General features: G+C 42.4%; 63 protein-coding genes (1 of these 63 running past the window's edge). 11 read left to right on the top strand and 52 right to left on the bottom strand.

Features of this window, described 5'->3' with window-relative positions; all coding sequences use genetic code 11:
- Positions 1-1,489, bottom strand: partial view of a sensor histidine kinase gene (locus NDJ01_RS02795; RefSeq protein ID WP_139059336.1) — the 5' portion only. The gene continues 131 nt to the left of window position 1, outside the view; 1,489 of the gene's 1,620 nt are visible here — the first part of the coding sequence; it begins with the start codon at positions 1,487-1,489; the stop codon falls past the left edge of the window.
- 477 nt (positions 1,490-1,966) lie between these two features.
- Here NDJ01_RS02795 and NDJ01_RS02790 point away from each other — a divergent pair, with 477 nt between their 5' ends.
- From NDJ01_RS02790 to NDJ01_RS02770, 5 genes are all read left to right on the top strand, one after another.
- A complete protein-coding gene (locus tag NDJ01_RS02790) occupies positions 1,967-2,194 on the top strand; it encodes a hypothetical protein (protein ID WP_005377125.1) in 228 nt (75 codons plus the stop codon).
- 130 nt (positions 2,195-2,324) lie between these two features.
- Positions 2,325-3,743 (top strand): TolC family protein, encoded by a 1,419-nt coding sequence (locus tag NDJ01_RS02785; RefSeq protein WP_257890103.1) that lies wholly within the window; start codon positions 2,325-2,327, stop codon positions 3,741-3,743.
- Between the two features lie 3 nt (positions 3,744-3,746).
- Entirely contained in the window at positions 3,747-4,727 is a 981-nt protein-coding gene (locus NDJ01_RS02780) for an HlyD family secretion protein (protein WP_005377122.1), read from the top strand.
- A gap of 22 nt (positions 4,728-4,749) precedes the next feature.
- Positions 4,750-5,916, top strand: a complete 1,167-nt coding sequence (locus NDJ01_RS02775) for an ABC transporter permease (RefSeq protein WP_258586224.1) — start codon at positions 4,750-4,752, stop codon at positions 5,914-5,916.
- Positions 5,913-7,064: an ABC transporter permease gene (locus NDJ01_RS02770; protein WP_258586223.1), complete on the top strand. Its 1,152-nt coding sequence runs from the start codon at positions 5,913-5,915 to the stop codon at positions 7,062-7,064. The genes NDJ01_RS02775 and NDJ01_RS02770 overlap by 4 nt, the downstream gene beginning before the upstream one ends.
- Before the next feature lie 265 nt (positions 7,065-7,329).
- Here the strand turns inward: NDJ01_RS02770 and NDJ01_RS02765 are convergent, their stop codons facing one another.
- The 6 genes from NDJ01_RS02765 to aspT all read right to left on the bottom strand — a co-directional run bounded on the left by NDJ01_RS02765 (position 7,330) and on the right by aspT (position 14,599).
- Positions 7,330-8,241, bottom strand: coding sequence for a LysR family transcriptional regulator (locus tag NDJ01_RS02765; RefSeq protein WP_258586222.1), 912 nt, complete (start codon positions 8,239-8,241; stop codon positions 7,330-7,332).
- 142 nt (positions 8,242-8,383) lie between these two features.
- A complete protein-coding gene (locus tag NDJ01_RS02760; protein ID WP_258586221.1) occupies positions 8,384-8,812 on the bottom strand; it encodes a hypothetical protein in 429 nt (142 codons plus the stop codon).
- Positions 8,813-8,829: 17 nt separating this feature from the next.
- Entirely contained in the window at positions 8,830-9,999 is a 1,170-nt protein-coding gene (locus NDJ01_RS02755) for a patatin-like phospholipase family protein (protein ID WP_258586220.1), read from the bottom strand.
- Positions 10,000-10,209: 210 nt separating this feature from the next.
- Complete coding sequence (gene pdxY, locus NDJ01_RS02750; protein WP_005377109.1) at positions 10,210-11,067, bottom strand: pyridoxal kinase PdxY; 858 nt, start codon at positions 11,065-11,067, stop codon at positions 10,210-10,212.
- Positions 11,068-11,192: 125 nt separating this feature from the next.
- A complete protein-coding gene (locus NDJ01_RS02745; RefSeq protein WP_258586219.1) occupies positions 11,193-12,788 on the bottom strand; it encodes a bifunctional aspartate transaminase/aspartate 4-decarboxylase in 1,596 nt (531 codons plus the stop codon).
- A 95-nt stretch (positions 12,789-12,883) separates the two neighbouring features.
- Positions 12,884-14,599, bottom strand: coding sequence for an aspartate-alanine antiporter (gene aspT / locus NDJ01_RS02740; RefSeq protein WP_258586218.1), 1,716 nt, complete (start codon positions 14,597-14,599; stop codon positions 12,884-12,886).
- A 426-nt stretch (positions 14,600-15,025) separates the two neighbouring features.
- On the opposite strand from aspT, the gene NDJ01_RS02735 reads away from it, so the two are divergent.
- The 6 genes from NDJ01_RS02735 (at position 15,026) to NDJ01_RS02710 (ending at position 23,225) form a co-directional block, all read left to right on the top strand.
- Positions 15,026-15,238: a DUF1656 domain-containing protein gene (locus NDJ01_RS02735; RefSeq protein ID WP_033005140.1), complete on the top strand. Its 213-nt coding sequence runs from the start codon at positions 15,026-15,028 to the stop codon at positions 15,236-15,238.
- A gap of 10 nt (positions 15,239-15,248) precedes the next feature.
- The gene (locus NDJ01_RS02730; RefSeq protein WP_047009848.1) at positions 15,249-16,112 is read left to right on the top strand and encodes an HlyD family secretion protein; all 864 of its coding nucleotides are present in this window, start codon (positions 15,249-15,251) and stop codon (positions 16,110-16,112) included.
- 13 nt (positions 16,113-16,125) lie between these two features.
- Entirely contained in the window at positions 16,126-17,481 is a 1,356-nt protein-coding gene (locus NDJ01_RS02725; protein ID WP_258586217.1) for an FUSC family protein, read from the top strand.
- A 288-nt stretch (positions 17,482-17,769) separates the two neighbouring features.
- Positions 17,770-19,422 (top strand): hypothetical protein, encoded by a 1,653-nt coding sequence (locus NDJ01_RS02720; protein ID WP_258586216.1) that lies wholly within the window; start codon positions 17,770-17,772, stop codon positions 19,420-19,422.
- A 210-nt stretch (positions 19,423-19,632) separates the two neighbouring features.
- Positions 19,633-21,672 carry a carboxylesterase family protein gene (locus NDJ01_RS02715; protein WP_258586215.1) on the top strand — a complete coding sequence of 680 codons (2,040 nt, stop codon included), beginning with the start codon at positions 19,633-19,635 and terminating at the stop codon, positions 21,670-21,672.
- A gap of 101 nt (positions 21,673-21,773) precedes the next feature.
- A complete protein-coding gene (locus NDJ01_RS02710) occupies positions 21,774-23,225 on the top strand; it encodes a phospholipase D family protein (RefSeq protein ID WP_258586214.1) in 1,452 nt (483 codons plus the stop codon).
- A 57-nt stretch (positions 23,226-23,282) separates the two neighbouring features.
- Here the strand turns inward: NDJ01_RS02710 and NDJ01_RS02705 are convergent, their stop codons facing one another.
- The 45 genes from NDJ01_RS02705 to NDJ01_RS02390 all read right to left on the bottom strand — a co-directional run bounded on the left by NDJ01_RS02705 (position 23,283) and on the right by NDJ01_RS02390 (position 56,998).
- Complete coding sequence (locus NDJ01_RS02705; RefSeq protein ID WP_258586213.1) at positions 23,283-24,941, bottom strand: autotransporter assembly complex family protein; 1,659 nt, start codon at positions 24,939-24,941, stop codon at positions 23,283-23,285.
- 336 nt (positions 24,942-25,277) lie between these two features.
- The gene (locus tag NDJ01_RS02700; RefSeq protein ID WP_005377099.1) at positions 25,278-25,742 is read right to left on the bottom strand and encodes a DUF2846 domain-containing protein; all 465 of its coding nucleotides are present in this window, start codon (positions 25,740-25,742) and stop codon (positions 25,278-25,280) included.
- A 169-nt stretch (positions 25,743-25,911) separates the two neighbouring features.
- A complete protein-coding gene (locus NDJ01_RS02695) occupies positions 25,912-26,538 on the bottom strand; it encodes a LysE family translocator (RefSeq protein WP_258586212.1) in 627 nt (208 codons plus the stop codon).
- Between the two features lie 308 nt (positions 26,539-26,846).
- On the bottom strand, positions 26,847-27,200 hold the full coding sequence (locus NDJ01_RS02690) for a DUF1428 domain-containing protein (protein WP_012841750.1): 354 nt from the start codon (positions 27,198-27,200) through the stop codon (positions 26,847-26,849).
- A gap of 97 nt (positions 27,201-27,297) precedes the next feature.
- Positions 27,298-27,903 carry a hypothetical protein gene (locus NDJ01_RS02685; RefSeq protein ID WP_258586211.1) on the bottom strand — a complete coding sequence of 202 codons (606 nt, stop codon included), beginning with the start codon at positions 27,901-27,903 and terminating at the stop codon, positions 27,298-27,300.
- A gap of 88 nt (positions 27,904-27,991) precedes the next feature.
- On the bottom strand, positions 27,992-28,288 hold the full coding sequence (locus NDJ01_RS02680) for an antibiotic biosynthesis monooxygenase (protein ID WP_012841749.1): 297 nt from the start codon (positions 28,286-28,288) through the stop codon (positions 27,992-27,994).
- Positions 28,289-28,431: 143 nt separating this feature from the next.
- Complete coding sequence (locus NDJ01_RS02675) at positions 28,432-28,719, bottom strand: putative quinol monooxygenase (RefSeq protein WP_134646490.1); 288 nt, start codon at positions 28,717-28,719, stop codon at positions 28,432-28,434.
- Between the two features lie 143 nt (positions 28,720-28,862).
- Positions 28,863-29,504: an alanyl-tRNA editing protein gene (locus NDJ01_RS02670; RefSeq protein ID WP_258586210.1), complete on the bottom strand. Its 642-nt coding sequence runs from the start codon at positions 29,502-29,504 to the stop codon at positions 28,863-28,865.
- 142 nt (positions 29,505-29,646) lie between these two features.
- Positions 29,647-30,192 carry a GNAT family N-acetyltransferase gene (locus NDJ01_RS02665; RefSeq protein ID WP_258586209.1) on the bottom strand — a complete coding sequence of 182 codons (546 nt, stop codon included), beginning with the start codon at positions 30,190-30,192 and terminating at the stop codon, positions 29,647-29,649.
- Between the two features lie 149 nt (positions 30,193-30,341).
- Positions 30,342-30,911 carry a hypothetical protein gene (locus NDJ01_RS02660; RefSeq protein WP_258586208.1) on the bottom strand — a complete coding sequence of 190 codons (570 nt, stop codon included), beginning with the start codon at positions 30,909-30,911 and terminating at the stop codon, positions 30,342-30,344.
- A gap of 135 nt (positions 30,912-31,046) precedes the next feature.
- The gene (locus NDJ01_RS02655) at positions 31,047-31,460 is read right to left on the bottom strand and encodes an RDD family protein (RefSeq protein ID WP_258586207.1); all 414 of its coding nucleotides are present in this window, start codon (positions 31,458-31,460) and stop codon (positions 31,047-31,049) included.
- A 151-nt stretch (positions 31,461-31,611) separates the two neighbouring features.
- Positions 31,612-32,220 (bottom strand): pyridoxamine 5'-phosphate oxidase family protein, encoded by a 609-nt coding sequence (locus tag NDJ01_RS02650; protein ID WP_258586206.1) that lies wholly within the window; start codon positions 32,218-32,220, stop codon positions 31,612-31,614.
- A gap of 146 nt (positions 32,221-32,366) precedes the next feature.
- The gene (locus tag NDJ01_RS02645; protein ID WP_258586205.1) at positions 32,367-32,768 is read right to left on the bottom strand and encodes a DUF2007 domain-containing protein; all 402 of its coding nucleotides are present in this window, start codon (positions 32,766-32,768) and stop codon (positions 32,367-32,369) included.
- A 104-nt stretch (positions 32,769-32,872) separates the two neighbouring features.
- The gene (locus NDJ01_RS02640) at positions 32,873-33,394 is read right to left on the bottom strand and encodes a GNAT family N-acetyltransferase (RefSeq protein ID WP_139059325.1); all 522 of its coding nucleotides are present in this window, start codon (positions 33,392-33,394) and stop codon (positions 32,873-32,875) included.
- Between the two features lie 146 nt (positions 33,395-33,540).
- Positions 33,541-34,137 (bottom strand): glutathione S-transferase family protein, encoded by a 597-nt coding sequence (locus NDJ01_RS02630; RefSeq protein ID WP_258586204.1) that lies wholly within the window; start codon positions 34,135-34,137, stop codon positions 33,541-33,543.
- 159 nt (positions 34,138-34,296) lie between these two features.
- On the bottom strand, positions 34,297-34,764 hold the full coding sequence (locus NDJ01_RS02625; protein WP_258586203.1) for an Sbal_3080 family lipoprotein: 468 nt from the start codon (positions 34,762-34,764) through the stop codon (positions 34,297-34,299).
- Between the two features lie 194 nt (positions 34,765-34,958).
- Complete coding sequence (locus tag NDJ01_RS02620) at positions 34,959-35,471, bottom strand: GNAT family N-acetyltransferase (protein WP_237311576.1); 513 nt, start codon at positions 35,469-35,471, stop codon at positions 34,959-34,961.
- A gap of 139 nt (positions 35,472-35,610) precedes the next feature.
- Entirely contained in the window at positions 35,611-36,258 is a 648-nt protein-coding gene (locus tag NDJ01_RS02610) for a hypothetical protein (RefSeq protein ID WP_182110717.1), read from the bottom strand.
- A gap of 152 nt (positions 36,259-36,410) precedes the next feature.
- Entirely contained in the window at positions 36,411-37,022 is a 612-nt protein-coding gene (locus NDJ01_RS02605; RefSeq protein ID WP_258586201.1) for a hypothetical protein, read from the bottom strand.
- 617 nt (positions 37,023-37,639) lie between these two features.
- Positions 37,640-38,002, bottom strand: a complete 363-nt coding sequence (locus NDJ01_RS02590; protein WP_258586200.1) for a VOC family protein — start codon at positions 38,000-38,002, stop codon at positions 37,640-37,642.
- Between the two features lie 173 nt (positions 38,003-38,175).
- The gene (locus tag NDJ01_RS02585; RefSeq protein WP_258586199.1) at positions 38,176-38,442 is read right to left on the bottom strand and encodes a DUF6953 family protein; all 267 of its coding nucleotides are present in this window, start codon (positions 38,440-38,442) and stop codon (positions 38,176-38,178) included.
- Between the two features lie 4 nt (positions 38,443-38,446).
- Positions 38,447-38,662 (bottom strand): YodC family protein, encoded by a 216-nt coding sequence (locus tag NDJ01_RS02580; RefSeq protein WP_258586198.1) that lies wholly within the window; start codon positions 38,660-38,662, stop codon positions 38,447-38,449.
- Positions 38,663-38,880: 218 nt separating this feature from the next.
- On the bottom strand, positions 38,881-39,435 hold the full coding sequence (locus NDJ01_RS02575; protein WP_053319305.1) for a YkgJ family cysteine cluster protein: 555 nt from the start codon (positions 39,433-39,435) through the stop codon (positions 38,881-38,883).
- A 136-nt stretch (positions 39,436-39,571) separates the two neighbouring features.
- Positions 39,572-39,997 (bottom strand): hypothetical protein, encoded by a 426-nt coding sequence (locus tag NDJ01_RS02570; RefSeq protein ID WP_074190742.1) that lies wholly within the window; start codon positions 39,995-39,997, stop codon positions 39,572-39,574.
- Positions 39,998-40,134: 137 nt separating this feature from the next.
- Positions 40,135-40,845: a hypothetical protein gene (locus NDJ01_RS02560; protein WP_199450190.1), complete on the bottom strand. Its 711-nt coding sequence runs from the start codon at positions 40,843-40,845 to the stop codon at positions 40,135-40,137.
- A 1,272-nt stretch (positions 40,846-42,117) separates the two neighbouring features.
- Positions 42,118-42,498, bottom strand: a complete 381-nt coding sequence (locus tag NDJ01_RS02550; RefSeq protein ID WP_203535724.1) for a nuclear transport factor 2 family protein — start codon at positions 42,496-42,498, stop codon at positions 42,118-42,120.
- A 745-nt stretch (positions 42,499-43,243) separates the two neighbouring features.
- Positions 43,244-43,888: a glutathione S-transferase family protein gene (locus NDJ01_RS02535; RefSeq protein WP_258586197.1), complete on the bottom strand. Its 645-nt coding sequence runs from the start codon at positions 43,886-43,888 to the stop codon at positions 43,244-43,246.
- 158 nt (positions 43,889-44,046) lie between these two features.
- Complete coding sequence (locus tag NDJ01_RS02530; RefSeq protein ID WP_258586196.1) at positions 44,047-44,529, bottom strand: hypothetical protein; 483 nt, start codon at positions 44,527-44,529, stop codon at positions 44,047-44,049.
- A gap of 161 nt (positions 44,530-44,690) precedes the next feature.
- Positions 44,691-45,095, bottom strand: a complete 405-nt coding sequence (locus tag NDJ01_RS02525) for a lysozyme inhibitor LprI family protein (protein WP_258586195.1) — start codon at positions 45,093-45,095, stop codon at positions 44,691-44,693.
- A gap of 763 nt (positions 45,096-45,858) precedes the next feature.
- The gene (locus NDJ01_RS02510; protein WP_258586193.1) at positions 45,859-46,296 is read right to left on the bottom strand and encodes a hypothetical protein; all 438 of its coding nucleotides are present in this window, start codon (positions 46,294-46,296) and stop codon (positions 45,859-45,861) included.
- A gap of 134 nt (positions 46,297-46,430) precedes the next feature.
- A complete protein-coding gene (locus NDJ01_RS24750; RefSeq protein WP_309474484.1) occupies positions 46,431-47,120 on the bottom strand; it encodes an HNH endonuclease in 690 nt (229 codons plus the stop codon).
- Positions 47,121-47,263: 143 nt separating this feature from the next.
- The gene (locus NDJ01_RS02490; protein WP_031848073.1) at positions 47,264-47,617 is read right to left on the bottom strand and encodes a VOC family protein; all 354 of its coding nucleotides are present in this window, start codon (positions 47,615-47,617) and stop codon (positions 47,264-47,266) included.
- A gap of 135 nt (positions 47,618-47,752) precedes the next feature.
- A complete protein-coding gene (locus tag NDJ01_RS02480; RefSeq protein WP_258586192.1) occupies positions 47,753-48,163 on the bottom strand; it encodes a cytidine deaminase in 411 nt (136 codons plus the stop codon).
- Between the two features lie 119 nt (positions 48,164-48,282).
- Entirely contained in the window at positions 48,283-49,071 is a 789-nt protein-coding gene (locus NDJ01_RS02475) for a hypothetical protein (RefSeq protein ID WP_258586191.1), read from the bottom strand.
- Positions 49,072-49,219: 148 nt separating this feature from the next.
- Positions 49,220-49,570 carry a cupin domain-containing protein gene (locus tag NDJ01_RS02470; RefSeq protein WP_046874683.1) on the bottom strand — a complete coding sequence of 117 codons (351 nt, stop codon included), beginning with the start codon at positions 49,568-49,570 and terminating at the stop codon, positions 49,220-49,222.
- A gap of 181 nt (positions 49,571-49,751) precedes the next feature.
- Positions 49,752-50,201: a hypothetical protein gene (locus NDJ01_RS02460; RefSeq protein ID WP_258506769.1), complete on the bottom strand. Its 450-nt coding sequence runs from the start codon at positions 50,199-50,201 to the stop codon at positions 49,752-49,754.
- A gap of 160 nt (positions 50,202-50,361) precedes the next feature.
- Positions 50,362-50,676 carry a hypothetical protein gene (locus tag NDJ01_RS02450; protein WP_258586244.1) on the bottom strand — a complete coding sequence of 105 codons (315 nt, stop codon included), beginning with the start codon at positions 50,674-50,676 and terminating at the stop codon, positions 50,362-50,364.
- Between the two features lie 547 nt (positions 50,677-51,223).
- Positions 51,224-51,718 carry a GNAT family N-acetyltransferase gene (locus NDJ01_RS02445; RefSeq protein ID WP_258586190.1) on the bottom strand — a complete coding sequence of 165 codons (495 nt, stop codon included), beginning with the start codon at positions 51,716-51,718 and terminating at the stop codon, positions 51,224-51,226.
- Positions 51,719-51,872: 154 nt separating this feature from the next.
- Positions 51,873-52,277 carry a DUF2007 domain-containing protein gene (locus tag NDJ01_RS02440; RefSeq protein ID WP_258586189.1) on the bottom strand — a complete coding sequence of 135 codons (405 nt, stop codon included), beginning with the start codon at positions 52,275-52,277 and terminating at the stop codon, positions 51,873-51,875.
- A 148-nt stretch (positions 52,278-52,425) separates the two neighbouring features.
- Positions 52,426-52,818: an NUDIX hydrolase gene (locus NDJ01_RS02435; RefSeq protein WP_258586188.1), complete on the bottom strand. Its 393-nt coding sequence runs from the start codon at positions 52,816-52,818 to the stop codon at positions 52,426-52,428.
- 658 nt (positions 52,819-53,476) lie between these two features.
- Complete coding sequence (locus NDJ01_RS02425; protein ID WP_025637911.1) at positions 53,477-53,971, bottom strand: GNAT family N-acetyltransferase; 495 nt, start codon at positions 53,969-53,971, stop codon at positions 53,477-53,479.
- A gap of 145 nt (positions 53,972-54,116) precedes the next feature.
- Positions 54,117-54,440, bottom strand: a complete 324-nt coding sequence (locus NDJ01_RS02415) for a hypothetical protein (protein WP_047734397.1) — start codon at positions 54,438-54,440, stop codon at positions 54,117-54,119.
- A gap of 142 nt (positions 54,441-54,582) precedes the next feature.
- On the bottom strand, positions 54,583-55,320 hold the full coding sequence (locus tag NDJ01_RS02410) for an SDR family NAD(P)-dependent oxidoreductase (protein ID WP_258586187.1): 738 nt from the start codon (positions 55,318-55,320) through the stop codon (positions 54,583-54,585).
- Positions 55,321-55,503: 183 nt separating this feature from the next.
- Positions 55,504-56,412 carry an immunity 49 family protein gene (locus tag NDJ01_RS02400; RefSeq protein ID WP_258586185.1) on the bottom strand — a complete coding sequence of 303 codons (909 nt, stop codon included), beginning with the start codon at positions 56,410-56,412 and terminating at the stop codon, positions 55,504-55,506.
- A gap of 169 nt (positions 56,413-56,581) precedes the next feature.
- Complete coding sequence (locus NDJ01_RS02390; protein ID WP_258586184.1) at positions 56,582-56,998, bottom strand: hypothetical protein; 417 nt, start codon at positions 56,996-56,998, stop codon at positions 56,582-56,584.
- Positions 56,999-57,671 lie beyond the last annotated feature (673 nt).

Here is a 57,671-nt window from a genome sequence, read left to right as displayed (position 1 = left end):
GACGAGATTTCGTCGACACCCCTTTTTTAAATAGCGCCTGCGGCTCTATATCGCTTGGTAAACCACAGCCTTGATCTATCACCTCAAGTATCACTTCATTTCCGTAATCGCTCACTGACACATCGATATTTCTGCGCTCCGATGCGACATTCGATTCATCACGAATCGAGGTTAACGTTGCGTCGAAAGCGTTATCAATTAAGTTGCCCAGAATGGTGACAAGGTCTTCCGAATTTAGCCACTCAGGCAGAGGCTCCAAACGACTGCCTTCTTCAACCACCAGCTGTAAGCCTAACTCGCGAGCACGTTCTGTTTTTCCAAGCAACATACCAGCAATTAACGGGTCTTTAACGGTGTCTCTTAAAAATTCGATCATCGCTTGATAGTGTGCGGTTTCTTGCCCAATTAACTTTTGTACGGCATCCAGCTCACCCATCTGAACTAACCCGCTAATGGTGTTTAGCTTATTTCGATGCTCATGGGTTTGCGAACGTAATAAATCTGCATATTCTTTGGTTTGTGATAACTGCTCGGTTAGGTCGTTGATTTCATCCCTTAAACGGAAACTCGATACTGCCCCCACTATTTTTCCATCCACATAAATTGGCGAACGGTTTGCGATCAGACGTTTATGATTAAGGAATATCTCAATATCATGATCTTCCTGTCCGGTTTCTAGCACCGTATATAAGTCACTATCGCGTAACGTCTCAGTCAACGGTTTATTAAGAGCTGCCTCTCTATCAATACCGAGAATCTGACAGGCGCTACGATTGATCGAGCGAAGTATCCCTTGGGCATCAATACTTAACACGCCTTCTTTAATAGTACTCATCGTCACTTCTAATTCGCCGTACAACCGCCCTATCTCTTCAGGCTCGAACCCCAAAATGGCGCGCTGAAACTTTCTCGACGCATAATTGGATACAATGGCATTAGCGACAACAACTACGATGACCATTAAAATCAAAAAGGCCAAAAATGGCTCGATGCGGTCTTGCAGCCGGTCAAGCAAATAGCCAACCGAAACCACACCAATGATGTTCCCTTGCTCGTCAAAAATCGCAGCTTTACCACGAACTGAATAACCTAACGAGCCCTGTGCCGTCGAAACATAAGACAATCCCTGCTCTAGCGCTCGACGATTGTCGCCACCTCTCATTGGCTTGCCCAACCGCTCATCAACAGGGTGGATTAAGCGTACTCCCTTATGGTCGCCAATAACGATGAATGCAGCACCGATGGCTTCGGTTAATTCTCGGAAACGAAGTTGGTATGGCTGAGGATTTTGGGTTGCGACCATTTCGCGAACAACGGCGGAGTCTGCTAAAAAGCGGGCAACACCCAGTGCTTTTTCTCCCATTTCTTGCTCTTGATTGATTTTGAGATAAGTGAATCCTGCAGCGACAAGCAATAAAAGCTCTATCAACCCCGACAGCGTCATAATAATGAGCATTCGCTTACGAAAGCTGATCGTTTTCCAACTCATTGATACATCCTTATGATTCACTCCCAAGCGATTACGTTAACACTCAGTTAACAGCATGGCTTTGTTGCGGTGATAAATCTGTGAGGAAAACAAGCAAACCGCAGAGTTTACGGTTAATTAATCGACGAGCTGAAACATAAAATTACAACCATTCACCAAATTCAGCATTCCTCTCTGATACTCAATTCCATACATAAATTGCCCTTTAAAACATGATCGTGATCACATCGATTTTAGCGGTTTTTGAGGCGTTTTTAGACTTTCCAACGTATAATTTTTAATCAACGAAACCATTGAGAGTTTCGGTTAGAAAGCAGTGAAGCTGGAAGTCTATTAAAAGCTCAACATTGATGTCAGTGATTTGGACACAAATAAAACAAAACACAAATACTGACTATATGACAAATACTTAGACACCATCTGAAAACTGGAAAACTATAAACAGAGGTGCATTTATAGTTAGAAGGAACACCAAACATGGAACGCGATACCTTTGGAATATGCCTGAATAAGGCCATGCTGTCAGAGAATATGTATTCAACGTTTACACACGTCAGGGCTTATGAAAAAAACGGAGGCGGTACTTCTGATCTCAAGGTCCTGTTATCATTCCCTCAAATGAGTGGAAAAGACCTATTGAATACGATGCGAGGTTCTCGTCAGCTTGAGTGGAGAGCAGAGTTTCACTGTCCATATACGAAGTAAACTTGTAACATCTCCCGCGCCCAGCACAAACATAACTGGGCGCATACTACTATCCAATTTTCCCTCCTACTTAACACCAAGTTACGAATCCTTTATATTAGAGCTTATACTCTACGACAAAGCAGCCATTATGAAAAAAACAGGAAAGTTTTGGATACTGGGCTTACTTAGCAGCTCGATTTCCCTTGCCTGTCATGCGGCACCGATCACTTTTGATACCGCATGGCAGTTATTGCTAGAAAACAACTATTCTCTTAAAGCTCAACGCTCAAACGTTGAGAATTACCAATACCAAGAGAGTGCCACCAGCAATCTCAACTTACCTCAGGTTACCATTGGCGCGAATTACACGCGTTTAGATACCGATATCACGTTATCGGGAAAGCAAATATTGGATAGCACTGAATCGCCAATCAGTATACCGATTCCACTACCACCAGCTGTCGTTGGAGCAATAGCAAACACCACTTCGACCATAACCGAACGCGATATTTTCTCTTCGTCTATTCGTGCCATTTGGCCAATTTTTACTGGTGGTCGTATTTCTGCTGCTCAATCAGCAGCAGAAGGTAAAACAGATGAGGCTAAAAGCCAGCTTCTAATGGAACAACAAGCGCGCTTTGAAGATTTGTCGAAGTACTACTTTTCTGTCGTGCTGGCAAAGGAAGTACTCGCAACGCGGCAAGCGGTTGAAGCTGGACTAAAAAAGCATCGAGATTTTGCCATTAAGCTTGAAGAGCAAGGACAAATCGCACACGTTGAGCGCCTGCAAGCCGAGGCTTCTCTAGATAAAGCATCAGTAGAAACACGTAAAGCAGCCAGCGATTTGAGTATCGCTCAAGCAGCATTAGGTAAATTACTTGCACAAGATGACGCCGTAGAGCCCGCGGAATCTTTGTTTATCAACGACAGTCTTCCCCCTCTTACCGCTTTTGTCGATCAAACGTTGCTTACCTATCCGGGGTTAGAACTTCTGAGCGCTAAACATAAACAAGCCTCTAGCTTAATCAAAGCAGAAAAAGGGAAATACTATCCTGAAGTTTACCTTTACGGCGACTACAGCTTGTATGAAGACGATTCTCTCGCAAGCCAAATGAAGCCTGACTGGTTAGTTGGTGTTGGTGTCAGCATTCCACTGATTGAATCAACAGGGAGAAGCGAAAAAGTCAAAGCCGCTCAAAGCGTCGTCTCACAGGTCGACTCATTAAAATCCCAAGCCAAACAAGATTTATCGCTGCTAGTACAAAAGACATACTTGGAGGCTAAGCAAGCCATTGATGAAGCACAAGGGCTCGAATCTAGCATTGAACTTGCTAACGAAAACCTGCGCTTGCGTGAAAAAGCATTTACTCAGGGTCTGTCTTCTTCTCTAGATGTTGTGGATGCGCAGCTTTATGTCGCGAGTATAGAAACACAACGTTCAGCGGCACGTTTCCGCTATTTAATATCTTTAACCAAACTACTCGCATTGAGCAGTGAAATGAACAGCTTCGAACAATATCAAAATACCGCTTATATCCCTGCTTCAACATCCAAAGAGGTGAAATAAATCATGGCAGCTAAATCACTAAAACCCGTTTTACTCTCACTTTGTGCTTTGGGTGTTGCCTCTTGGGTTGGCTATCAATTTTACCAAGCCTATCAACCGGAACCGATCCGCTTACAGGGATTAATTGAAGCCCAGCAATACAGCATTTCCTCAAAAGTTCCAGGGCGTATTGATGAGGTCATGGTCCGTAAAGGCGACGATGTAGAGAAAGGCCAGCTTATTTTTACCCTTCATAGTCCTGAAATTGAAGCGAAGTTAGAACAAGCAAAAGCAGGTGAAAAAGCGGCGGACGCCTTAGCTCAAGAAGCTGAGAAAGGCGCACGTGAGCAACAAATCCAAGCAGCAAAAGATCAGTGGATGAAAGCTAAAGCCGCTGCGAATTTAATGGAAAAAACCTACAATCGTGTGAATAACCTCTATAACGATGGCGTGGTTGCAGAACAAAAGCGCGATGAAGCTTTAACTCAGTGGCAAGCAGCGAAATACACCGAAAGTGCCGCATTTCAAATGTACGAAATGGCAAAAGAAGGCGCGAGAAGTGAAACCAAAGTGGCAGCGGCGGAAAAAGCGCGCATGGCATCAGGTGCCGTAGCCGAAGTAGAAGCGTATGCGAAAGATACTCAGATCTACAGCTGGTTTGACGGCGAAGTCTCTCAAGTTCTACTTCAAAGTGGTGAATTAGCACCTCAGGGCTTCCCGGTTGTTACTGTGATAGATACAGAAGATGCCTGGGCGACACTTAATGTGCGTGAAGATTACCTTCAACACTTTAAAAAAGGAGCAACCTTTGATGCCTATTTGCCTGCCTTAAATAAAAATGTTGAGTTCAAAGTAACGCATGTTGCCGTTATGGGTGACTTTGCAACGTGGAGAGCAACCGATGCTTCTCAAGGTTTTGATCTTCGTACCTTTGAAGTAGAAGCTCGTCCAGCTCAACCCGAACCTGAACTGCGTATGGGAATGAGTGTTGTCGTTGAACTTTAATCACAACCACTAGGTTAATGCTATGACGATTAAGATTTCACAGCGGCATATCTTACGACGAGACAAGTGGTTACTTTCGTGCCTTACTTGGATACCGATTTTGCTCGCGATGATGATTTGGGGAGTGTTCTCTGCGGGCATTGCCCGGGATCTGCCAATCGGTGTGGTTGATCTACAACATTCCCAACTTTCTCGAAAGCTCATTCAATCTTTGGATGCGTCGTCGAGTCTGGCTGTTAACTATCACTACACCAGTGCAAGCGAAGCAAAAAATGCGATGATTGAAGGCGATATCTACGCTTACGCGGTCATCCCATCTAAGTTCGACCAAGATATTCTCCAACACCGCCAACCTCAACTTTCTGTCTTTTACAACAGTCAGTACATTTTGGTAGCGAAACTGATCAACTCTGCCGTTGCGCAAGCACAAGGCTATTTCGACGCTCAGGTTGAAGTAATGGGAAACTTGGCTAAGGGTAACACCACAACGTTAGCAGCGGCTGGACAGGCTGTACCAGTGTCGACACAAATAACCGCATTATTTAACCGTAACAATAACTACGCACAATTTTTGGTAACGGCTATCGTGCCAGCCATTTGGCAAATATGTATTGTAGTAAGCACTATTTTGATTCTTGCCGCGCACTTTCGCATTTATGGTGGAAAGAATGGCTTTGCATTTTTGGGCGAAAAGCCATACGCCAGGCTCACTACCCTATTAAGTCAGTACATTCCGGTCTTTATGGCGCAAGGTGCGTTGTTCTTATACTGGTTTTATTCCGTGCTTGATTGGCCAATGGAAGGCAGTTTTTTGGTTATGCTATTAGCACAATTGGCGACGGTTATCGCCTGTATCATTATGGGGGCGTTGTTCTTCTTCTTGTCAATGGATCCTGCACGTGCGATGAGTTTTGCTGGCGCGTTTACGGCTCCAAGTTTCGCGTTCATGGGAATTACATTCCCAGTTTCTGACATGAACACGCTCGCTTATGCATGGCGTTCATTATTGCCGATTACCCATTACATTGAAGTGCAAGTGAGTCAAGCAAGCTATGGGGCATCGGCCGCACAATCTTTAAGCTCGCTATGGCCTATGATTGGCTACGTCGTGCCTCTTCTAATTACCGCAGCCTTGATGGGTAAACATCGAGCAACTTCATCAACACGCCAAGCGAAGGAGGCGGTATGACATTGTGGCAACTGATTAAAGCAGAGCTGAAGGCCGTACTAACCAATCCAGTCGTTACGTTGACCGTGTTTGGTGGTGTCGTATTTTACTCGTTTTTATACCCTTTGCCTTATGCACAGCAAACGCCTCGTGAACAACCAATCGCGATTGTTAATTTAGATGGTAGTCAGACGAGTTTAAAGCTGGAACGTATGGTTGATGCCACCCCACAAGTCAACGTAGTTACTCGACTTCATACGATTGCTGATGCAAAACAAGCATTTTTACAACGAGAGATCACTGGTTTTTTAGTCATACCAGAACACTTTTACAAAGACCTAATGCTAGGTAAAAGCCCGACTCTGGCCTACGCTGCGGACGCCTCGTATTTTCTCGTGTACGGAACCGTGGTAGAGGGATTGGCCCAAGCGGGAGGCACATTAGGGGCCCAAGTGAAAGTCAGTAAAATGGTGATAGATGGTGTGCCCATGAGTATGGCTAGCCATAATTACTCTGCTATTAAGCTTAATATGAAACCGACGTTCAACCCAACCATGGGTTACATCGAATACGTAGTGCCAGCAGTATTTGTTCTGATTTTACAACAAACGTTGATCATGGCGGTTGGATTACAAACGGGAACACAGCGTCATGGTCGTGGCTACTGGTCTCAAGTATCAACGGGATCGCTGCTGCTTGTGAGAACGTTAGTATTTGTGGCAATTTATTATTTACTCGGCGCCTATTATTTTGGTTTTAGCTTCGAACGTTTAAGCGTAAACCATATCGCCAACGCGGGCGAACTACTGACCATGTTGTTCCCGTTCTTTTTAGGTTGTTGCGGACTAGGCTTCTGGCTAGGTTACTTACTACCTAGGCGTGAACTGGTCACCTTAGTCGTCCTCGTGAGCTCTATGCCGCTCATTTTCTTGGCTGGCTTTATTTGGCCAGTTGAAGCTATTCCTGCTCCCCTACTATGGATTGCTGATTTAAGCCCAAGTACTTGGGCGATCAAAGCTTTCTTAGCGCTAAACCAAATGGGGGCAACCTGGCAACAAGTCGCTCTACATTGGACGGCACTTTGGGCACTCACTGTGCTTTGGGGTAGCGTTGCGTACTGGATTGCTAAGCGAAGTAACAAGCCAGTTGTAACAGAGAGCTTGGGGTGACAGCTGACATTTTTTATTACTATAAAAAAAGCCGGGTAACTAAACCCGGCTGAAAATCTGCGTCCTTGCAGCGGACATATGGTAAAAACACTTTTTGCTCTGGGCTTACCCATTGAGCGAGGTTAGATTAAGGCAAAATAGTGATATCCCATACTCTCGTATAGAGGGTGTGATCCTTCAAAATTTGAAGCCGGATATTTTGAGTCGGATAAAACGAAAACAAGGCTCGAAATGAGCCTTGTTGGAATGAAATGAGTCTTTGGAATCAGCGACGAAGGCTGTCTTCGAATCGCTGGCGATAGTTATTTATCACGGTCATTAGCGATTGCTTGATATCACCAACCTGTTTCGAATGTGGACACCATAGTGCAAAACCAAACTTGAACCCTTCAAGCATCTCGGCAGATTCGACAGGTTCAATCGAATGGTTGGCAAACTCAGTGTTAGCAAAGGTTTTAGGCAGTAGCGCCCAACCCAAGTCCGCTTCGACCATTTTTATCACGAGGGCAAGCTGATCGACTTCTTCGTTATCAGAGCTAACGATGATCTTCTCCGCCATGCCTTCTTCGATAAATGAGCGTAAGACAAATTGCTTGCTGCTTTTCAATGCGGTTAAGACTTCATCTTTCTTCAACTTAGACAGCTCTCCACCTTTTTGTGCAAAAGGGAAAAACTCGAAATGCCCAAGGAAGGTGGCATCAAAGCTATGCATCGCCTGGCTATCATGAACATTCACGATACCGAAGTGGAATTCACCACTAGCGATCCCCTTTTTGATGTCCTGTTTATTCCGAACAAAGAAGTTCACACGCATTAACGGAAAGTCACGTAACAATTGCTGGCGAATTTCAACCAAAGCACGATGCGGAATCACACTAGAATAGGCGATGTTAACGCTTTCCAATCCACCGTAAGAAAGACTCAGTGCGACTTTATCGAAAGTACGAGCCTGTTCGATGGTTTGTTTAGCATAGTGGTACAGATGGTGGCCATCTTCTGTTGGTTCTACCGAGCGCCCCACTCGCTCAAACAGGTTGACCGCCAGTTGATCTTCAAGATTGGTGATCACCTGCCCTATTGTGGTTCGGTGCTTATTGAGTTTGACCGCCGCCTTACTAAACGAAAGCTGTTCATAAACGGTTACGAACGCGAGAAGTTGTTCAAAACTAAAATTCATAGGTTGTGCTTACTTTTTAGAGTTATCTAATTAAATTACCACAAGATCGTAGAATTGCTACTTGGTAACGGTAACAATCTGCGTTTGAATTCCTTCTCGACGACACAAAAAAACCTACTAGCGTCAGTAGGTTTTCTCTAACTTAGTTGTACTCAACGACACGAGCTAAATAGTTGAATTCTCCTGAGTCACCATGGTAATCACGGTAGACATCGACACTGAAATATTTAGGTTGATCAGCGTAAATGTGGTCAACGACTTTTTGCTCAAGTGACTCCAACGTTTCACCGACCTGAGAGTACACGAACTGCTTGTTCACTTTTTCCAATTTACGTTGTTTCGCTTCTTTGTGTGACACATAGTTGTTGATCTCTTCCCACTTTCCCACGAACTCGACCGCCACGTAACTCGAGTTCTCGTCAATCATAATAAAGGCTGCACCTTCTTCTTTGATTGCAGACAGTTGCTGCATATCACTATCCACTTTTTGCTGGTCAAGATGGGCTCCACTTGGGGCGAATGCAGTCGCGGAAGCGGTAAGCATCATGAGTGTAAGAACGGCTTTTTTCATTGTATCGTTTTCCTGTATTAAGGGAGTTCAGTTACCCAAAGTTGCCCTTGGGTGGCTTTTTTGAATCCATATTCGTAAATCGTCAGCAAGTAGCGGTGATCGAACATATCTTTCGTTACTTTGGCGTACCTGAAATCTTGATCAATGTAGGTAAACTGCATCTCGATATCGTTGATTTCACTGATGTATTTCATTCGATAGAGATCACCACGAGTTTGCGCTAGCGTAAGGCTTGAGACACTTTTCGATACCAAGTCCAAACCTTTGTCTTTTAGTGGACGATACGGCGCTTTTAACGCACCATTGCGAATCACATCCAGCTGAGGCGCTTTTTCTAACCCCAAAGCATCTGAGATTTGTTGATAGTTGAAGTTAGACGGATTAAAGAACACCTGCGCTGCGAGACCGCCATCTACGTGTAACTCCTCAAGTGTTTCTCCATCATGTTCAACATCGATAAATTGTGGAGGGAAAACACCAGGGATCGAAGCGCTCGCAGCAAGCACCTTGTAAATCAGTTCAGATTTGTCCGCTAAATCACTGTTCGCAATCGCACCAATATTCCAAATCACCAGTTCGCCTGAATCAAAATGGGTACTGCCAATAAAGAGGCGTTTACCATTGCGGTGTTGCTGCGCCATCGCCTCGATCATGGGCTCAGGGTAAGCGTCTGCGATGAAATCATAGAGATTATCACCATCGGTAAACGCGTCCTTAAACAGGGTATTTAAGAAGTTCTTCTTACCCAAAATATTCTTATCATTGATGTTGAGCATGACTTCTTTCATCTTTGGCATCGCATCACCGCCAATGAAAACAAAAGGAGCGATTAGGGCACCCGCACTGACTCCAGTAATGATGGCATAATCTTTTAGCTCCCCCTTTTCCTGCAGCCCCATCAAAACGCCGGCACCGTATGCGCCGTTTACGCCACCACCCGATAAGGCCAAAATATTGAGCTGTTCACCCTCTACTTTGATCGGTGTGGTTTGATTGTGCGCTGAGTAGAGAAAATCCGGTGCTTCATTGGCCCACATTCGAAGTGGCTCATTTGGTGTCGAACTCGCGATCTCGACATCTTTATAGTTGCTTTGAGAAACACGAACATCCAGCGTATGGGGTGAACTACAAGCTACTATCAACAGCGAAAGTGCAACCGTCACACCAGAGGAAATTAAACGATTCATAATCAGTCTCATTTAATGTTCTCTGGCGTATGACCAGAGACTCAGTTTGAAGTTAATTGGGTCAAAATGAAGTCCGTTTCGTTGTGTGGAGTTACTATAGCTAGGCACGGCTAAACCCCATAATCGCGATTGTAGGATGCTATCCATCAAAGCAATTATGCCAAGTTTCTATATGCTAACTTTACGCTTCTCCGTTAATTAGGTACTGCGCTAAGCAATTTTAACGACGTTGAACTCATGCGTCGGTTCGACAAATTCGTATTGGGCATTGATCGTCTGTAGCTCCCATGTGCCATAGCCTTTGGTGATCTCCAAGACACCGTAAACGGCGTTATGTGTATGACGAAAGGCTGCGACAGGAGACATCTTCTTCACCAAACAAGAGGTAAAAATCGCAGAAATTAAATCACCGACACCGACTGGCTGCATAGCAAATTCAACACTAGGGCGTTGGGCCAAATAGCTTGCTTTCGGCGTCGCTAAAATCATACTGAAGGCGTCATCTGTTAGAGCATGCAGATGTTTCACCAATACCATTTTCGGTCCTAACTCTAAGGCTTTTTTACATGCAGTGACCGCATCATAAAGAGAGTCAATTTTCACACCTGTTAACTCGCTCAGTTCAAACTGGTTAGGAACAATCACATCAGCGATGGGCAACAAGCTATGGCTTATCGCTTCTTTGACACCGTCTGCCACAATGCAACCTTTGTCTGGATCACCCATAACTGGGTCACACACATAAAGTGCACTATGGTTACGCGATTTGACTAAACTTACCGCTTCAGCCACCGCTCGACATTGCTCTGCGCTGCCTTGATAACCGGACAGTATCGCGCCACATTCGCCTAACTTCTCAATGTTATCTAAGCCTCTCATTAGAGAATGAATTTCATCTGCCCCAAACTTCTGTCCAGTCCAACCTTGCTGGTACTGAGTGTGATTTGAAAACTGAACCGTGTGAATTGGCCATACTTCGAGGCCCATTCTCTGCATCGGAAAGACTGCAGAACTGTTTCCTGCGTGGCCATAAACCACATGAGATTGAATAGAAATAATACTTTTCATAAGTCACTCTTAATTGGGAAGTTTGTTAGCTTGGCGACTAAATAAACACAATGACGTACACTGTGCTTATTTGGTCGGAATAGCCTCGACAACGCCGAGGCTTATTCTTAATCAGGCTGGATTCATTAGCCTTGGAATTCAGCAAAGTACTCATCCAACACTTTGCGTGTTGCACGTCCGATAAGCTCGTATTCGTGGTGAGTAAGGTTTGCTAGTGAAACTCGAACTGATGCGTGCACTACATCGAAGCCCTGGCCTGGAAGTAAGATAACGCCGGTTTCATGTGCAAGGCGGAACAGGAAGTCTTTGCCCTTCTCGCTCGCTTTGAACCATTCAACGAAGGTTGGTCCGTACAATTTGCCGCCCAAAGTGTCGAGCTCAAGTAGTGTGTAGTAGTCCACACGATCTTTGTTTTCTTCAATTTCTACACCCATGTTTTTGTACAAAGTTTTGTAACGCTCGCGAATGATGCGTTTACATGCTTCTTTGTAGTTTTTCTCTGAATCCATCAAGCAATTCAATGAGAACAGCGCCATTTGAACTTGTTGAGGAAGAGACAAACCTGCTGTGTGGTTAAGCGCTACGCTGCGGCTGTCGGCAACGATGCGGTCAATAAACTTGATCTCACGAGGTTCCGGAGTCAGCGTTTTGTAACGATCGTCCAACTCAAGTTGACGCGCTTCAGGAAGGCTGCGCATTGCATCGTCAAACACGTTGTTGTGTTGAATTGCAATCGAGCCTAGACGCCAGCCTGTTGCACCAAAGTACTTAGAGAACGAGTACACACAAAGCGTGTTGTATGGCAGTTTCGCGAACAGTGAGACAAAGTCGTCCGCGAATGTGCCGTATACATCGTCAGTCACAATGAACAGGTCGCTACGTTCGTTGTTCACAAAATTTGATAGGTTATCCAGAGTTTCATCCGAGAACTTCACAGACGCTGGGTTTGCTGGGTTAACAACACAAAGCAGTTTGATGTCTGTATCTGCAAGCTTTTCGATTTCAGACATCGGCAGCTGCCATGTTGTCTCATCCAGACGTAGTTCAACGATTTCCAGTTCGTATTCACTCAGTTCTGGAATCTCTAGGTAAGGCGTAAAGATTGGAGTGATTAGTGCAACCTTGTCACCTTTCTTCAATAGACCGTTGTTGAACATAGTTTGGAACGTGTACGTCATAGACGCTGTACCGCCTTCTGTTGCAAACAGATCGAAGTCTGTTGTCATTGGCATCGGGCCGTACATCTCTTCGGCGATGTACTGTTTCACAACTGTTTCGATGTTCGTCAACATGCGTGGTGGCACTGGGTAGTTACATGCAAGGTATGCGTTAACCAGTTCATTCAAGAATGCTTGCTTCTCTAGACCCAAACGGTCTTTTGCGTAGCTCAGCGACTTTTCCAAGAACTGTACGCCTTGGTCTTGTTTATTCTTGCTTGCAAACGTATCGAAGCGCTCAACAATGCCCACACCATCTGGAATGCCACCGAAACCACCATCTAGGTATGAGTAAGTGCGCTCGGCTTCCAATATTGCGAATTCACCCAAACGAATGAACGCTTTACGTGGTAGTGTCGCTAGAAAATTAGGGTTACCACGACCTGCATCTAATAAAGCGCGGTCAGGAACAGTTTGTGCCACTTCAATAAGTTTATCTTTTAATTCAAATGGGCTTAAATCTGCAAATTTTGAAAAATCAATTGTTGTGTTTTGCGTAGTCATAATATTTACCTGAATCTATTATTTAGTAAAATTTGGATAATACTTCCCCTACCGCCTATTTAATTAGGCGATAAGAGTGTTCGAATTTATTTAAATTACATGCCTGCGTTTAAAGTAATAATGCCGACAATAATTGGACCCCATAGGGTAAGCAGTACATTGGCGACTGCATAAGTCACGGTGAATGAGAATACTGGTGTTGCATTACCTGTTTTTTCCATTAAAGCCGCGAATGCTGGGTTCGCACTTCGTCCACCTGTAACACAGCCAAGTGCTTCAACTGGGTTCTTAATCTTCAATACAAAATATGAGAAGAAGAACGAAATAATCTGAGGGATAATCGTTACACCCATGCCAAGGAACAACAGAGACATACCGTGTTCTTTGATGGTGTCGACCGCTTGAGGCCCAGCCTCAAGGCCAACAATGCCCACAAATGCTGCCAAACCGAAATCTCGAATAAAGTTCGCGGCACCCACAGGAAACTGAGCAACATGCGGATTGCGGCTACGCAACCAACCGACGATCAAACCTGAGATCAAACAACCTGCACCAGAACCGATGGTGACGGGAATACCAGCAATCTTAAAGCTGATGAGACCAATCAATAGACCAAGCACCATGCCCATACCAAGCACAATGAAGTCCGTCATGGTTGCAGAGCCCATGCGTTGACCGATGTTTTTCTCAACGCGATTGATGTCTTTTGCTGTACCTGTAAGCTGGATGACGTCGTTTTTCTTCACCACAAGATCCGGTGTCATCTCGATAGAACTGCCTTCACGAATGTAATCCGTCACATAAATGCCGCGCATTGAACCTTGGTTCGAAGCCTCTTTGATCTCTTGCAGCGACTTACCAATCAGTTTGCGGTTGTCTGCGATCAGTTGACGGTTTTCTTCAATAACTTCATAGCCTTCTGGAAGTGCAATCTCGTTGTCAGCCAAACCATCTTGCAGCTGATGTACCGCATTACGACGACCTGTTACAACAATGACATCCCCTTCTTTCAGTGCTGTGAATTTGTCCACTTCTAGCACTTTGCCATCACGTTGAATCAATTCAATACAAGCAGCTAGAGCGTGTTGGTTTAACTGAGCTAGGGTTTTGCCTGCTAGCCCGCCATCTTTGCTCACTTTAAATGCTCGTGTAACCAGCGCGGTTACTGCGTTGAATTCACCCGGCGCTAGATCGCGCTTACCGTTTGAGTTTTTCTCTTCTAGAGCAATCGCTTCCGCTCGGATATCCCACTTCATCAGTGTTGGGAATACCCATGTCACCATCAGAATTGGACCAAGCGAACCAAAGATGTACGTAACTGCATAGCCTACTGCGACGTTGGTCTGCATTAGGTGTTTCGCTTCTTCTGTCACACCACCAAGACGTGCGATCGCATCACCCGCTGTACCGATGATTGCCGATTGAGTCAAACCACCAGCTGCAAGACCTGCGGCCGTACCTCTGTCTAGATCAAACATCCAAGCTGCTGCTATCACACAAAGCAGACCTGAAACCGTCATAACCACGGCAGAAAGTAGAACGTTGATGGTTCTAAAGTTCAATGCTTTGAAGAACTGCGCACCACCTTGATACCCTACTGCGTAAATAAAGAGCGCAAAGAAAATGCTTTTTACGCCGGGATCAATATGAACACCAAATTGCCCAATAATTACACCCATTAATAATGTTCCGGCAACACCGCCAAGAACAAATCGACCAATGGTAATTTTACCAACCATATAACCGAGAGAGAGCGTAATAAAGAGAGCAACAAATGGTGCCATGTCAAAAAGGTTAGAAATAATTTCCATGACAATTTTACTCTTATTAATAAATATAAAACTCAAATAATCTAACGAATAATCTGTCACTCATATTTGTTGGATTATTTAATTTAAAAAGCATCTCGTTTGCTTCGAAGCGAATATTAGGAGCAAAAACTCACAACTCGTAATCCCATTTGAAGGATGAAACCATCACTTCGCATATTCACAAGCAAACATCGATCAATAATTGTCTAAAATTTAATAACTTAGCGTTCTGCAATGAAAATCAAATAAATCGCAAAATAATTTTATTTTTGTTTTCGCTCTCCAAAAAACGATTTGGTTGCATCATTCCCTCTATATAGCGCATAACACCTTTCGTTTGATGGGTTAGATCCTCCAAAAGCGATTATCACGGATGCCATCATTTGCCTTATCTTTCCATTCATCAAGTTAATAGAGAAAAACACCATGAACTCAATGCCACATGAACTTGTGTGGGGCGAAGTTTACTTCCCACCCTTGTTGCTGGTTATTGCATTGGCTTACATGCTCACCATTTTGGTCGGAACCATTGCTACAAAACTGGGTATCCACAAATACGTTGCATTTCCTGCACTCGCAGAGCTAAGCCTAATTGTGATTTTTACTGGCGTTATTGGTCGATTCATTACCATATTTTGAGGCAAATTCCGTGATAAAACGTTATCTCATCACACTGCTATTACTGTGTTCCGCTGGCACCGTGATTTTCAGCTACTACCAATCATACACTGACAACCCATGGACTAGAGATGGCCAAGTTAGCGCGCACATCGTTTCTATAACCCCCCGCGTAACAGGACAAATCATCCAAGTCTACGTTGAAGACAATTCGCAAGTGAAACAAGGCGATTTGCTGTTTGAGATTGACCCAAGCATCTATAAAGCGGCGTACCACAAAGCGCTAGCAGCTCAAAAGCAAGCCATTGCATTACTAGCAAAGGCCAAAAATGAAGAGCAGCGAGCTCTTAAGTTAGAAAAGCGCACACCTGGCGCTGTACCTGTACTGACATTGAATAACCTAGACAATGCGGTGGAGACAGCCGTTGCCAACGTAGAACTCGCGAAAGCCAATGTTGAAGAAGCCAAGCTAAACCTTGATTACACAAAAGTTTATGCGCCAACGAATGGTTATATAACTAATTTGAACTTACGCGTCGGCTCTCAAGTCGTCGCTAACTCCCCAGTCGTGGCTTTGATTGATGAAGACAGCTTTTGGATCGAAGGATATTTCAAAGAAACGGATTTAGTTGGCGTTGATCCACAAGATAAAGCCTACGTGACCTTAATGATGCACAATGAAGCTGTGCTGGAAGGAAAAATCAAAAGCATTGGCTACGGCATTGCGAAGCAAGATGGTAGTACTGGTAACGATCTTTTGCCCAATGTGAACCCTAACTTTCAGTGGATACGCTTAGCTCAACGCATTCCAATTAAAGTTAAATTAGATCACTTACCGAAAGATTTTCAACTACGTGTTGGTATGACGGCCTCTATCAAAATCATCAAACAATAATGCGGTGGAATGTATGTTTAATGCCTCAACCAAAGAAGCAATCAAAGCTGCGCTGTCTATCGTTATCGCGATCTGCCTTGCCTTATGGTTTCAATGGGAGAAACCGTATTGGGCAGCGATCGCAGTCGCGGTAATGGCATTAAATGAAAGCTTCGCTCACTCAATAAACAAAGGTCATAATCGCTTATTAGGAACCCTCCTTGGCATCGGTTATGCCTTTTTCCTCATCACGACGTTTTCTCAAGATCGCTTTTTGTTTCTCACCTTCTTCACCTTGTTTTTAGGTGCGTGCATTTTTATGTCGAGCGACGAAAAGTATGGTTATGTGTTCTCTATCGGTTTTGCTGTGTGCTCCATCATCGCATGTATGGGAGGATTTGATAGTCAAGCAACGTTCCACTTCGCCGTCCTTCGTATGCAGGAGACGATTCTTGGTGTGATCACGTTTTCTGTTGTGTACCGATTAGTCTGGCCAGTCAGTACAGAACAAAACTTCATTCAACGTTTTGAGACCAGCAGAGAGGCGATGCTTAACGCTATGAAATCGCCCAATGATATAGATATTGAAGCTCTTGAGACCAACACCGCCAACATAGAAAAGTTATTCCAACTGGTCGGCTTACCACTTACTGGCAGCTACCACTTGAAAGAACATCGTCAGCTATGGCGTGCGCGTTTAAATGAGATGGCACAAATCCAAGACCGATTGCTAGAACAAGCCGATAAGCCGAAACGTAATGAGATCGATTGGCCGACGTTAGCACAGCAACTCCAAAGCTTTGATATTAAAAAGCCGAGTACATCGTTTGTTGGCGACGTCCCTTTTGTCATTCAAGGAGATAACAATACTGTCTGGCATCATGAGCACCGGACCTTCATCCAGCATTTGAATGAAGACGGTAGAAAGGTACTGCAAGGCGTCTCCATGTTCGTGACGTCACTGCTGATCTGGATTTACCTTCCTGTGCCCGGAGGTTTCATTTTTCCGATGCTAGCAGGCGTGTTCTCTTCAATCGTTCCTACTATGCCACCAAGCATTATTAAAGATGCATTTTTTGGTGTGATAGGCACTGGCACGGTGATTCTATTGCAATACATTTTCCTAATGCCAATGATGACCGAGCTTTGGCAGCTTGGGCTATTCTACTTCATCAACATCATCGTAATTTGGAAGGTATTTTCCACACCAAAGCTGATGGTACACAGAATTCTAGGTATTAACTTATTGGTTGTCTTGACATCAGGAGCGCTCAATTTAACCCCAGCGTATCGAATTGAAACGCCCTTGCTGATGCTGGTAAACATTATGATCATTTTGATGATTGCCAAGTTGTTTACTGATCTGTTTCGTGTTCGCGTTACGGTCTAAGCGTCAGCTCCGTACTTGAAACTAAAGCCCTGCATTGCTTCTGCTCTGCGGGGCTTTTTTTGTGAGCTAGCCATTATTCCTTCGTACCCCATAAAGCGAGGATAGTATCCATCAAAAGCGATTAACGGAATCTCTCTTCACCTCATAAAATCCTCTCATTGATTTACGAAATGCAATTAAAAACACGGCATTCACAGCAAACACATCTATCTAACTGAACAAGAAGTTCAGTGACACATTAACTGTCTGAGTCTCGAAGGTTTGAGGCTATTCAGAGTGGAAATCGTCATGAGTTTTTTTGAAATACGCGCTAGCAAGACATCTTCTCTTACTGTGCTAGCGAGCGCACTAATGCTTACTACCCCCACTTTTAGCTTCGCCGCAGAAGAGACAACTTACAACGAAGTAATGGAACAAGGTCGCCAGCTCTTCGACAAATACGGTATCAGCCATGATCTACCAAAACTGGCCATCAGTTCTCTAGTACAAGGCGAGCACTTGGTAGAGCATGCTCACCGAACCGTTCAAATCGGCAACGAAGTCCGTGATTCTTCGGTGTTCCTTGTAAAAAACACAGACAGCAAGGGCAATATCGATCTACGCATCAAATACAACCCTGAAGAGTTGGATAAGAACGAAAAAGTACTCGATGAAATCGAAGCCTTCACACGCACAGAATATCGTCTGCGTAATTACGCAGAGAGCTTTGACTCTTCATCGGTACGAGCAAAAGAAGATCAAAACGGCAATGTCATTGTCAGCTTCAACTACTCAAAATACGGGCTTCCACAAGACATCGCCTATTTTCGTTTCTTAAGCGTCGATATCGAACTCGTTAACGGTGAACCAAAACGCATGGTCATCACTAACGACAAGCCGTTCACACACCACAAATACAAGGTGGATACTTACCATCAAGAGATCCGCTTTCAAAAGCTGGATTCTGGCAAACTTGTGATTGCGAGCAAACACACTGAAATTGTTGGCTCAAGCAAAAACAAACCACTGAAAATGGTCAGCACCCTTAAACCTGTTGCCATCTATGAGGATGACATTGGTGTGCAAGTGTTGGATGAGAAGCGCTTGAACGAAGTTTCTGACCCACGCATGCAAGAAGCCAGTGTAAAACTTGATCGTATCTTCCCATTAATGGGCGATATGGTGCGTCGACAAGGCATCGATTTACCGCTGCCGTTTGGTGTATCAATGGCTTACCGTAACCAAGATATGAACATCCCATTCAATGACTTCACTATTGATGGCGTGCGTCTAAACGACCTATTCGACCCAGAAGACACCGTCGGGATTGTGAACGCAGAGAGTTTCAGTGTTCGTGGTGATGTGAACATCCTCCCTTTTTGGAACGTGTTTGGTTACGTCGGCAAAATCAATGTCGATGCGAACGTGGATGCGGGATACACAGGCGAAGGTGGCCAGTATCTAAAAGACAAGCTTAATGATCGTCTACCGGGCTTAGGCGACAAGTTTTGTGATAGTTTGTCTGCCCTATGTAATCGCGGGCGACTGAACGTGCCAATTCACCTTGAATACGATTTGCGCGGTGTCGGTACAACACTCTCGGTTGGTTACAAAGAGTTCTTTGCTTCTGTGACTGGCACGTACTCTCAGACACGTTTAAAAGGCTTGGATGACTGGGGTGACGGCATTGTTACCGTTCAACCGATGCTTGGTTATCAGTTAGTCGACTACCGTACCCAGTTCTTTGTCGGTGCTGAATATCAAGGCTTGGACTCTCGAATGGACGGGCATGTAAAAAGCGATGATATCGAATTCGATTACGACATTGGTGTAGATCTTAATCAATGGGCGTTTTTGACTGGTTTCAATAAGCAAATCGGCAAAAACTACAACCTGACCTTTCTCTATAACAAAGGGGAAACTCGAGAGTCAGTAACCTTAAATCTTGGTTACCGTTTCTAGCTCTCATAAAGAGCCCGCCCCTAGATGATGGTAGGACTGCATCCTACAAAGGCGATTACTGAAACTGTCACCGATGCCCTACCATTTGAGCTATCAATACAACAAGCCATCCAACCATTCACGGATTAATACCAAAGCGTCAGGACGTCGCTTGTTAGATGCCGTTTAACATTTTCGGTGTACGCACCAAATGACTTTTTGGACATAACAATGACTTTACTCAATCGCTCAACTTTAGCCATTACCATCACTCTTGCCTTAGCAGCTTGCAGTGATGACTCTGGTAAACCTAGCGTTCCTAACGGCCCGAAGCCACTACAACCCTTACCTCCAGAGCAAATCGCTTTGGAAATTGGCGATGCAACCATTCAAGCCACTAAAGAGTCCCTTGTCATCACCCCTCTTGATGCAGATGAAAAGCTGGCAGCGGTAGAGGCGTTCAAAGGTATCCAATTTGCGCAAGCAGACCGCTTTCAGCACAGCATTGTGGCCCCACTTGAAGGCGATATTGATGCGACTCAGTTCGGAGATGCGTGTCCGCAATTAAAAACCACGACACAAACGCAATCAGAAGATTGTTTGAACCTAAACATTTGGCGACCAGCAGGGACAGAAGCGTACGCAGATTTGCCAGTTTATGTCTTTATTCACGGTGGAGACTTTGAATACGGCGCGGGCTCAGAACCGCTGATTCATGGTGATATGGTGGTTGCACAAGGTGCTGACGATGGTAACCCGTTTATTGCTGTTACTTTTAACTATCGTTTGGGCTTGTTGGGCAGTGTTTGGGTCGATGGTTTGGACAACCCAGAGGGCGGTAACTTTGGCCTAGGCGATCAAAAACACGCGCTTGAATGGGTTCAACAAAACATAGAGGCATTCGGCGGCAATCCGCAAAACGTGACACTCATGGGGCAAGGTGCGGGTGCCATGTCGGTGGGAATTTTACAGCAATCAAAAGGCGATGCTGCAATCGTAGGTGAGCACTTTCAACGTGCCATCATGCAAAGCAACGCTTACGGATTTGAATATAAAAGTTACGATGTAGCCAAGAGCCAAAGACCAGAGCAAAGCGTTGAAGATCTTGCGTTACTACCACTTGAAGAGGTCATGAAGGTACAGAGCGAGATGCTTGATCCTATTCAACGTCTTAAGAACTGGGTACTGACCGCCGCGAATATTCCGGTTATAAGTCCAACACGCGACAACAGCCCATTAGCTACGTTGATGCCATTTGCGCCTTACATCGAGCATCGTCCACCAGCGTTTCTAGTGAAAGAAGTACCGGGCTATCACTTTACAGAACAAGCCATTGAGAGTGAATGGGTCGTACCGACGGTAATTGGCTCAAACAGTGCAGAAAGCAATACTCTGGGCATGCTGCCGAGCCTGACATTTTTGATCCCAACTATTATTGAAATCTTGAGCCAAGAAGCGCCAGAAATCATTGAAAGTGGTGATGAAAACTTAATCGTCGAATACATGGTGGAGTGGCTAGAATCGGAAACGAACTTAAACCGTTTACGCACCGAATATCGTTCATTACTCAGCGATTCAGCTTCAATTGAACTCGATCTTTCTGACTTATTGGAACTGCTACCTAGCACCGCTTATGAGGCGATGACTAAGTTGTTCTTCGGTTTGGGGAACTCCGATTCAACAACGGAGTTACTTGCTCTGGCTGACTTCTTCCCTAACGATGAAAGCGAACTAAATGGCGCGGCCAAAAACATGCAGCAATTCAAAACCACGTTGCATGATTTGCTCTTCACGGGTCCAAACCGTCATAAAGTTTCAACTGAAGAAGCAACAGGAACAACGCCAAGCTTCTACTACTTTGACTACAAACCTGGATTCAACGTATGGACTTACAACACCAAAGGTGAAAATGGCGATCTCGACGTTGGTGATTTACTCAAAAGCATCAGTTGTATTGTGGGCGCTTGTAATGCATCGGAATTACCATTTGTGTTTAACAAGGCATTAAAGCTTGATGGTTCAAGTGTTCGCCCAGGTAGCAAAGACAAAGCGATGATGAACGAGCTCTCTCGTATGTGGTTTAGCGAACGTTTATTTGAGGACTTCCAATACAACAGCGCGACTGATCGAGTATTGCTGATCGATAACGATGGCGGTATTCAGTCCACACAAGACTGGGACAATGCTCATCACTCAGGCATCGATCCAAAACTGCGCCAAGGTCGCCTCAACGGTCTCGAGGAACTTGGGTTAATTCTTAGCCACATGTAACTTCATCCTCAGCCACTAAAAACTCGTTACCGAATACCTAAAAGCCAGTTCGCTGGCTTTTTTCATCCTTATTCCTTGAACATAATTAGGAAGGTTTACTCATGTTTCCTAACGCCCTTCGTGCTCTGCTACTCTTTATCTTCGGCGCGCTGTTGGTTGGCTGTGCCCAGCCCTACCCTCAAGTTGAACCGGATTTTGAAGCCAATTGGCAAACTACTCAGCATCAATCCGAAGTTTACTTAATTCCTACCGCTCCAGAAGCCTTTGCGCGTCGCGTTGAGCTGGTAAGAAATGCTCAGCAAAGCATCGATATGACTTACTTTTCTTGGGAGAGTGACACGCTTGGTTTGATGCTACTCAATGAACTCAAGCAAGCAGCAGATCGAGGCGTGCAAGTTCGACTCACTCTCGATGATTTATTGGTGTTTAACGAGAAATGGCTTGCTGACCTCAGCGCTCACGACAACATTCAAATCCGTTTATTCAATCCGTTTGATTCACGTAAGTCAGGCTGGATTGGTCGCGCCGTCAACTTCTCTACTCATCAACAACGTTTGGACAATCGTCTGCACGAGAAGTACTTCAACGTCGACCATCAATGGATGATTCTAGGTGGACGTAACATTGGCGACGACTATTTTGGTTACAGCCGCAAAGCCAACTTCTTTGATATGGATGTCTTGTTCAAAGGCAGCATTATTCGAGCGTTCGACCAAAACTACCAACAGCTTTGGGACAGCGAGCATGTTACGCCAATAGAAAACATCGTTAACGTTACCCCAAACTATTCCGCGTTTACTAAAGCGCTTAATAAAGGTGAGAAAGACAAAAGCATCATTCTGGCGGAAGTTGAAAAACAAGTTAAGCAACTGACCAGTCCCAACTTCATCACTGCGCAAGTCACCCCCGTTTTCGACTCATTAAACAAGTTAAAAAACAACAAACCCTACTTTAGAAAACGTGCAGAACACCAAGTTTGGCAACAAATAACCACTGCATCCAAAGCAGTGATATCAACGCCTTACGTGGTACCGAGTGATGGTGAATTTGCCTTTATTGATACCTTGATGGAGCAAAAAGCGGACATCACGTTAATGACGAACTCGTCTGCCTCTAATGATTCTGGCTTTATTCCGGCTTATTACGAGGAGCATCGCCAAACCCTGTTGGATAAGGGCGTTCATATACTTGAGTACAAAAACCAAGCGAAAAATGATGACCATTACTTCCATGCGGATACTTATTATCACAACAAGACGGTGATACTCGATGATCGGCTGACTTATATCGGCTCATCAAACTTCGACCCAAGATCGGATTTCCTCAATGTGGAATTTGGTGTGTTGGTCCAAAGCGAAGCCTTTGCAGAACATGTCATGCACTACTTAACTCGACAACAAGATGAACTGTTTTGGCGAGTATCTCAAGATGGACAAGGCCAAACTCAGTGGCAATCAATGAATGAAACCCATACTAAGAATCCAAACTATGGTGGATGGCATAAGGCGCCTAACTGGATATTCAAGAAACTGGATGGTGAGTTCGAACTCTAAACAATCAAGACTTAAAAGGCTCTCTATCTGCAAGGATGAGAGCCTTTTTAATGTCCGCTAAAACTGCGTGCCTAGCGAAAAGTGAACGCGGAATTGGTCTCCTTGTGGAGCATCTAAACCATAAGCAAAGTCCACTTTGACAGGCACGTATTTTGAATTCCATATCAAACTCAACCCTGTACCGCTTTTCCAATCCACCCTATCGTTGAAGGCATCACCAACATCATAAAATGCCCCAAGCCACAATTGGCGGTAGACCTGATATTGATATTCCAGCCCAGCAGTAAACATGTAACGAGCACCTGTTAAATCACCATTTTCGTCTCTCGGAGAGATGGATTCATAACCATAACCCCGAAGATTGCCATCACCTCCCGCAAAGAAACGTAATGATGATGGGATATCGCTCAAAGTGTCAGCGACATTAATACCGACATTGGAACGAAAGTGAAACTTGTGTTTTTCACTAATATCCCAAGACAACACACTGTTGCCTTCAATGCGCAGCAAACGAGAATCGGAGAAAAAATTGGGGTCTGAGTATTCCAATGAGTAGACGTGACGGTGCTTTACTTCTAATTGATCGTTCTTGCGATCAAGCAGTGAAAATGTCACCCCCGGCAATAACAACTGTGATTCGTTATTCTCCGACGCTTGTCGATAACTTTCTTGCAAATAACGAACGTGCATGGTGCTTTGCCAATCACTGTCTAACTGCCAATGTTTTTCAAACGATAAATCATTAGAAAAACTCGATGTGTCTCGATAGTCGACATGCTTAGATTCAAACTGAATCCCGTAGTAGTCCGTTAGAACATTTTGGTTGGGAATTTTATAACCAAGTAATAGCGATTGTTCCGGTTTGGAAGCGTACGCTTGTGCCTCAAAACTGTGCCCACTTGCGTTATACCAAGGCTTGGTCCAGTTTAGCGAAGCGCGTAATCCCAAGTCTGTCGAATACCCTCCACCGACTTGCACAATATTGCGTGAATTCGGCTCTGCGAGCACTTCTATCGGCACTTTATAGCCATCGGATACCTCCTCGAAATCCGCTTTCACAATCACACTGCGAAACCAATCCGTACTGGAGAGATCGGCCTGATATTGACTCAATTTCACAGTGTCAAAATCGTCGCCCCACTCAAATGTTCTCATCGCTTCTATTCGAGCCGTTTCGATACCCGACGTAAGAACATACAGCTCTCCAAATTGGTAACGAGAACCACTAGAGAAATGCAGATTCACATGAGCTTGATTCAAACTTGGAATGACTTCCAAAGACGATTCGATAAAACGTCCATCTAAATAACCTTTTTGCTGAGCCAATGAAATCAAGTTTCGCTTTAGCGTGTCGTACTCAGAATGAAGCAACGGCTGCCCTTGCTTAAGTTGAGCTTGATTGATTAGTTCGATGAAATCCTGATCGTTACTGGCCTCTCCCGACACAGCAATATTAGATTTTTTGACCAACATCACCTCCCCCGCGTCAACCTCAAGCGTGATGAGATCATTCTCTGATCTCTGAACATTGAGCTCGGAATGATAGTAGCCATAAGGGTTTAACGCATTATTAACCATCTTCGTTAGTCGATTTGAGGTAATGTTTGAAACAGAGAGTTTCGTTAGTGGTGTAAGGTGACTTTCAAGATTTTTCTCTAATATTGGTGTTAGCCCTTTGATTTTAAATTGCGCTCCGAGTGCATGATGTAAAGGCATAGAAGCTAAAACTGATATACCTATTATTTGTTTAATGAGAGGAGACACACCGCTACCTAGTTTAGCAATACACTCGACAAGGTTAATGATGGAATGGCATATCTGTTAATCGCGTTTGTAGGATTGCTCCCTACGAAATCCTCTCGAAAATTCACGTTTCACAAGTAGATTCTTTGAACAATAAGTGGGCTCAAGCTAGGAGGTGGCAAATCATGCGGTCTGAAATAGGTATACTGTTTGCCAAAAATACAAAACCCAACGCTGAATGGATCTCATCAAGCGTTGGGTTACATTGATAATGTGTTTTTTAATCTAAAAAGCGGTCTGTTTGTAAAACTAGATCGAAGAACAGTTTCCTTTTTCTGCCATGTCGACTTTTAGTACTTCTGCTTTACCTTTGCTTTCGTCTACGAGTTCTACGCCCGCACCACCAACAAATACACCCATTTTAATGTATTGATTAACGAAATAATTACGGCCCTCTTCCGTTAAGATAGTTAAGTGATTTTCAGAAAACTCAGACTCTGTACTTACTTGATGTTCTTTATTGCCTTCGACCTCATGGTAGAAGAATACACCAGGAGCGGTTTCACCAATACATTCCCCATCGACGTAAACATACTTTTTAAGCGCTGCTCCGACAAAAGCATCTTCTCGGTAAATGTAAATCCCTGCGTTCCCCTTTTGAGGTGCTTCAAATGATTTCATTTGATTTGATACTGTCGAATCAACAGTAGGAACAGAAGCACAACCTGACAAACCCAAAAGGAATGCGGAACACAGAATTACTTTATTTTTCATGTTATTAACCTAGCTACGATAAAATCGCGCCAACCATACTATAAATAAATACGTTCACTTATTGGTATTTTTGAAATTTGTGATTCAACCTATGCAATAGCACTCATTTAACGTATAGATTGAGCAAACATTAGCCATATAATAATCACGAGAATAAAATGTCCTGTATCTAACGATCACTAAATGCCACTTTACTCGCTAGACTGATAAGTAGAATACCTGAAACACCTTCAAGAGTTCTTGAATAACGCTGAGAGTGTGGACGACTAAATACCCAATTACCCACAGATGCGTACAAAACGTTACATGTCGTCGCAAGTACGCTGAACAGCAAGCCAAGTACTAATAATTGCATTGATGTTGAGCTTGCAGACGTATCAATAAATTGAGGCAGAAACGAGAGGAAGAATAGCGCTACTTTTGGATTCAAGACGCTGACGATAACCCCCTGAACAAACAAATTTTTATTATTATCAACATTTTTGTTTTCAACGATTTTACTTTCTCCACGCCACATGGACAGTAATGACTGAACACCTAAATAAACTAGGTAAGCGGCCCCTAACCATTTAACAACGCTAAAAGCCAAAGATGAACTCAGAATTATTGCTGACAAACCTAAACATGCCGCTAGTGTATGAAAAAAGTAACCAACACCAAGCCCCAGAGCCGCTTTCAGCCCAGCAGAGAACTTACCTTTCATTGTATTAGAAACAATATAAATTACATCAGGTCCAGGAATCATGTTGATAGCGAGACAAGCGACAACAAATAGTAATAGTGAGTTTGAATCCATTCTTTTCTCCAGATTAACTTCTTGCGGGATAACATCTCATCGAACTATAAGTAATGCAACGTCTAGGTTTCCGTCGGTTATCAAGGCGTTGACCGTAGTTCATTAACGTGCCTGCCATCGCAGGCCCGGGGCTAGATATAGCTGATACGACAATCAGTGAATAATTTATCCCTTCCATTTTTACTCTAAGCCTCCACATGAAGTTTTATCAACCCTTATCGCGGAATACTTTATTGAATGTACATCAGAAGCGTAATCCTGATTAAAGCACCAAGTGTCACGAATCAAGCTGGGAATTCTCTGATATTTTACTGCTCCAAAATAACATCAAATCCACCATAAATGAGACGCTTTCCATCAAAGGGCATTGGGTTATTCTCAGGACTCATTCGAGGATCACCCATGATCCGCTGCCACCCTGAGTCTCGCACTTCTTTTGAAGGCCAGACTACCCATGAAAACACAACGGTTTCGTTGCTTTCAGCTTTAACTGCCATGGGAAACGATGTGATCTCACCATCTGGAACTTCACTTCCCCACGTCTCAATAACCTTTAAGGCCCCAAACTCCCTGAACATTTCTGCTGCTATTTTTGCGTGTGCGATATACTTTTCTTTATTCGCTGTCGGTACTGCAGCGACAAACCCATCAATGTATGACATAAGTAAACTCCTTTCATTGGAGTTATAACCATAGCTCAATAAAAAGAATGCACATGATGCCAAATCATAGAAGCAGGTACGTAATACAGCTTGAGAGCTACATTCCTAGCTTGGACTTTATATGCATATTTGAAAGGTATGTGTTTGGATCTAGCTTAGTTAGCGTATTTATAATTTCCAAAACGCTCGAATACTCAATACGTTCCTCTTCTGCATGCCCGATCCCACCTATTGTAAAGTGAGTAAAGCGGTAATCACGATAAACGTTTTGAAGCTGGCTAGAAATATCTTTGAGTAATCTTTTACTGAGGGCGAATGCAGGGTATTCACTACTTTCTGAAAGCTCTGCTGTAGAGCCAATAGATACAATATTGCATTTATCGTTAAGTGAACCTAAAGCGTTAAGTTCATTGACTAAATTAAGATACCCAATCGGGCCAACATTCATAAACTCAATCAGTTCGTTTGTTGTCAATTTTGAAGACTCTCCCCACATCGACGCCAAATAAACTATGATGTCAAACTTTACACCTTTGAAGCACGTGTAATCTGGTTTTTTCTCCGGACTAACATCAAGACGAACAGAAGCTACTCCATCCTCAACTAGCTTTGATCTAGAAATAGTATAAGTTTCTGTACCCTGTAAGTTCGTAGCCAAGAACCTTCCTAGACCCTTGCTACCTCCAACAATTAAAATCTGCATAACCCTATTCCTTGGTTAAAGTTGTCTTTCATATTGTCCGCCAAACTGTTAGGCATCACTTTAACGTTTCTATTGTTTGCCTCTGGCCCTACTTAGTTCTATCTTCAATTTCATCGAATGGTTCAACTGAAATACGCTCTGCAATTTCACTCATCTTCTTCATTTTTTCTGGGTTACTAGTTCCCCAAAACCGCTCCCAGTCTTCGCGTGTTCGCCACTTCGCAATAGTTAAAACCTTTTCCGGTACATCGTAAGAACGAAGCATAAAACTACCAAACGCCCCATCTACTGACTGATGAATTGAATCTGTCGTCGTACGCCATATATTTTGAAACTCATCCATTTTTTCACTTGGCACACGCCATTCATACACAACTCTAAACATAACACTTCCATTAAAATTTCTAGATTTAATACGGCAAAGTATCAAGAACACTAAGCCAGGTTAATAGATGAATAAAGCAACATAGTAGAGCGTAGAGCCACCTGAAAAACAAAGCGTAAACGCTCTAAATCACTCCGAGGCGATTAGTCATGCACACATTCAAAGATTTCATATTGACGTTTAACATTGGTTGTTACTTTTCCCCAATGTGAGGCGTGAACTCTTTCTTGATGTTGTTTAAAAGAGGCTTTGTCGACGAACTCCTCATAGACATCAAAACGAAAAGGATTAGTCGAGCTTTGAGTCACAAGAAAAGTAAGGCAGCCCGGCTCTTCTAACGTGAGCCTTTTGTGAGTTATTAACTCATGCTTTACTAATTCTAAATCCTTTTCCGGAACTAAAATAAAGCCTTTCAATGCTACCTTCGACATATCATCCTCCCGCTCCTATCGTGTAGCGTTTCGTTAAGAAGTAGCCAACACGCCCTCAATCTCAATCATCATATCGCAAATGTGAATCTCACCATGAACTAAAATGCCACGTGTTAGGAATCTATTTCGAATGCCCTATCGACTTACGAGCATAAGGTTATCTCAACCCTTTCTTTGCCTTTACCGATGTTCTTGCGTTTTAGTTGAATTTGGCCGACTTCTGATGTGCGCTTTAAATGAGTGCCACCGCAAGGTACTTGCGCAAACCCATCCACTCTCCAATACCTTCTTTCACTCTCTTGATCGGAAAAGTCACTAATAATAACTGAATCAGAGTTAATCAAATCTTGCACATCAGTTTCAATTTCTTTCAATAACGGACCAATACTTTCAGACCACTTGAAATCTATGCGACTCTTATTTTCAGAAATATGCGCGCCTATCTTAACAATGCCTTCCCGACGCTGATAAAACATCTCGAGCACCACTTCAGCCGCAAAGTGTAGCTTCATTAAGGCGTATCTACGCTTCCAATTAATACGCGTAGTTACAGTGTCACCAAGAGCAAAATTTGGAGAGGATTCCAATGTGTAAATAAGTCGAACCCCTAACTTTTGAGCAATCAAAACCGGAATACCATTAATCGTTCCTTTATCACTCTCTTGGCCTCCAGACTCCGCAAAGAAGATAGTCTGGTCCAATTCAACTTTATTTCCGTCTACATTGGTCACTCTTGAGTTAAGTTCTGTTTGGTAGGGATTAACCCAGAATAATTTCTCGCTCATGCTGCTATCCTTGCAGTAAGTCCTATCCTTGATAGTAAATTCAGTGACCACCAAGTCAATTCAAGAAACCTCACCGTCAAGTGTAAGGCTATGTATAGAGCGCTGGTAGGCTATATCTATTAGATGCTTTTAAGGCCGGATACTAAACGCTGTCCAGAGGGTTAGCTAACAACCCATAAATTGCGGAATCTGATACGACTCCATTCACTTCACAGCGCTGCCTTAGGAAACCTTCCTTTATAAAACCTAACCGTTCCAAGACTTTACCTGAAGAAACATTGTCTGGATCTATCTCAGCTTCTATTCGACGTAGATTCAGTGTCTTAAATGCGTGTTCGATTAATGCGTTTCCCGCCTCTAGTACAATGCCTTTACCCCAGAAATTGCGACTAACGCCAAAGCCAATTTCTGCGCGCCTGGACTCTTTCACGTAGTTAAACAGCATTATCTTACCCAGAAGTTGGCCATTACTCTTTAGGAAGATGCCTAGTGTCATTTCTGTATTGCTATTCATGGCCTGTGTACTATTGGTTATAAATGTTAGAGCCTCATCAATTGAACCCCAAGGGCCAGAGTTCCAATATTTCATGACCTCATGGTCTGAGAATATGCCAAACAATTCGCTTGCATTATCTTCAACTAGCTCTCTTAGAATTAATCGTTCCGTTTCAATCTTAGTTACTAACATTTTTTGGTCAGCCTTTTGATTTGTTATTGGTGAATAAAAACCAACTAAAGTGTGATATACGTAATACAAATGCTCTCGTATAACACTTTTTAATAAGCTCAACGCATAGTAAAAGCGCCACTTGTCACGATTCTCAATTGAAGCAATTTTTAGACCTTCAAGTGCTTCAACAAGTAACCTTTGAACGCATCATAGTTTGGAATGAGTTGATCACGAGTCCTAAGTTCGGACTCAAAATAGGCCATATACTTTATTGCTTCATTTGGCGAAGTTTTACTTAGAAGCAAAAGAAGCAGTCGTATACGAGTGGAATAACTGAACACGGGCCAGACTTTTACATCTTCGCTTTTTAAACTCTCGATAACCCGCTTTCTATCTCTTAGTTTTTCTAACTCAATAGGTAGTAACTGTTTTACCATATAAGCGAAAGCTATAGGACTAATTGCGTCGGTATATGAATTACCAGTGATACTGCTCAACATGCGAGAAACACCACCAATACAACGCATTTCTCTAGGTAAGACCTTTTCTATATCTTTGTATTTAACCCCGAAGGAAGGGTTCAAAACAGTAAGCCCAAAGTTTAAGTGAAACCATTCGACATCGACCTTACCCACCTTGCGCTCCCATACTCGTCTAGATTTGATAAACTTGAAACCGCTCGGGGCTAAAACCTTATCAATCTCCAAAATGAAAGCTTCGGAATGCTCTTTATTCATAATTACGTACTGATTCTGATTGCCTAACACCGAATTGAGGTGTGAGCAACGCCACCACCTAAGCGAAGCTGTTCCACCCTGAAAACAAAGCCCGACTTGAACCCAAGCCCCCAGCGCTGTCAACTTTTAAACAAGCTAGTGAACTACCACCACTGTTCTCACTAACTTATCACCGAGCCGTTGCCTCTTTTTACCAAGAACGAAAATTGAGTCAATAAAACCGAAGAATGGAGTAATAATATTTCTAAAAAGTGACTGAAAAATATTGCACCTTTTACCCGTTCTTGCACTTATAACTGCAATGCCCAAAATTTTTTTGCCCACACTTTGACCATTTGGGAAACTATCAGAAAAAAGGTAATACGACACAGCCGCTGTTACTGCTGTAGCGCGAACAAGTTCCTTTTCAATACCGATTTCTAAGCCGCCCCACAAAACGAGTGTAAAAATGCTAAAACTGACAAAAAAGTCAATCATTTGTCCAACACACCTAATTCCCGGACTAGCCAAAACGTAATTTTCTAGAGTAAAGTTTTCTACATTTTTCATTTTAAAATTTGGACTAACAATTGTTTATTTGTGGACTAACGTTATGGGTTGAATAACATCCCCACCAAAACTAATCCATAGTGCCGTACAGCAGGTCAAACCTAAAGAGCCAAGCATTTTTCTCCCTTTTAAACACTTTACTACACTCGCTCTAAAGACTGGATTGGTAATATTTCACCATCTCTTCTTGATTAAGCGCTTTATTTTCTAACTTTTGTTGATCTTTAAAGATTTGAGCTAATGAAGGGAGAATTGAGCGATTGACTTTATAGTCATCAGACCAAAGTTTCCCTCTCATCACAGCTTTCGCACAATGAAAGTACATACTCTCGATGACTATTTTGATAACAACCTTAGGAGCTTTACTTCCATCGGGGCAAGCAGATATCAATTTGGAGTCTGTGTGAATACTTGCAATTCCTTTAATACGGAGTACTTCATCAATACCATTTACCATCAATAACAACCCAACTTTGGGGTTACTAATGATATTTTTTAGACTATCTATACGATTATTCCCCGAGCTATCAGGGAGCAACAATGTTGATTCATCTAAAACTTTTACGAAGCCAGGCTCCCCTCCTTTCGGAGAGAGATCGGTATAGCCTTGTGTATCGGCGGTACTTAGAACTGCAAAATGGCAATTATTAATTAATGTCATCGCATGAACATCCAGGGCAGGCAACGCTTTATTTTTAGCTCTCGCACTTGGCTCTGCGTAAATTTCTTTTAACTGCTCTATTGTTTTAATTTCACTCATTCAATGCTGTCCCTTCACTATCGTATAATGCTTTGCTTGGAAGTAAGCAGAACTCTGACTTCTGCATAGCCACTCAACCTAACGCAAAGTAAAAATGCTACGCGTGCAAATTATCTCTTCAACGCTTTATTATCTAACGACTTAAATTAAAGCCTTTCACTGAATTCCCCACACTGCTTACACTTGTAACCATGCTTGTAAAAGAACAATGGAAAACCCAGTAAAATAAAGACTAAGAAAGCTGGACGCTTACCTTTTGTAAATGCAAATAGCTCTTTACTACCACAGTTAGGGCAAACATCTTTTCCTTCATCAACGGCAAGTTCACTTTCTAATGATTCTGAGAAATCACTGCTAAGTATTTGTTTCGCGTCTTCTGCATCACTTTCGGCCACCATCAGACGAACGCCGCCCATTGCATTTGAATAAAGCCACTGAGTATTCACCGTGTGCTCGTCAGCAATGTGGCTTTCTATTCCGACACTATCTAGGCTTGCTCTCGTAATATGAGCTTCATGAGGAAAAGAAAACCTTGCTACTACAATCACATATTACTCCTTGTGGAAAAGCGCTCTCGTAAGGTATAAGCTACGCGAATTAAAAATGCCACGTGTGGCGTTTCTTTTCAAACAGTTTATTAACCCACTACAGACTAATACATATACCCTAACCAATCTATATGACCAACAGCCCAAATTTTTCCGCTGATAGGTTTAACATATAAATCATCTAGTTGCTCTACAGCAACACCGTAATTTTTATGTTCATGAACTCGCAACCAAGAACTTAGAGAGTTAAGGCGCACATAACCATTAGCCACATAAAAACGATCCAAATCGGAGACTAAAATGATGAAGTCGACATCTTTAGTTGACGCATACTCGCTGAGTTGAGACAACATTGTTGTGCCAATACCTTGCCTTTGAAGTGTGCTCTCGACACAAAAGTCACTCACACCTAATACTTTATAAATTTCATCACCAACGCGAACAGCTCTGTAGTCTAATCCCATATAACCAACTAACTGGTCACCTTCGTACTTCAGAACTCTCATATGCGGGAGTTGCTTATAGTAAGAACGAGCAACCTGATGTTCAGGAAACGACTTGTTTCTCAGAGCCTCAATTGCATTATGCTGCGCTTTAGATAACTCGATTTCTGGGTAAATATCCATATTTGACCTTTGAGGGCTAATGACCTGTTAAAGGGTGATCAACACAATACCGAAACTCCCGCATACCGCCTTAATCACTGAGCTCAACTTACAGTTAAAATGCCACGTGTTGCGAATCTATCTTAAACGCTATGTTATGCGCGTGGTTAATACATACCTACATAACCGTCCAACTTGCGAATTACCCCAATCCAACGCTCGATATTTGGGTAAGTTTCTAGGTTAAAACCACCCTCATCTGCGACATGGGTATAAGCATACAGTGCGATATCAGCAATAGAAATATTATCACCAACTAAGAACTTAGTTTTTGACAGCTGTAGTTCCATGATTTGTAATGCTTTATGGCCGCCTGATTGTAGTGATTTATATTCTTCTAGACGGTGCTCCGGCATACCTTGATACTTCTGAATAAAACGCGCTACTGCAATATAAGGCTCACGTGAGTATTGCTCAAAGAAAAGCCATTCGTAAATTTTTGCTTTTTGATAACTGTCCTTAGGTAGATAAGGTGTATCTTCTGCAAAGTACCCCAATATTGCATTGGACTCACAGATTACTCGACCGTCATCTAAAACGACTGTCGGGATTTTACCATTTGGATTGAGGGCTAAAAATTCTATTGTTTTAGTCTCGTTATCTAAGATATTAACGTGTTTCCATTGGTGCTCAATCCCAAGGAATGACAATAGTAATTTTACTTTTAAGCAGTTACCTGACTGCAAATCTCCATATACAACCATGACACTCTCCATGTTTCAATTCGTAAAGCGCATAACGCGCAGTTAAGGCTCGAAATACTCTACCACCCAAACAAAACAATTTTGCCTTAAACACGAAACCCAACCTTGAACTGAAAATGCCAAGCGTTGGGAATCACTCTTGAGCAATTTGTTACGTCGCTACATTTCGCCCGATTTAATTTTGTACTGAGCTTCATTAACCGACTGTTTCCCAAACAGTAAATCCATCATCGCGATGATTCGTTTATTGTCATTTCCCCACTTATCTGAATTGGCACTATTTGGCGCTTTGAACTCTACTTCGCCAACTTTTTTACTGTTTTTATATGCCTTAACTTGGGCATCTGCAATAAACGTTCTAAAGTCCCAACTCCAGCGCGATACATAAGTCAACGTAAGTTCAGAGCTCTTAGGAAGAGTTCCATCACTTACAACCGTACATTTATGTGCTGTATCCAAACACCATTCTTGTACCGAGTCCAAGAAAACATCTCGTGTGGCGTCATCTTTTACAATAGTAATTTCCTTGCTCTGGTTCTCTTCCGAAATAGCTTTAACTGTATATTTTGGCGCTGCGCATGCCGCCAGTAGAATAGGCAAGCTAAGAATGATTAGTTTCTTGTACATTTTACATCTCTTTTAATAAATCTATAATTGTAAATGAATTTCAAGTGGCTGCATAACGCCACGTTAAGGGGTGAACAACATCACCACTGAACCTAACCCATTGTGCCTTAAACACTAAAGCTGATTCAAACCAAAACTGCCAAGCGTTGTTAATCCCTCTTGAACGCTTTGTTATGTGAATTTTTTCAGAGTGTTCAATACACACAACCATTAAATTCAATGACTTGATCGCTTAAAGTATGACTGCCATTGTAAGACTTAACCATACCTCCACGGTAGACAAACTGATTCCAATTTTTCTGCTGCACGTCGAAGTAATGGATAGGCAAAACTAACTCCGAATACCCTGAGCTTCGATAAACATCTGGCTCATAAGCGAAGAGAAAGGAATGAGTTACCCCAAAAGACACTAAGCATCGATCGAGTTCTTTCACGATGACTTTAGCTAAGCCCAAACCACGCTTACTTGGTGTAATGGCAATACCACCAATTATGCCTCCTTTGAAGCTTATTGAGCCCTGCTCCATTAAACGACCATAAGCAAAACCAGTAGCGATAATCTGATTATCGTCTTCAATGAGAATTGCACAGACGAACTCACGATTGAAAATGAACATGGAATCTTGGCCAAAAACGGAGTTTAGATGAGCATTAAGTTCAGCTTCGTAAGCCCCAATCTGACCACTTTTGACAACTGATATTTTCAAGGTTGACTCCATTCACATAACGCTCTGTTAAGGGGTGAGCAACGCAATACCAAAGCCGCAGCATACCACCTGAAACACTAAAACTAACGAATAGTAAAAATGCCACGCGTTGCGAATCACTCTTAAACAGTTTGTTAGCTTACTTTCCTACCTTGAACTTTTTCAAAGCCCTTTCAAACCTCTTATGGTCATTACCTGAAATAATGCAATGTTTAGATAAATACTTGTCATAGCAATTAGATGCTGCATTATTCCATTCTACAGCAATATTACGCAGCTCATTCATCCAAATTGGATTGTCAATCGTTGCTTCAATTAAATCGTCAGAAACAGAGTAGGCGCTACTCGTTTGTATAGCCCAGATATCGTGCGAGTATCTTGCTCCAACGCCATACTTTTTAAGCTCATTTAACTTAGATTGTGAGAGCTTAGGCAAGGTAAAACGATTTTTACTAAGCTTTGTTGTTTTATCAAATAACTTATCAAGATGATGAGATAAGTTTTTCAAGTCTTTCATCAACCTCTTGGGTGTCTTTGAGTCATGGCTCAAAGAAACGACCAAAGACTTCATCGAGCATTCCAAAGACATGCAAAGATCTACCATGGCTTTTGCACGAAATTGCTTATTTTGCATAGAATCATTAGATGAATTGAGAATATCAAATCGCTCTATAAATAGATTACCATCCACATAGTAGTTTCTTGCGATCACTCCTTTAACCGCTCTCCGTGGTTTAATTTGTTTTGGAAGACCCAAACTCATTTTCAGCCTATCGACTACAGACATATCAATATTCTCCCTTGTAAGCTAACGCCGCGTTAAGTGGTGAGCAACGCAGACCGCCGCACTTAAAGTATTGTGCCGTAAACACTTAACCCGAACCAAACCAAAAATGCCGAGCGTTGGGAATCCGTCTTAAACGCTTTGTTAGCACACAATTATATCGAAGCATATTTTGCAAATTGAGCCTGAACATAAGGCACTGAAAATGCGATTAATCCGAGATAAAGCGGCCAACCAAGAACTAAGTTAAATGTAACTAGGCTATCCGTAGTCATAGGATAAGATGCAAGAAGTAACAATACCTTAGCCACATAGACTGCTACCCATGTATAAGAGACTTTTTGCCAAATATTAAGGTAAGCTTTTGTTGTGCTGAAATCCCATTCTTTTAACTCTGGCGACGCAACTTCTGCGAACAGCTTTGGTACTGGCTTACCAAGCAACGAAAACACTAAGAAAACTATCGCTGTTTGAAGTGCGCCAATCACAGATTTAATGAAAATTGTATCGACTAACCACTTTTCTGGAAGCAGCCCGATTAAGCAAATTTCAATTAAACCAAACACAGAGAAAACAAACACAATGAACTTTGTGGACTTCAGAAAAAAACTACTGCAACCAGCATAGAGACCAGAAACGATAACAGCTTCAACTAGACCAAAGTAGTGGTAAACGAGACCGTAAAGCAAAGCTGGCAATATCATAGACAGCACTGCATCACGATTGAACAGTATTTGCTTAATTATCTTCAAGCTATCTGAGTTCATATTTGCACGCCTCCCTCTGTGATAACGCTCTGTTAAGGGGTGAGCAACGCAATACTGAAGCCGCCGCATACCACCCTAAACACTTAAACCAACGCATAGTAAAAATGCCACGCGTTGCGAATCCCTCTTGAACAGTTTGTTAACTGAGCGCCTTTCAGTTTTCGCCGATCTTTCAACCACTTTCGCCAAAGCTCGTTTTGCTAATTAATGATTAGCAAAGCTAACTCAAATATGTATTTAACCAAAAAATTACCGTTTATCTTTAGTTTGAAATACGTCTCACAACACCATACTTCGGCGATGTAAGTTCGCCGAACTAATCGCGAATGCCTTATATTATTAGAAGGCTTTGTGCCGCCTTTCACATCAGTAAACTTAAGTATCAAACTGAAATTAGTCGCATTAGCTCAGCTAAGGAAACCGACCGAACACGCTAAATCTCTGAACCTAGAAACTGTATCATTGTGCTTTCGTATTTTCTGCGCCAGTTAACGCCTTGTTAAGGTGTGAGGCACGCAATACCGATGCTTCCGCATAACACCTTAACCACTAAAACTAACGCACAATAAAAATGCCACGCGTGCCGAATCACTCTTGAACAATTTGTTATGTACGTGCTAAAGGTACACTACTGACTCCACATTGTTGCCCTCAGGGTCAATCAAAAACGCAGCGTAGTAGTTTGGAGCATAGTGTTTTCGTAAACCAGGCTTACCGTTGCATTTACCACCTACAGATAACCCCGCTTGATGAAACGCAGAAACTTGTAATTTGTTTGATGCAGAAAAAGCAATATGGCACTTAGAATTACTGACGCCTTTTTCAATTAGAAACCTTACATTTGGCTCGCTCGAAAGCCCAAAGCCAGCAGCATTTTCATCTGTCCACTTGAGTTCAATACCCAATGGCTCTAGCACATTCTTGTAAAACACACGACATTCTTCGAATGCAATTACCTTAATTTCAAAATGATCTATCACTCTCGATCCTTTAGAGTTGGTTGCAATTTTCCTTAAAGTACATAACGCCGCATTAAGGTGTGAGCAACGCTACCACAAAACTAAACCATACCACCGAAAACACAAAACCCAACGATGGAATGAAAAATGCCATGCGTTGGGAATCACTCTTAAATGCTTTGTTAGGCTACAGGCTACCCTCTAGCATCCCTACCTTCTTCATCTTCTGGGACTCGAAAACGCCAATACTTATCAGGGCGAACCCAAACCACAGTTTCTGAATTTAGCTTTTTAAACTCATTTAGAGTTTGACGCCCTATTACCTGATTACCATCAGCGTTTTCACGCAACAGTTGTTCAGCGCAAGATTTAATAGCATGATCAACAACATCATCTTGATAAAGACAACCTTGCTTTTCAAGCTCAAGTTGCATCCAAGCTGCAAGTGACTTTGCATCCATTGAATTATTCGCCAGAGCTTACTTTGAGTAGAGATTCTTGTGGAAAAACACCGTTATCTAGTTTTTTACCAGCAAACCACTGACAACGATAACTACCACTGAAAGAGCCATAATCAGTAGAGCCTAAGCCTTTTGTAATAACTTCTTTTACTGTCATATCTGGACCACCAGATTTAAGTTTTACGATATCACCAACTGCGTAAATTGCTTGTTCGCTCATAACCACTCCATACTCAACAAAACACTAATAACCATATTTTATATAAGGGTAAATTTGGCACTTTCAAGTGCTATAAGCTTAAATATGTAGCCTAACGCCCAATTAAGGTGTGAAGCACGCTACCACTGAACCTAAACTATTGTGCCGTAAACACTAATTTCGAAGCAAACCGAAAATGCCAAGCGTTGCGAATCTGCCTTAAACGCTTTGTTATGCCTCTAGCCAAACCATGCTCGAATATCTTTTACTTCACTACGAGCTGCAATTGCGTAAAAAGCATTAGACAACTCAGAAAACTCAATCATGGGAACCTCAACATCAAGGTTTAAGTCTGGATGACACCAATGTTCAGATGGCATTACGGATACTTGTCTTCTACAAACAAATGGACGAACAGAATAGACTGAGCACTTATTGTCGATAAGAAAAGTACATGAAGATCCGTGATAATCGGGCTTACCAACAGCAACCGATTTATTTAGAGCCTTCCCTGTGTACTCAGAAATAAGCTCAGCTTCAAGTTTAGTAATTGAAACGTTTATTTTGCAACAATTCCCGCAACCCGCTTTACACGAAGTAACTGGAGAAAGTTTATTGGTTAATTCTTCCGTTAGTTTGAACAACTGCTGTAATTTATTAATGTCAGAATCAGAACTTTTCGCCTGCTTTTTTGCAATTTTGTCTTCTTTTACCAAAAGCTTCCTTGGAATTAGGGTCTGTATTCTAGAAATATTCTTTTGAGCGACTTTTGTATCTGCTGCCAAATTTCTCATTTTTCCTCCGTGAGGCATAACGCCGCATTAAGGTGTGAGCAACGCTTTCACAAAACTTGACCATACCACCTTAAACACGAAACCTAACGATGGAATGAAAAATGCCAAGCGTTGGGAATCACTCTTAAATGCTTTGTTAGCTTTTGTACGCTACGATGTCAGCATTTTCTAGTTGATATCTTTGTAACAACACCATCGCCCTTCCAGAAACTAAGAGTAGCCCATCATTTGTTACGCTAAAATCGTCTTTACCGATGGTTCCGGATACTTGGAGCCACGAAAAACGAGGTAAAGTACACTCTGGATACAATTCTTCAAATACGTCAGAAATAGATATTTCAGCCACTTCCAGATTGTATCCTGACAACTGCGATGAACTTAAGGCCGTTGCTAAACGTTCAGTGACTAAAAAGCATGGAAATGAAGTCAATAAATCATCACCTAACCACCCATCAAACTGAAAATGCAGCTTTTCTATTATCGGTGGATGCAAATCGAAATTTGCCAAAGTATTTTCACCCAAGCTCCCAGGAACTTCTGGTTCGATCAAATATTGACTCACTTTATTCTCCCAAAGAAAGCTAACGCCCTGTTAAGGTGTGAGCAACGCAATACCGAAGCTACCGCATACCACCTTAAACACTAAACGCAACGCATAGTAAAAATGCCAAGCGTTGCGAATCACTCTTAAACAGATTGTTAAGTTTCATTTATCAAACTAAAGTGGGGCATTTTTTCACCTGAAGATTGTGCAACTAACTGCGAATTATATGCTTCCATACATTTGGCATATTGAGGCTCTCGTAGTTTTTCCGAATCGACAAAAGTCTTAGCAACAATTCGCCCAACGAATGTGCAGTTGACATCACTAGTTGACGCAGTGAACCACATACCTAGCAATTCACCATTATTAATATAAGGTAGAGCCGTATCTACCGAGTTTAGTCCTGGAGTTCGCCACTTTTCTTGTATATTAATTATTTTTTGGGCATCTCGGGTAAGCACGTATTTTGTTTGCTCATGAATTGCTTTAGCAACATCAAGTCTTGGATTCTTTGTCTTCAACCGCTGAATTAAACGCTGTATTGCATGTTTAGAGAAACGCATGTCACTGTCGTATATAGAGTACTTCCCGTTAACTTTAGCCAGATATGCACCAGCAAACATTTCCTTTACTTGGTCATATATTACCAACATAGCCAGACAATCGCGCTCTCCAATATAAAATCCAGAAACTGAGCCATCTTTGAACAAAGACTTTGCTTTCTTCTGCATGTTCTTTAAACCACCGTTACTAACAAAACGGATGTTATTGACATTCTCAACGCATTCTCGCGCTAAACGCTTCATCGCACCTTTAGCTAATGACTCATCTATAACCAGAGGATCTAACTCAAACTTCCCTACCATCTTAAACTCCTTTTGTTTGCGCTGGACTCTACTGAAACTTAACGCCGCATTAAGGTGCGAACAACGCTAAATACCTAACCCAAACCATTGCACCTTAAACACTAAACCCAAGTTTAAACTGAGATCGCTAAGCGTTGTGAGTCACTCTTAAATGCTTTGTTAGGCGCTTCACGCAAATAGTTAAAATTGGATTTTAAAAAACACCTTTTTGGAAAAAGAAATACACGTAATCCATTGAATTTAATAAAAACCCGAATGCTAAAGCGGCTAACTCTCTGAAACCCACGGCAACCAAACCACCAAAGAAATTGGCTTTTAAGCGCATAAAAATGGAATTTGAAAAGGCTAACTTTCAGAGCGAAATTTCAACTGGTAAACCAGCTTCAAAAACAGAGAAAATCAAAACGATTTGAGCCCAAATAGCTCACAACAAACCAACTTAGAAATTAAATGAGGCAACCCGCGAACATTGGCATGTTTTACGGGTTGAGTGATTCAAGAACTTAGAAAGATAAAGCCAGATTGCCGAGAAACTGGCTCGAATTGCCAAAGGGATAAAAAGAGATTAGAACCAAGAATTTCTTTGCTGCGCCTAACGCCTTGCTAAGGTGTGAGTAACGCAATACAAAAGCTACCGCACAGCGCCTTAATCACATAAGCCACCGCAAAGTAAAAATGCCACGCGTTACGAATCACTCTTAAGCAATTTGTTAGTACATGCGCTACTTCTATTTATGCGCTCCAAGATATTGAAAACTGACATGATATGAAAAGCTTTTAACACTGAAGTGAGACGGGCAGCTACAAAACTTTACCCCGATTGAAAGACGAAAGTTGGCTAGAAGAAAAACGTACTGAACTCACCTACTTTTACTGACTTCAAATTAGAAAAGGATTCGTTCCTCGAACTTCGACAGCAATACCAAAGAAAGACAATTTTGACTTAGTAAAAACCACGAAAGAGAAGAAGCAATAAAGAAATAGGCTAAAAGTTAGAAACCGTAAACGGTGAAATCAAAGCGAACACTCCGCATATAGTGCCACCGGAAAGAACGTGAAAGGTACAAACTGAAAGGTGTAAAGGCGAGCGCCAAAACAGATAAGTACCAAAACTTATGACCTTTGATGTAAAACCCGTACTAACGCCCAATTAAGGGGTGAGCAACGCTACCACCCAACCTAAAGCATTGTGCCATAAACACTAAATTGGAAGTAGCACCAAAAATGCCAAGCGTTGGGAATCCCTCTTAAATTGTTTGTTAGGTGCGTAGCTTATTCTTGTACGACCTTTACCCATTTTGAGCGCCATTCTTGTGCTTCCATAGGATCAGGCCAGAATTCTTTTTGCTTGATGATTAAACCGTTTTCAACGGTATGAAAAGTAATAGCGCGGGCTTTTTGAACACTATCTGTAATCGAAACATCAGTTACGACCGTTGCACCTTCACACACTACCGAATGAACTTCAAACTCCCAAACACCATTTGCAGGGTAATAAGAATTGATAGCTGTGAAATTTTCTCTACCCACTGTAAGTTCATTTGATTGAGGCCAAAAGCCTTCGAAATTAGGACTAAGCCACTCACTAGCTTTGGCAAAGTCATTAGTTTTCATCGCATCCCAAAAAGCTAGGACAACTTCCTTTGAATTCATTATTTCCTCCAAGCACCTAACGCCCTGCTAAGGGGTGAGCAACGCAATACCGAAGCCGCCGCAAACCACCTTAATCACTAAAATCAACGCACAGTAAAAATGCCACGCGTTGCGAATCCCTCTTGAGCAGTTTGTTAGTTTGCAAACCCAAAGCATTGACTTTACGTTGTTTTAAACTTTGCAAACAACAAACTTTATGTGTTTTTATGCACTTAAGTCAGGCGTAGTCTCAAAGCGGCTACTCAATGAAACCACTTGGAACAAACAACGCCGCAGAAAACGAACTCTCAACACCAAAAAGCGCTTTTGGAAAACCAATCTCACAATGCGGACTGTCAACAAAGCCACTGAAACCACATGAACTTACCACACCAGAGAAAACGCCATTTCAGCGAGTAAATCGGCTTTTGCACCAACAAACTCAACGAGCAGAGTTTCAGCAAAAAAGCTCAACTCAGTTAACCCTAAAAGTCGCCGCACCAAAGAACAAATCAACTGTTGAAACGATGCCAATTTTGAATTTTCACCACGCTGGTTAACACTGAAATTGAACGCCGATACGACAATTTCGACTTTGAGCTTTTACCACTAGATCTTGCGATATAGCTGCGTTTTTCCTCTTGCAAACTAACGCCTTGTTAAGGTGTGAGGCACGCAATACCAAAGCTGACGCATAACACCTTAACCACTAAAACCAACGCATAGTAAAAATGCCACGCGTGCCGAATCACTCTTAAACAATTTGTTATGAGTATGACTCAAAGGGTGTGAGATCAATCCCCTCAAAATCACATACTGCTCTTATTACTGGATTGCGACAGAGACGTTTCAGATAACCCGATAAGTGCTGATAACTCTCCACATGCGCCTCTTCTGGTAGCCACCCTGCCAACATGAACAGAAAGTAGTCGCATGCAGTTAACTCATTTCCGATTAAGTATTCATGTTGCTTAAGTTGCTCATCAAGAATGGGTAACACTTCCATAATGCGAGAGTTTTGAGCCGAGACTATATCCGGAGCCCCTAGTTCACTAGTTGTGTGACGCTTTGGGTAATAGCGAATCATTAATTCTGACTGTAGCGTATTGTTAAGAAATGCTAACCATTGAAAGAATAAAGGACGCTTTGCATCACCCAATGCTGGCATTAACCCTGATTCAGGGTGTAACTCACAAATATGAATACAGATCGCAACACTTTCAAAAACCGCCTGCCCATCGACAATCAGAGTTGGAATACGACCCGCAGGGTTCAATCTGAGATAGTCTTTCTTTTTGTGGGATTGAGCCTTCTTGTCTACCAACAACAATTCAAAGTCAGCTTTCACATGCTGCAATAGAAAGTGTGGAGCCAAACTCGCGTTGTTTGGATAGTAGTAAAGCTTGAACAAATTAGGCTCCTGCCTGTAATTCTGGGGGGACTCATAACGCCGCATTAAGGGGTGAACAACGCGACCACCCAACTAAAACATTGTGCCATAAAACACTAAATTTGACCTAGAGTGAAAAATGCCAAGCGTTGAGAATCCCTCTTGAATGCTTTGTTAGGCTAACCATAATCACGTTCGTAAATTTGCTTACCATTTTTTTCAATGTAATAAACAAAAAAATGGTTTTTAGCTAACTCTATAAACTGTTCATCGTTAGAAATTATAGAATCAACAACTAATAGGTTAAGGCTATCCCCTTTAGCAGGAATAAACTGATACTTATAAACAAAAGGTAATGCTGAAATGAATTTTTCAGCATTTTTAACTCTAGTTTTCTCGCTATCCAAATCACTTCTAGATCTTATTTCATACACATTCCCTTGGATTTTTGTATACCATGCATCTGATTTCTCTATTTTGAGTACAAATGTTGCGATTAGCGAAGATACAACTAGTACAATAGGTTCAGGTCCTGAGTCTAAAAAATACCAAATTAAACTTGCTATCGCAGTTCCTAATGGTACGAATATGTACTTATTTGCCCATATGAAATCTTTAACTTTATACCTAATTAAGTATTTAAATTGATAATATTTATTCATTAACTCTTACTCATAACTTGACTGGTTGCCTAACGCCAAATTAAGTAGTGAGCAACGCTACCACTTACCTAAACAATTGTGCCGTAAACACTAAAGCCAATTCAAACCAAAAGTGCCGAGCGTTGCGAATCTGCTTGAATTTATTGTTAGGTGTATTCCTTTTAACCTACATATACATTCTTGAAATATTTAACTCGCTCTAAGGTCATTCTTAACTTACATTCTTCAATTTGAACACCTTGCCAAGGTGAAGGCGTGGAAGAAAGACCTGAAAACTCACATTCAGCGTCTCTGTATTTTAACCAAGCCCTTTGAGCCTTTCGAAACGGTTCCACCAGCTCGGTTTGAGACCAGATTTCCCTTAGTGCAGCTTCTTCCTCACTTATTCTAGCGATTGCTTCCTGATAACTTTCGTTAAGCTCCTTGTCTGCGGATTTCATCTTCTGTTCCACACACTGATAACCGGCCATAACACCACCACCTTTTACTTTACAGGGGGCTTCAATATCATCAGAAGCGAAGCTAGGTACAGAAACCAATGCCAATATCACGAGTAATTTTTTCAAGTTTGCCTCCTAGCGCCTAACGCCCTGCTAAGGGGTGAGCAACGCAATACAAAAGCCGCCGCATACCACCTTAATCACTAAATTCAACGCATAGTAAAAATGCCACGCGTTGCGAATCCCTCTTGAGCAGTTTGTTAGTCGCGAGGCACCGAGCGACAATTTTAAGCCGAACTAAACTTTGCAAACAACAAACTTTATGTGCTTTGATGCATTTAAGTCAGGCGTAGTCTCAAAGCGGCTAGCCAATGAAACCACTTGGAACAAACAACGCCGCAGAAAACAGGCTGACAACACCAAAAAGCGCTTTTGGAAAACCAATCTCACAGTGCGGACTTTCAACAAAGTCACTGAAACCACGTGGAACTTACCACACCAGAGAAAACGTCCTTTCAGCAAGTAAATAAGCTTTTAAACCAACAAACTCACCGAGCTGATTTGCAACCAAAAACAGATTTTCGATTGCCCCGCTCTATCACCACCAAAGAACGAAAGAACCGCTTGGAAAATAGCAATTCATTGATTTAGAACCGATGAAACAGAGCTTTGCCTGTCGAAGATGGAACTATGAATCAAACAACCAGTAGCGAAGTTTTGAGCTTAGAAACATGATTTTGATTGCTAGCTTTTTCTGGCGACTAACGCCTTGTTAAGGTGTGAGGCACGCAATACCGAAGCTTCCGCATAACACCTTAACCACTAAAACTGACGCACAGTAAAAATGCCACGCGTGCCGAATCACTCTTGAACAATTTGTTATGTGAATTTAATCCGGTTTAGCCAATTGCCTAAGACTATCAAAGACAAAAGAACTCTTATCGTTGAGCAATGATGCTGATTCTATGCTTTCACAATCAGTACAGAAGGCTGTCATATACTCTCCCTTGATATTCTTAATAGATAGTACATAAGTTGCACCTTTAATTAGCTCGTTAGCACGAACTACAAATTGCGTGTGCTCCTTTTCAGTTGAATTTTTAGCTGTAAAATTTGCCACCCAGAGATTGATTAGCTCAATAGCACGCATATCACGACCTTTAACGCAAACCACCAATTCCTGATAGTCCAAGGTGTCTACATTAGTGACGTTGCATGTATACGACTTACTTTCGTGCTTAAGATTATCAACTAGTAATTCTGAGACAGAAGCCGCCATTGCAAATGATGAAAACAATGTAGCCAAAATAATTGTAAGTACTTTCATATTCCCTCAAATTCACATAACGCCCTGTTAAGGTGTGAGCAACGCAATGCCGAAGCCGCCGCAAAACACCTTAATCACTTAAACCAACGCATAGTAAAAATGCCACGCGTTGCGAATCACTCTTGAACAGTTTGTTATACGTTTTTTTGACACAGCCTTTCTCGAAGTTCATCCGGATGCATCGCTGGATTATGCCTATGTACCATTGCATGACAATTTGGGCACAACGGCACTAAATCTTTAACGGGGTCTAATTCATACTCACGCTTAATATTGGCAATCTGAACAATGTGATGGACGTGAATAAAACCTTTTCCTATTTCCCCATAAACTTCGGCGAAGTCGAAATCACAAACCTTACAATTGTAACCATGAAAATCTAGGCATTTTTGTCTTGCAGCTGGGTTTCGTTCATAGGTGTTAACTGTAACTTGTTTAGTCGAACCTTCAATTAAGGTTTGACCATCAAGGTTTTCTAGGTCATTTTCTGGTTGTCGGACTTCACTATAAATGCCATCTTTCCAAAAACCGACTATGGTTTCGACTTTGCTACCATGTGGCTTTTGATATACATAGCCATTAAATTTGTACTCAAACCCAACATAACGATATTGCCCGCTTTCAATACGAATTAAGAACTTCCGTTTGAGCATCCCCGACTTATCTATGCCATGGTTGGTTCGATTATAACAATAGTCAGGTGGCAGCACTGAGTTAGGGTTTGTTCCGTAAGTGGCTGCCATCAGGTTCTTAATTTCAGTAGAGCTAAAAAACTCTTGTCCTGATTTCGCTAGCAGTTCTTCTACTTGTTCTAAAATAGTCATTTAATCCTCGAAATCTCCAAAACGTATAACGCCTTGTTAAGGGGTGAGCAACGCAATACCGATGCCGCCGCATGCCACCTTAAACACTAAAACCAACGCATAGTAAAAATGCCACGCGTTGCGAATCCCTCTTGAACAATTTGTTATGTGGTTTTCCCACGTAGTCCTATTAAGTTTCCAAATGGATCCTCAACTTGGCACATTGAAAGACCATCTTCAATTTCCATTGGTCCGCGATAAAGGCGCGCACCTAGTTTTTGAAAATGAGCCAGTGCAACACATAAGTTATCTACTGACCAGTAAACAACTGTGCCACTTTTACCAGCACCAACCTTTTTATCTGCTTGGACTATTTCTAGGGAGAAACCATTTAGATCAAGCGCTGTGAAGTCAAAGTCAGGATGGTAAACCGGAACGGCTTCTGGAAAAGCTTTCTTATACCATTCAAGCCCTTTCGCTACATCTGGGACATGAACAAGAACCGCTGATGGATTCATAATTTCTCTCCAACCACATAACGCCCTGTTAAGGTGTGAGCAACGCAATACCGAAGCCACCGCATACCACCTTAAACACTAAAACCAACGCATAGTAAAAATGCCACGCGTTGCGAATCACTCTTAAACAGTTTGTTATAGCGCTTTGCCGTTTACAAGTGACCAATGATGAGGCATTAATTCTCGTATAGTTTTGAAAACCAATGCATTCTCTGGAGTCGTAATTGCTGCTTTGACATCCCCACCCCAGTGGACAAGGCGCTCTTGGCAAACCCCGCATGGTGACAAGATTAGAAACTCATAGTTCTCATTTTCACGACACAGACATAATGAGTGAGTCACTCGCTCATTGAGTTTGTGAGCCTCTAAATACGCTCCCACTTCCATGCATAGGGAAAGAGCATCGTTTTGGGTATCAGGAGCAACGCTTGTTAATATTTTGCCAGACTCTGTTCTAATAGCTGCGGCACCACCCCAACCCGAAGGGTATCGCATGTTTACTAATTCTACTGCCGCTTGATAAAGCTCTTTTTCGATACTATCCATCACCATCCATCTTCAATTTTATCGGGCGCTATAACGCCGCATTAAGGTGTGAGCGGCGCTTGGCTATACTTGAGCGAAGCGAAACTGCCAGGCGTTGCGAATCACTCTTAAATGCTTTGTTAGAAAAATGTGTAGATACCAGCCGCGGTTCCTACAATACCGACGAGCAAAGTAAAACCCCAATGCTTTGAGATAAACTCTCCAAGCGCTTTGACTGAACCACCATTCATTTCCCACCATGTAGCCTTAGTAATTAAGCTACCGTCTAATGTGCGACCAAGGAAATTGCAAAATACATCAACTTTACGCAATGTAGATTGATGCAGTTTTACAAACTCTTTGTTTTCAAAAGCGTCAGCCTCTCCTTGACCATCGAGTAGGTCTTTGGCGGTTATATGATTCATTTCCATTAGTTTAATAATTCTAGGGTGTGGTGCATAACCATTTGTATAGAGCGCAACTAAAAGCCTAGATAGGTCGACTTTTTTTGAGTCATCCAAGATATAAGGCTCACCACCAAGGATTTTGAAGCGATGCTCTAAAGCAGGGAAACCATAGTTGATATCGCGCATGTTCCAATGAACCCAGAAATAAGCTTTATGCTGCTTCATAAATTCGTAGAACTCATTAAGCATCTCTTTTTCTAGCATGTCATAGTTTTTGTCGATTTCCGCAAACTCAACATGCTTTAGCTCAGCAACCTTGTGAATTGAAAATGATGCAGTTTGTCCGCTTGCATAGTTTCTGACCGCTATTGAAGTGACACGAGGTGTTTGCCCCTCTGGACGGTCATAAAAGCTTTCACATGAATAGTGAATCACTAAAACATGCTCTTCGTCTTTTGCTAATTCATTAAGCTTCTTTCGAGCTTTATTTCTTCGTTCTAGTTTTTTAATCTCAGAAGCCACTGATTTCTCCTATTTTTCTAACGCCGCGTTAAGGGGCGACAACGCATTCCACCCAACTTAAGTCATTGTGCCGTAAACACATAAACCAAACTTTGAACCAAAACCGCCGAGCGTTGAGAGTCCCTCTTGAACGCTTTGTTATGGTGATTTATTTTAGACTTGCTTGAATGATGAGCAACTCAATTTCATTAGCCGATGTATTAACCAGACCATGAGTGCCAAAACGTTTATTAACTATCATATCTCCTGAAGTCACTTTTCTTTCCTCACCTTCAATGGTCATAGTGCCTTCACCTTTCAAAATGATATACATTTCTTCATCGTCTCCGTGAGTATGCTCACCCATAGAACTTCCTGGTGGCATAACTACACGGATAGCGAAATCCCAAGCACCATTGAAATCTTTACGCCTAAATGCACGATAGATATCAATTGAACCTTCTCCATCATGGCTATTTTCGTCGATTTCTTTGTCACAAGTGTAAAAATTACGTATCATTTTTTCCGAATTCCTTTCTGATTATTTTCCGCAGATCCTTAAAGCACCATAACGCCTTGTTAAGGTGTGAGGCGCGCAATACCGAAGCCTCCGCATACCGCCTTAACCACTAAAACCAACGCATAGTAAAAATGCCACGCGTGCCGAATCACTCTTGAACAATTTGTTATGAGGTGCGCTCTCACTGATGTTCAAGTAGTCCCATTTTTTCAGCCGTAGCTAAAGCATTAAAAGGACTACTGATTTCACGAGACATGACTTCAACTTGCCGCTGGTCTAAATGCTTAATTTTTGAATCACTTGGCTTGTCAAAATGGATAAAGCCTTTTAAAACTCCATTTAAAGTAGTGATGTCTGCTTCATCTAATACAGCCTTGAGATTACTAGCCTCAGCTTGAGTGCACTCATAGTCTTTAAGAAAGTGAATGTATAAGAATACTTCTTTTTTATCGTCCAGGCGCAAGCTTTCAAACCATTCAGATTTGGGGAAATCTAATATCGTTTGTTTACCAATTTTGTCGCACTCTTTCCATTTGTCATCCCATACTTTCAAGTAACTCAGCTTATCAACTTGCGCTGAGCAGCCAAAGAGAAGCAGAGGTAATAGATAAGTTAGTCCTTTTTTCATCATAAATCTCTAAGCTAAATAGCGACGCCTCATAACGCCCTGTTAAGGGGTGAACAACGCAATACCTAAGCCGCCGCATGCCACCTTAAACACTTAAATCAACGCATAGTAAAAATGCCACGCGTTGTGAATCCCTCTTGAACAGTTTGTTAGCTGTTTCGTACTAGGAGACTGAACTATTAACGTAGAAATAACCGACAAGACCAACTGTGCCGTATAAAAGTGCCTTTAGAGAAGCTAGCCAGTTGCTTTTAATATTAAGTAAAGTCACCACAATTGAGGATACAAACGCACAGCACCACATCAAGACAACTAAACAAGCAAATAGTAAATCTATAACGTCACCTAACCCATAAAGTTCTCCTGGTGAGACCGCTATATGCCCATAAATTTGTGATTTATATATCAGCCCAGAGAAAGCAAAAAAATGGACTAAAACAATACTGAACGCTAATAACTTATTAAATCTTGCTTCCATTAAGCTTATCTCTCCAATGCCACATGCACAAACAGCTAACGCCGCGTTAAGTAGTGAGCGACGCCACCACTGAACCTAACCCATTGTGCCGTAAACACTAAAGCTGATTCAAACCCAAAATGCCATGCGTTGCGAATCTGCCTTAAACGCCTTGTTATGCGCTGACTCACTTGGGTACAAAAACTACCCAAAACCCAAAAAACACACGACGACTTTAGTAAAAAGCTATCGTAAACCCTGTCATTCAAGCGGGGCGCAGTTTCACCGCGACTTTTGATTGAAGCGCACGTGAACAAACAACACCAGAGAAAACTGACGTTCAACAAACGCAAAATCTTTTGAGCAGACAAGCTTACCGTGAGGGTTTTCAGGTGCTAGAAAACTCTCGATTTTACCGCCAGTTACAGCACCAAAGAACTACCTTGGCATCATTCAGATCGACTCTCACCCTCTGGCGCATAACGCCGCATTAAGGTGTGAGCGGCGCTTGGCTATACTAGAGCGAAGCGAAACTGCCAAGCGTTGCGAATCACTCTTGAATGCTTTGTTATGTGCGTGCTAAACGGTAGCGCCTTACCGTACCCTCACTGTCATCTGTGTAGTTACCGAGGTATTCACCACCACAGTTTTCGATGATCTTTTGAGACGCGGGATTGTCAATTGAGCAAGTAACAATAACTGAATCAGTGACAACATGGTCTCGCACCCAAGCAAGCAGAAATGAGGCTACACCCATACCACGAGCTGACGGTCTAGTTTCGTAGCCAACATGACCAATGACATTTTCTACGTTGGCATTAGTACCTTTGCGAACTCGGATTGCACCTAAAATTTCGGAGTTCGATACACAGTAGTAAGTTGTGCTAGGTAAATATCCCTTTGGTAACTCGGAGATTGCCTTTGAACGTTCGACCAAACCTAACAAATAAGCTCTCGGTTCTTGCTCCACACCCGAATATTTTGGAATACCCGACTCTAGGCATTCTTTCGCATAACTCGCTAATATTGGGGCCAAATCAGGGTTGGCCTCTACCACTTCCATGTCAATTTTCCTCATAAGGCACATAACGCCCAATTAAGGGGTGAGCAACGCTACCACCCAAACCTAAAGCATTGTGCCATAAACACTTAATTTGAGTAGAACCAAAAATGCCAAGCGTTGGGAATCCCTCTTAAATTGTTTGTTATGCCACGACTCAAAGCTTTTCACTGAACTCACCACATTGATTACATTTATAGCCTTGTTTGTAGAAAAATAGTGGAAAGCCTAGCAATATGAAAACTAGAAAGGCAGGACGCTTGCCCTGTGTATGAGCAGTTATGTCGCTACTGCCACAATGAGGACAAATATCTTGTTGCTCTCCCACAGCTTCAGAGTGCTTTTCAAGACTTTCAGAAAAATCACTAGTCAGGATTTCAGTAGCTTCTTCAAAGTCTTTTTCTGAAACCATTAAGCGCACACCTCCAATGGCATTTGAATATAGCCATTGTGTATTCACCGTATGCTCATCTGCAACGAAGCTTTCGATACCAGCACTTTCAAGGTTAGCTCTAGCTATATGAGCTTCATGAGGAAAAGAAAACCTTGCTACTACAATCATGAATTTCTCCCTGTGGCATAACGCCGCGTTAAGTGGTGAGCAACGCGACCACCTTACCTAAACCATTGTGTCATAAACACAAAAGCCGATTCGAACTGAAAGTGCCAAGCGTTGTGAATCCGCCTTGAACGCTTTGTTAGAACTGTACTCAAAGATACCGACTAACCCGCTCTAATTCTTTCAAAGCGATACTGTCAGCTGCAATTCCAACTTGGTTCGCCTGCAATGAATACCACTTAACTTCATCAGCCTCGTGAGCCGTAATGTCTCCTGCCCAACCGGTAACAATGAAATAATGGATCAACTGCAGTTCTTTTGTTGGGTGGTAAAGGGAGCATAAATATTTGTATTCCGTTGGAATAACATTGAGTTCTTCATTTAATTCTCGGAACAGCGCCTGAATTTGAGTTTCACCGTATTCTATGTGACCACCTGGTATAGTGATTAAGCCCGGATCAGTTTCCTTTTGTTCACTGCGTTGTTCTAACAGTACCTTTGAACCATTAAGCATGATAAAGGAAATACATTCATTTACTTCCATCTATATGTTCCTTTGAAAGTTCTAACGCCTTGCTAAGGTGTGAGTAACGCAATACAAAAGCTACCGCACAGCGCCTTAATCACCATAAGCCACCGCATAGTAAAAATGCCACGCGTTACGAATCACTCTTAAGCAATTTGTTAGTACATGCGCTACTGCTATTTATGCGCTCCAAGATATTGAAAAGTGGCATAATATGAAAGGCTTTGAACACTGAAGTGAGACGGGTAGCTACAAAACTTTACCTCGATTGGAAGACAAAAGTTGGCTAGAAGAAAAACGCACTGAACTGCCCTACTTTCACTAGCTTCAAATTAGAAATGGATTCTTTCCTCGTACTTCAACAGCCACACCAAAAGTAACCAAGGCTCTCTCAAAAGCCACCACGAAAATGAAGAAGCGCCAAAGAAATAGGCTAAGAGTTAGAAGCCGTAAACAGTGAAATCAAAGCGAACACTCCGCATATAGTGCCACCGGAAAGAACGTGAAGGGTACAAACTGAAAGGTGTAAAAACGAGCGCCAAAACAGATAAACACCAAAACTTATGACCTTTGATGTCAGACCCGTACTAACGCCGCATTAAGGTGTGAGCGGCGCTTGGCTATACTTGAGCGAAGCGAAACTGCCAAGCGTTGCGAATCACTCTTGAATGCTTTGTTATGTGCGTGCTAAACGGTAGCGCCTTACCGTACCCTCACTCTCATCTGTGTAGTTACCGAGGTATTCACCACCACAGTTTTCGATGACCTTTTGAGATGCGGGATTGTCAATTGAGCAAGTAACAATAACTGAATCAGTGACAACATGGTCTCGCACCCAAGCAAGCAGAAATGAGGCTACACCCTTACCACGTGCTGACGGTCTAGTTTCGTAGCCAATATGACCAATGACATTTTCTACGTTGGCATTAGTACCTTTGCGAACTCGGATTGCACCTAAAATTTCGGAGTTCGATACACAGTAGTAAGTTGTGCTAGGTAAATATCCCTTTGGTAACTCGGAGATTGCCTTTGAACGTTCGACCAAACCTGACAAATAAGCTGTCGGATCTTGCTCCACACCCGAATATTTTGGAATACCCGATTCTAGGCATTCTTTCGCATAACTCGCTAATATTGGGGCCAAATCAGGGTTGGCCTCTACCACTTCCATGTCAATTTTCCTCATAAGCACATAACGCCCTGTTAAGGTGTGAGCAACGCAATACCGATGCCGCCGCATACCACCTTAAACACAAAACGCGACGCATAGTAAAAATGCCACGCGTTGCGAATCACTCTTAAACAGTTTGTTATGCTCATTCTTCAAGAGGGCACCGAAACTTGTTATCTCTATCTTTAGCGGTAATCGTTTCACCATAGGTATAGCATTCAAGTGTCAGCTCGTTGTTTTCAATTATTACGATAAACCCAACATCAACATTGCCTAGTTTTCCTACAAATACAGGTTCTGAAACAACATGTCTGTTTATGGGAATTGAACGGGACTTTAGCGTCAAAAAGTACCCAGCACCGGTAAAATAAATCTGCTGATTAAGATCTACACTATTAACAATAGTTTCCCAGTCAATCGAAAGAGTATCGAGCGCACTTTTAATAATGACCTTTTCAAACAATTTCATCGCTTTCTCTTTGAGCATAACGCCCAATTAAGGTGTGAGGCACGCAATACCTATGCTACCGCATACCATCCTAATCACTTAAACCGACGCATAGTAAAAGTGCCACACGTGCCGAATCACTCTTAAATTGTTTGTTAGCCGATCATGCCAACGATAGCCCACCATCAACTACCAACGTATGACCGACGATATAGCTGGCTTTATCTGATAATAAAAACTTAATTGCATTGACGATTTCGTCGGCTTCCCCAAAACGATTGATTGGTACTACGTCAGAAACATCAGCGCGAATATTTGAGTTTTCAAGTTGCTTTTCTTCCCATCGGGGAGTCCACGTTACACCGGGAGCAACCGCATTGATTCGAATTCCAGACTTGATACTTTCTAGAGCAACAGATCTAGTCAGTCCCTCAAGCGCGTGTTTAGCAGCACTATACATTGATGCATTGGGTGTTGGCCTAAGACCATTAACGGAACTTACATTTACTATGGATGCTCCTGCTTCCATTAGTTTCAGTTCAAACCTCAAACACAAGGCTTGGCACAAAAAATCCACATGAAGTGTTTCTTTGAGAAATGGTACATCGACTTTAGGCAGATAACCTCTAGAAACAAGAGCCGGAGAAGCGTTATTTACCGCTACATCCAATTTTCCATATTGAGCTTCAATGTGAGCAAATAAATCGTCTAATTGCCGCTCATTCGCAATATCAACCGACTGGTAATCAACAGATTTTAATTCTGGATATTTTTGCATTACATCAAGCCAAACCTTCTTCGAACGCGAGCACGTAACAACTTTATATCCCTGCTTCACGAGCCGAAGAACTGAATACAAACCGATACCTTTTGAACCACCAGTGACTAATGCAATTTTCAATTTAGGACTCCTTTCCTATTTATGTACTTTGACGGCTAACGCCCTGTTAAGGTGTGAGCAACGTAATACCGATGCCGCCGCATACCACCTTAAACACTAAATTCAACGCATAGTAAAAATGCCACGCGTTGCGAATCACTCTTAAACAGTTTGTTATACGCAAACCAGAAGAGACAATACCGTTTAGTCGTGTTCTTGTGCTGTGTATTTATTTAAAAAATCATAGCTCAACGTGGGTAGCGGTTGGGTATAGAACGCCTCTGGTACATAGTCAGTGTCAAAACCAATGCGGTAACCATACCTTGCAAAGGCGACTTTGGCTAGGGTGGTCAGTTGCATGGAAAAATAGCCGTGTTCTGAATCATTCAGACGTGGCTGGCTCCAATATTCATGGTGATTTTGAACTGCAGAGTACATCGCCTTTTGGTAGGTTTTTTCATCAGCGCCACCAAATACTTTCATCATCACATCGATCACTGGTAAATCGAGGTAGGTGACACTATCAGGCTTACCGTGACTCACCGGCTCAGAAGCACTATGGTTGACGTACTCCTGAATCAAATCCATAGGCTCGCCATCACCCAAGCTGAAAACACACCCGAGCAACCTAATGAAGGTATCACCAGATTCGCTCCGCCATTTAACTTGCGGGTGATCCACGATTTTAACGAAGCGTCTTGCGCTATCAAAATCTTCGCACAACAAAGAGCGCCATGTGGATATCTCCAGGTGCGCGCCTTCAATCCCACGGCGATCCCTGTCAGAGTGAAAACCAAATGACACCTCTTTATTTGGTAACGAAATCGTAATCTTTTCGCCATCCTCCAGTAAGGCATATTCAATACTTTTTGAGTCAAAATACTGCCAAGCGACAAGGGCGTGCAATGCACTGTCAATGTCCGCAAGTTTTAAATATAGTGCTCTAGTGTAAATCGCAAACCCCAAATCTCCTGGGTTGACATAATTCCACTCTTCACTTTGCGCCAACCTGCGTGTGATCACATCGGTCAAAGCCGCAATATTTCCTGGTTGATCTTTGTATACTTTCCGAGCGCCAGCGTAGTTGATTGGCGGGTATTGTTGTGTTGTCATTTACTACTCAATTTATATTTTATTATATCTAGCACGAGGAGTACTCTGGCGTATAACGCCTTGTTAAGGTGTGAGGCACGCAATACCTAGTCTCTGCATACCACCTTAACCACTAAAACTAACGCATAGTAAAAATGCCACGCGTGCCGAATCACTCTTGAACAATTTGTTATGCTCGTTCTTTTAGGGTTTGCAAAAGACTTACAAGATCCAAAACTTCGGTAGTTTCAAAGCGTTCTAGTGTTGGTAAGACATAACTATCGTTCACCATTTTTAAAGTAATTTCTTTGATCACTGCACCGTCCCTTGAGTATGTCGTATCATAGGACTCAACATCACATACACTCAAATGCCAAAGTGCGCTATTTCCCAGTTTAAGACTAATACGCCCACCTAGAACCTCGATGCTGTAAAGACCATTTTTATCCGGAAACTTTTGCTGTAACCATAAGCTAATTGCGGCTATCGAGCTCAAACCTAGCGCTACAAATAAGCTTCCTGATGCAATAGAAATAACGATAATACCTATAGTGCCGATTAAAATTGCACCTTTATTCAAAGCTTTATCTTTTTCCCTGAGATACACAACTCCCTCCTGAGAGCATAACGCCTTGCTAAGGTGTGAGTAACGCAATACAAAAGCTACCGCACAGCGCCTTAATCACCATAAGCCACCGCATAGTAAAAATGCCACGCGTTACGAATCACTCTTAAGCAATTTGTTAGTACATGCGCTATTTTTATTTATGTACTCCAAGATATTGAAAACTGAGATGATATGAAAGGCTTTGAACACTGAAGTGAGACGGGCAGCTACAAAACTTTACCCCGAATGAAAGACGAAAGTTGGCTAGAAGAAAAACGCACTGAACTGCCCTGCTTTCACTGGCTTAAAATTAGAAAAGGATTCTTTCCTCGTACTTCAACAGCCACACCAAAAGTAATCGAGGTTCTCTCAAAAGCCATCACGAAAATGAAGAAGCACCAAAGAAATAGGCTAAGAGTTAGAAGCCGTAGACGGTGAAATCAAAGCGAGCACTCCGCATCTAGTGCCACCGGAAAGATCGTGAAAGGCACTAACTGAAAGGTGTAAATACGAGCGCCAAAACAGATAAACACCAGAACTTATGACCTTTGATGTCAAACCCGTACTAACGCCCTGTTAAGGTGTGAGCAACGCAATACCGACGCTTCCGCATGCCACCTTAAACACTAAACGCAACGCATAGTAAAAATGCCACGCGTTGCGAATCACTCTT

This window comes from Vibrio sp. HS-50-1 (assembly GCF_024747315.1).
GTDB classification, from domain to species: domain Bacteria; phylum Pseudomonadota; class Gammaproteobacteria; order Enterobacterales; family Vibrionaceae; genus Vibrio; species Vibrio diabolicus.
The sequence above is the reverse complement of the archived record's forward strand: the minus strand, read 5'-3'. Positions and strand labels throughout refer to the sequence as shown.

Coding starts and splice junctions, on each gene's coding strand:
- NDJ01_RS02790 (WP_005377125.1), top strand. CDS start 1,967: ATGGAACGCGATACCTTTGGAATATGCCTGAATAAGGCCATGCTGTCA.
- NDJ01_RS02785 (WP_257890103.1), top strand. CDS start 2,325: ATGAAAAAAACAGGAAAGTTTTGGATACTGGGCTTACTTAGCAGCTCG.
- NDJ01_RS02780 (WP_005377122.1), top strand. CDS start 3,747: ATGGCAGCTAAATCACTAAAACCCGTTTTACTCTCACTTTGTGCTTTG.
- NDJ01_RS02775 (WP_258586224.1), top strand. CDS start 4,750: ATGACGATTAAGATTTCACAGCGGCATATCTTACGACGAGACAAGTGG.
- NDJ01_RS02770 (WP_258586223.1), top strand. CDS start 5,913: ATGACATTGTGGCAACTGATTAAAGCAGAGCTGAAGGCCGTACTAACC.
- NDJ01_RS02765 (WP_258586222.1), bottom strand. CDS start 8,241: ATGAATTTTAGTTTTGAACAACTTCTCGCGTTCGTAACCGTTTATGAA.
- NDJ01_RS02760 (WP_258586221.1), bottom strand. CDS start 8,812: ATGAAAAAAGCCGTTCTTACACTCATGATGCTTACCGCTTCCGCGACT.
- NDJ01_RS02755 (WP_258586220.1), bottom strand. CDS start 9,999: ATGAATCGTTTAATTTCCTCTGGTGTGACGGTTGCACTTTCGCTGTTG.
- pdxY (WP_005377109.1), bottom strand. CDS start 11,067: ATGAAAAGTATTATTTCTATTCAATCTCATGTGGTTTATGGCCACGCA.
- NDJ01_RS02745 (WP_258586219.1), bottom strand. CDS start 12,788: ATGACTACGCAAAACACAACAATTGATTTTTCAAAATTTGCAGATTTA.
- aspT (WP_258586218.1), bottom strand. CDS start 14,599: ATGGAAATTATTTCTAACCTTTTTGACATGGCACCATTTGTTGCTCTC.
- NDJ01_RS02735 (WP_033005140.1), top strand. CDS start 15,026: ATGAACTCAATGCCACATGAACTTGTGTGGGGCGAAGTTTACTTCCCA.
- NDJ01_RS02725 (WP_258586217.1), top strand. CDS start 16,126: ATGTTTAATGCCTCAACCAAAGAAGCAATCAAAGCTGCGCTGTCTATC.
- NDJ01_RS02720 (WP_258586216.1), top strand. CDS start 17,770: ATGAGTTTTTTTGAAATACGCGCTAGCAAGACATCTTCTCTTACTGTG.
- NDJ01_RS02715 (WP_258586215.1), top strand. CDS start 19,633: ATGACTTTACTCAATCGCTCAACTTTAGCCATTACCATCACTCTTGCC.
- NDJ01_RS02710 (WP_258586214.1), top strand. CDS start 21,774: ATGTTTCCTAACGCCCTTCGTGCTCTGCTACTCTTTATCTTCGGCGCG.
- NDJ01_RS02705 (WP_258586213.1), bottom strand. CDS start 24,941: ATGCCTTTACATCATGCACTCGGAGCGCAATTTAAAATCAAAGGGCTA.
- NDJ01_RS02700 (WP_005377099.1), bottom strand. CDS start 25,742: ATGAAAAATAAAGTAATTCTGTGTTCCGCATTCCTTTTGGGTTTGTCA.
- NDJ01_RS02695 (WP_258586212.1), bottom strand. CDS start 26,538: ATGGATTCAAACTCACTATTACTATTTGTTGTCGCTTGTCTCGCTATC.
- NDJ01_RS02690 (WP_012841750.1), bottom strand. CDS start 27,200: ATGTCATACATTGATGGGTTTGTCGCTGCAGTACCGACAGCGAATAAA.
- NDJ01_RS02685 (WP_258586211.1), bottom strand. CDS start 27,903: ATGCAGATTTTAATTGTTGGAGGTAGCAAGGGTCTAGGAAGGTTCTTG.
- NDJ01_RS02680 (WP_012841749.1), bottom strand. CDS start 28,288: ATGTTTAGAGTTGTGTATGAATGGCGTGTGCCAAGTGAAAAAATGGAT.
- NDJ01_RS02675 (WP_134646490.1), bottom strand. CDS start 28,719: ATGTCGAAGGTAGCATTGAAAGGCTTTATTTTAGTTCCGGAAAAGGAT.
- NDJ01_RS02670 (WP_258586210.1), bottom strand. CDS start 29,504: ATGAGCGAGAAATTATTCTGGGTTAATCCCTACCAAACAGAACTTAAC.
- NDJ01_RS02665 (WP_258586209.1), bottom strand. CDS start 30,192: ATGTTAGTAACTAAGATTGAAACGGAACGATTAATTCTAAGAGAGCTA.
- NDJ01_RS02660 (WP_258586208.1), bottom strand. CDS start 30,911: ATGAATAAAGAGCATTCCGAAGCTTTCATTTTGGAGATTGATAAGGTT.
- NDJ01_RS02655 (WP_258586207.1), bottom strand. CDS start 31,460: ATGAAAAATGTAGAAAACTTTACTCTAGAAAATTACGTTTTGGCTAGT.
- NDJ01_RS02650 (WP_258586206.1), bottom strand. CDS start 32,220: ATGAGTGAAATTAAAACAATAGAGCAGTTAAAAGAAATTTACGCAGAG.
- NDJ01_RS02640 (WP_139059325.1), bottom strand. CDS start 33,394: ATGGATATTTACCCAGAAATCGAGTTATCTAAAGCGCAGCATAATGCA.
- NDJ01_RS02630 (WP_258586204.1), bottom strand. CDS start 34,137: ATGGTTGTATATGGAGATTTGCAGTCAGGTAACTGCTTAAAAGTAAAA.
- NDJ01_RS02625 (WP_258586203.1), bottom strand. CDS start 34,764: ATGTACAAGAAACTAATCATTCTTAGCTTGCCTATTCTACTGGCGGCA.
- NDJ01_RS02610 (WP_182110717.1), bottom strand. CDS start 36,258: ATGTCTGTAGTCGATAGGCTGAAAATGAGTTTGGGTCTTCCAAAACAA.
- NDJ01_RS02605 (WP_258586201.1), bottom strand. CDS start 37,022: ATGAACTCAGATAGCTTGAAGATAATTAAGCAAATACTGTTCAATCGT.
- NDJ01_RS02585 (WP_258586199.1), bottom strand. CDS start 38,442: ATGGATGCAAAGTCACTTGCAGCTTGGATGCAACTTGAGCTTGAAAAG.
- NDJ01_RS02580 (WP_258586198.1), bottom strand. CDS start 38,662: ATGAGCGAACAAGCAATTTACGCAGTTGGTGATATCGTAAAACTTAAA.
- NDJ01_RS02575 (WP_053319305.1), bottom strand. CDS start 39,435: ATGAGAAATTTGGCAGCAGATACAAAAGTCGCTCAAAAGAATATTTCT.
- NDJ01_RS02560 (WP_199450190.1), bottom strand. CDS start 40,845: ATGGTAGGGAAGTTTGAGTTAGATCCTCTGGTTATAGATGAGTCATTA.
- NDJ01_RS02550 (WP_203535724.1), bottom strand. CDS start 42,498: ATGAATTCAAAGGAAGTTGTCCTAGCTTTTTGGGATGCGATGAAAACT.
- NDJ01_RS02530 (WP_258586196.1), bottom strand. CDS start 44,529: ATGAATAAATATTATCAATTTAAATACTTAATTAGGTATAAAGTTAAA.
- NDJ01_RS02510 (WP_258586193.1), bottom strand. CDS start 46,296: ATGAAAGTACTTACAATTATTTTGGCTACATTGTTTTCATCATTTGCA.
- NDJ01_RS24750 (WP_309474484.1), bottom strand. CDS start 47,120: ATGACTATTTTAGAACAAGTAGAAGAACTGCTAGCGAAATCAGGACAA.
- NDJ01_RS02490 (WP_031848073.1), bottom strand. CDS start 47,617: ATGAATCCATCAGCGGTTCTTGTTCATGTCCCAGATGTAGCGAAAGGG.
- NDJ01_RS02480 (WP_258586192.1), bottom strand. CDS start 48,163: ATGGATAGTATCGAAAAAGAGCTTTATCAAGCGGCAGTAGAATTAGTA.
- NDJ01_RS02470 (WP_046874683.1), bottom strand. CDS start 49,570: ATGATACGTAATTTTTACACTTGTGACAAAGAAATCGACGAAAATAGC.
- NDJ01_RS02460 (WP_258506769.1), bottom strand. CDS start 50,201: ATGATGAAAAAAGGACTAACTTATCTATTACCTCTGCTTCTCTTTGGC.
- NDJ01_RS02450 (WP_258586244.1), bottom strand. CDS start 50,676: ATGGAAGCAAGATTTAATAAGTTATTAGCGTTCAGTATTGTTTTAGTC.
- NDJ01_RS02445 (WP_258586190.1), bottom strand. CDS start 51,718: ATGGAAGTGGTAGAGGCCAACCCTGATTTGGCCCCAATATTAGCGAGT.
- NDJ01_RS02440 (WP_258586189.1), bottom strand. CDS start 52,277: ATGATTGTAGTAGCAAGGTTTTCTTTTCCTCATGAAGCTCATATAGCT.
- NDJ01_RS02435 (WP_258586188.1), bottom strand. CDS start 52,818: ATGGAAGTAAATGAATGTATTTCCTTTATCATGCTTAATGGTTCAAAG.
- NDJ01_RS02425 (WP_025637911.1), bottom strand. CDS start 53,971: ATGGAAGTGGTAGAGGCCAACCCTGATTTGGCCCCAATATTAGCGAGT.
- NDJ01_RS02415 (WP_047734397.1), bottom strand. CDS start 54,440: ATGAAATTGTTTGAAAAGGTCATTATTAAAAGTGCGCTCGATACTCTT.
- NDJ01_RS02400 (WP_258586185.1), bottom strand. CDS start 56,412: ATGACAACACAACAATACCCGCCAATCAACTACGCTGGCGCTCGGAAA.